30 protein-coding genes and 3 pseudogenes are annotated in these 40,715 nt (G+C 45.5%); 14 read left to right on the top strand and 19 right to left on the bottom strand.

Annotation, left to right across the window (positions count from 1 at the left end):
- Positions 1-401 precede the first annotated feature (401 nt).
- Together CIK89_RS09370 and CIK89_RS09365 are read left to right on the top strand one after the other, a co-directional pair.
- Positions 402-779 (top strand): annotated as a pseudogene (locus CIK89_RS09370) (nucleoside kinase); the annotation flags it as partial.
- Between the two features lie 25 nt (positions 780-804).
- Positions 805-2,238 (top strand): hypothetical protein, encoded by a 1,434-nt coding sequence (locus CIK89_RS09365; protein ID WP_094391108.1) that lies wholly within the window; start codon positions 805-807, stop codon positions 2,236-2,238.
- 664 nt (positions 2,239-2,902) lie between these two features.
- Here CIK89_RS09365 and CIK89_RS09360 read toward each other — a convergent pair.
- The gene (locus tag CIK89_RS09360; RefSeq protein WP_094391107.1) at positions 2,903-4,348 is read right to left on the bottom strand and encodes an ATP-binding protein; all 1,446 of its coding nucleotides are present in this window, start codon (positions 4,346-4,348) and stop codon (positions 2,903-2,905) included.
- 855 nt (positions 4,349-5,203) lie between these two features.
- On the opposite strand from CIK89_RS09360, the gene CIK89_RS13950 reads away from it, so the two are divergent.
- From CIK89_RS13950 to CIK89_RS09340, 4 genes are all read left to right on the top strand, one after another.
- The gene (locus CIK89_RS13950) at positions 5,204-5,338 is read left to right on the top strand and encodes a hypothetical protein (RefSeq protein ID WP_256387350.1); all 135 of its coding nucleotides are present in this window, start codon (positions 5,204-5,206) and stop codon (positions 5,336-5,338) included.
- Positions 5,339-5,349: 11 nt separating this feature from the next.
- On the top strand, positions 5,350-5,580 hold the full coding sequence (locus CIK89_RS09350; RefSeq protein ID WP_094391105.1) for a hypothetical protein: 231 nt from the start codon (positions 5,350-5,352) through the stop codon (positions 5,578-5,580).
- 504 nt (positions 5,581-6,084) lie between these two features.
- Positions 6,085-6,969, top strand: coding sequence for a DMT family transporter (locus CIK89_RS09345; protein ID WP_094391104.1), 885 nt, complete (start codon positions 6,085-6,087; stop codon positions 6,967-6,969).
- Positions 6,970-7,066: 97 nt separating this feature from the next.
- The gene (locus tag CIK89_RS09340; RefSeq protein ID WP_094391103.1) at positions 7,067-10,063 is read left to right on the top strand and encodes a glycoside hydrolase family 2 protein; all 2,997 of its coding nucleotides are present in this window, start codon (positions 7,067-7,069) and stop codon (positions 10,061-10,063) included.
- A gap of 127 nt (positions 10,064-10,190) precedes the next feature.
- On the opposite strand, the gene menD is transcribed toward CIK89_RS09340, so the two are convergent.
- The 5 genes from menD to CIK89_RS09315 form a co-directional block, all read right to left on the bottom strand.
- Positions 10,191-11,750 (bottom strand): 2-succinyl-5-enolpyruvyl-6-hydroxy-3-cyclohexene-1-carboxylate synthase, encoded by a 1,560-nt coding sequence (gene menD / locus CIK89_RS09335; protein WP_094391102.1) that lies wholly within the window; start codon positions 11,748-11,750, stop codon positions 10,191-10,193.
- Positions 11,751-11,780: 30 nt separating this feature from the next.
- The gene (locus CIK89_RS09330) at positions 11,781-12,827 is read right to left on the bottom strand and encodes an isochorismate synthase (protein ID WP_094391101.1); all 1,047 of its coding nucleotides are present in this window, start codon (positions 12,825-12,827) and stop codon (positions 11,781-11,783) included.
- Positions 12,820-13,233 (bottom strand): PaaI family thioesterase, encoded by a 414-nt coding sequence (locus CIK89_RS09325; protein WP_094391100.1) that lies wholly within the window; start codon positions 13,231-13,233, stop codon positions 12,820-12,822. The genes CIK89_RS09330 and CIK89_RS09325 overlap by 8 nt, the downstream gene beginning before the upstream one ends.
- Before the next feature lie 9 nt (positions 13,234-13,242).
- The gene (locus CIK89_RS09320) at positions 13,243-14,226 is read right to left on the bottom strand and encodes an ROK family protein (protein WP_094391099.1); all 984 of its coding nucleotides are present in this window, start codon (positions 14,224-14,226) and stop codon (positions 13,243-13,245) included.
- Between the two features lie 69 nt (positions 14,227-14,295).
- Complete coding sequence (locus CIK89_RS09315) at positions 14,296-15,276, bottom strand: ROK family protein (RefSeq protein WP_094391098.1); 981 nt, start codon at positions 15,274-15,276, stop codon at positions 14,296-14,298.
- A 208-nt stretch (positions 15,277-15,484) separates the two neighbouring features.
- Here CIK89_RS09315 and lysS point away from each other — a divergent pair, with 208 nt between their 5' ends.
- From lysS to CIK89_RS09295, 4 genes are all read left to right on the top strand, one after another.
- Positions 15,485-17,215, top strand: coding sequence for a lysine--tRNA ligase (lysS, locus tag CIK89_RS09310; RefSeq protein WP_094391097.1), 1,731 nt, complete (start codon positions 15,485-15,487; stop codon positions 17,213-17,215).
- A gap of 108 nt (positions 17,216-17,323) precedes the next feature.
- Positions 17,324-18,319: an NAD(P)H-dependent glycerol-3-phosphate dehydrogenase gene (locus CIK89_RS09305; protein WP_094391096.1), complete on the top strand. Its 996-nt coding sequence runs from the start codon at positions 17,324-17,326 to the stop codon at positions 18,317-18,319.
- Positions 18,320-18,385: 66 nt separating this feature from the next.
- Complete coding sequence (locus CIK89_RS09300) at positions 18,386-19,741, top strand: glucose-6-phosphate isomerase (RefSeq protein ID WP_094391095.1); 1,356 nt, start codon at positions 18,386-18,388, stop codon at positions 19,739-19,741.
- Between the two features lie 9 nt (positions 19,742-19,750).
- The gene (locus CIK89_RS09295) at positions 19,751-20,470 is read left to right on the top strand and encodes an HAD family phosphatase (protein WP_094391094.1); all 720 of its coding nucleotides are present in this window, start codon (positions 19,751-19,753) and stop codon (positions 20,468-20,470) included.
- A gap of 1,288 nt (positions 20,471-21,758) precedes the next feature.
- Here CIK89_RS09295 and CIK89_RS13585 read toward each other — a convergent pair.
- From CIK89_RS13585 to CIK89_RS09275, 4 genes and pseudogenes are all read right to left on the bottom strand, one after another.
- Positions 21,759-21,932 (bottom strand): hypothetical protein, encoded by a 174-nt coding sequence (locus tag CIK89_RS13585; RefSeq protein ID WP_158215008.1) that lies wholly within the window; start codon positions 21,930-21,932, stop codon positions 21,759-21,761.
- Positions 21,933-21,946: 14 nt separating this feature from the next.
- Positions 21,947-22,309 (bottom strand): hypothetical protein, encoded by a 363-nt coding sequence (locus CIK89_RS09280; protein WP_094391091.1) that lies wholly within the window; start codon positions 22,307-22,309, stop codon positions 21,947-21,949.
- A gap of 5 nt (positions 22,310-22,314) precedes the next feature.
- Complete coding sequence (locus CIK89_RS13945; RefSeq protein ID WP_256387826.1) at positions 22,315-22,449, bottom strand: hypothetical protein; 135 nt, start codon at positions 22,447-22,449, stop codon at positions 22,315-22,317.
- 111 nt (positions 22,450-22,560) lie between these two features.
- A pseudogene (locus tag CIK89_RS09275) lies at positions 22,561-22,899 on the bottom strand (leucine-rich repeat domain-containing protein); the annotation flags it as partial.
- An 830-nt stretch (positions 22,900-23,729) separates the two neighbouring features.
- On the opposite strand from CIK89_RS09275, the gene CIK89_RS09265 reads away from it, so the two are divergent.
- Genes CIK89_RS09265 through CIK89_RS09250 form a run of 4 tightly spaced genes read left to right on the top strand, consistent with a single transcriptional unit; the run spans position 23,730 to position 30,052 of the window.
- The gene (locus CIK89_RS09265; RefSeq protein ID WP_044074736.1) at positions 23,730-24,500 is read left to right on the top strand and encodes a phosphatase PAP2 family protein; all 771 of its coding nucleotides are present in this window, start codon (positions 23,730-23,732) and stop codon (positions 24,498-24,500) included.
- 16 nt (positions 24,501-24,516) lie between these two features.
- Entirely contained in the window at positions 24,517-27,642 is a 3,126-nt protein-coding gene (locus CIK89_RS09260; RefSeq protein WP_094391089.1) for an efflux RND transporter permease subunit, read from the top strand.
- Positions 27,639-28,880, top strand: coding sequence for a TolC family protein (locus CIK89_RS13675; RefSeq protein WP_082030915.1), 1,242 nt, complete (start codon positions 27,639-27,641; stop codon positions 28,878-28,880). Before CIK89_RS09260 ends, CIK89_RS13675 begins: the two co-directional genes overlap by 4 nt.
- Positions 28,877-30,052: an efflux RND transporter periplasmic adaptor subunit gene (locus CIK89_RS09250; protein ID WP_044074738.1), complete on the top strand. Its 1,176-nt coding sequence runs from the start codon at positions 28,877-28,879 to the stop codon at positions 30,050-30,052. Before CIK89_RS13675 ends, CIK89_RS09250 begins: the two co-directional genes overlap by 4 nt.
- A 101-nt stretch (positions 30,053-30,153) precedes the next feature.
- Here the strand turns inward: CIK89_RS09250 and mobV are convergent, their stop codons facing one another.
- The 9 genes and pseudogenes from mobV to CIK89_RS13855 all read right to left on the bottom strand — a co-directional run.
- On the bottom strand, positions 30,154-32,187 hold the full coding sequence (gene mobV, locus CIK89_RS09245; RefSeq protein ID WP_044080125.1) for a MobV family relaxase: 2,034 nt from the start codon (positions 32,185-32,187) through the stop codon (positions 30,154-30,156).
- 189 nt (positions 32,188-32,376) lie between these two features.
- Positions 32,377-33,399 carry a DUF6371 domain-containing protein gene (locus CIK89_RS09240; protein ID WP_044074740.1) on the bottom strand — a complete coding sequence of 341 codons (1,023 nt, stop codon included), beginning with the start codon at positions 33,397-33,399 and terminating at the stop codon, positions 32,377-32,379.
- Between the two features lie 122 nt (positions 33,400-33,521).
- Positions 33,522-34,886, bottom strand: a complete 1,365-nt coding sequence (locus CIK89_RS09235) for a DUF3987 domain-containing protein (RefSeq protein ID WP_044074741.1) — start codon at positions 34,884-34,886, stop codon at positions 33,522-33,524.
- Between the two features lie 4 nt (positions 34,887-34,890).
- A complete protein-coding gene (locus CIK89_RS09230; protein WP_044074742.1) occupies positions 34,891-35,262 on the bottom strand; it encodes a helix-turn-helix domain-containing protein in 372 nt (123 codons plus the stop codon).
- Between the two features lie 109 nt (positions 35,263-35,371).
- The gene (locus CIK89_RS09225; protein ID WP_044080124.1) at positions 35,372-36,139 is read right to left on the bottom strand and encodes a hypothetical protein; all 768 of its coding nucleotides are present in this window, start codon (positions 36,137-36,139) and stop codon (positions 35,372-35,374) included.
- Positions 36,140-36,505: 366 nt separating this feature from the next.
- Positions 36,506-37,627 carry a site-specific integrase gene (locus tag CIK89_RS09220; RefSeq protein ID WP_044074744.1) on the bottom strand — a complete coding sequence of 374 codons (1,122 nt, stop codon included), beginning with the start codon at positions 37,625-37,627 and terminating at the stop codon, positions 36,506-36,508.
- A gap of 128 nt (positions 37,628-37,755) precedes the next feature.
- Positions 37,756-38,706, bottom strand: a complete 951-nt coding sequence (locus CIK89_RS09215; RefSeq protein ID WP_044074745.1) for a helix-turn-helix domain-containing protein — start codon at positions 38,704-38,706, stop codon at positions 37,756-37,758.
- A 348-nt stretch (positions 38,707-39,054) separates the two neighbouring features.
- Positions 39,055-40,335: a leucine-rich repeat domain-containing protein gene (locus CIK89_RS09210; RefSeq protein WP_158215007.1), complete on the bottom strand. Its 1,281-nt coding sequence runs from the start codon at positions 40,333-40,335 to the stop codon at positions 39,055-39,057.
- A 148-nt stretch (positions 40,336-40,483) separates the two neighbouring features.
- Positions 40,484-40,618: pseudogene (locus tag CIK89_RS13855) on the bottom strand (helix-turn-helix domain-containing protein); the annotation flags it as partial.
- Positions 40,619-40,715 lie beyond the last annotated feature (97 nt).

Below are 40,715 nucleotides of genomic sequence, written 5' to 3'. Positions count from 1 at the left end.
ATGGGCTTTCATGGTCAAGCCCAAACTGCGCGACTATGACAAAATGTCGCGTCGTCTTCGTCGGCGCATGATGGCAGAGATGCCCGATTCTGTCAAAGAATCATTGCTCGTACCGCGGGAGTATGGTGTGCAGCATAAAAAAACGAAATAATTCAAATCTTGCATGGCAATTTGATGATTTTGTATTACCTTTGTCTCCAAGAAAACTAAGAATCATGCTACAGATACGTTGCAAGAATAATAATATAACCAAGAGTTTCCCAGAAGGAACCTCATTATTGGAAGTCTATCAAGACTACGCCGAAGAACTAAAAATGCCGTTCCCAGTGGTCTCTGCAAAGGTCAACAACACCTCGCAGGGACTGAAATTCAGACTCTTTCAAAACCGCGACGTAGAGTTCCTCGATGCGCACAACTGGATTCCCACACAGGACAACCGACTGCTGCGACGCATCATCCGCGATTATAATAAAGGTGCCTATACGGCACAGGAGACCATCAGCCAATGGCGCAATGTCTGTGAAGCAGAAGATCAATGGATTGCGCCATTCCAGGAAATAGCAGACGTGATGTTCAACTCGGCACTCAATATCGAGTTTGCCGTGCTCCGTCCTCACGCCGAACTGATTCTTGCGGCTGTGCCTCGCAACTGTCCGGAATATGCCGAGGCACACCGCCTCTTGAAATTCCTGCATTATTTCATCCCCATTTCCGACCGTGAGATTCCGCCCACCTCTATCATGCGCGAGTTTGTAGGAGGATCAAGTTTCAAGTATTAACATCACCTAAAAAGACCATACCGCCATGCACTACAATTTAACATTACCTATATTCTATTCAGATGTCTGTCTCATCTTCATCGTGACGGGCATCATCTGTGCCGTAGTGCGTTGGTTCCACATGTGTCGGCCCTACGACCAAGAGGCTGACTATTACTATCCCGCACGCCGACAGGTCACATTCTTCTGTGCAGCCGTGATACTGCAACTGCCCTACTTCCTCTGCCCCATGAGTGAGGCTGCCTGGCAGTATGTGCGCATCTTCAGCATCATCTTCTACCCGTGCTGTTTCTCTATGCTGTTTCAGCGCTACTTCCATCGGAAGCCATTGGCCGGACTCTTCAACGTGACCGTCTTCACCATTCCTATCTCATTACTCACCGTCATGGCAGTAACCATCCTTGCAGGTAGCGGCAACTGGTTGGAACAGCATTACCATTGGTTTCTATGGGTGATGGTGGGATTCAGCGTATTACTCACCGCACGACTTCTGGGTGTTATCCACCGCATCACACAACTCATCGACAACTACCACATTCAGAACTATGCCACCGAGGACGACTTTCCACTGCGCTTTGCCGAAAAAGTCATTTGGATGCCGGTGGTATGGATAGGCATTGCCTGGTTGCCCTTGGTCATAGGCAGTCGCCTGCTCATGGCTATCATCCATATCGTCTTTTCCGTTTGGATGGTTATATTCCTCTGTCTCATTCTCCATCCACAACGGTCAAAATCCGTCAATGATAACAAAAACACTACACAGAATGACGACCAAAGGCTGTCGATGGCGCAGATCGACACGCCTGCTGAAACAACTGACGACACCGAGAACGACACGGAGGCTACGACAGAGACAGAACAGCAGGAAGTGATTCTGGACGATGCAGAAACAGTGTCCGTGACTGAGTCTGCAACAACCGAGAAACAGCAACCGCAGGATCAAATGCCTACCGAAACAGAACCGTTGGCAGAAACAGAGTCTGACGATCCGCTCTCGGAGAATGTCCAGCCAGAGACGATCACCATAGAAGATATTGTTGCGGACAATCCTGAGGAGAAACCCGTCGCTGAGGCAGAGACACAGCAAGTCACAACAGCAACTACCGCTCCTAAGGTTGCCAAACTGCGAGCACGCTATAGTAAAGAGGCTAAAGAGGCTGTGTTGCAGGTGATCTTGCAAAACTATCGCGACAAACATCTGCTCAAGACTCAAATTCTCTCTGGAGTGGATAAGGGCCTGCGTTCAGGTGCCAGTCGTTTTATTGCCGAAGTGGGTTACTACCGTCTCGTCAACATGTTCCGTTTGGAATATGCTCGCCTTTATGCCAATGCCAATCCTGCTTCCACTCAAGTGGAAGTGGCATACGAATCGGGCTTCATCTCAGACTCTGCCTACTGTAAAGCCAAGCGCAATATCCAAGATATCAACACCGATTTTGTGAAGGGTGTCCACCTCTAATATCCTTTTTCGGAGCACCAACGAAAACAAAATCCGTGAGATTCGCGTGCGACAATGAAATAGTGATGATCATAACATATCCATGCAGAAGCACCCCCAAACTACACGTTAAAAGCAAGAAAAAGGCCAAAACTACACGTTAAAAGCAAGAAATAACAGCCTTAAAACGCAACAAGTGGCCGTTAAAAGAAAGTTAAAAAGTGTTTAGTCAACGGCAAAAGAAAGTGAAAACCAAAATTTTTCTAAAATCTTCGAATTATGTTTCGTAACTTTGCAAACGAGAGTTAAATTCTCCACGCCTAATAACTATACCGCGTTTACACAACCATAAAACGAAGGACGAAGAATGAAACCAACCATATCAATATATATAAACTTACGAAAACATCACGAAACTGAAGAACATGAGAATGAACAACCACAACCCCACTGTCAAATGACTGTCGACAGCATTGCTTGCGATGGTCTTTTTGACAGTGGCATGCGAAAGCGATGACTTCAAAGGTAAGCATTGCTTGGGTATGTCCTCCAAGATTTCTTGCCGACAGGCAACCCCAAAAAGGTCACACGGAAATCACAGAAATCACAGAAATGTTCGATTCTGCTCATCTGGCTTAACGAAAACGGTGGCAAGAGTATTGTCCAACGTTTGACTAAGGTGTTATCAAAAGAGATCATTCATCGTCACTTCACTATTCACCAATCCGCTGTACATATTCTGCTTCACACCATAAGTCGTGATGAAAGTATGCAACAAGGCTTTCTTCGTCTTGGTTGCCACAGAGAATGAAGACATTCTGTCACGCAGTCGCTGCTCATAGCTGGCATCTATCACAAACTCATCTTTGGCATATTTCATCTCACAAATATTGATCGTGTCGTCGGCACGATCAATCAACATATCAATCTGCCCGCCTCGCCACTCAGCACCAGTAGAATCCACAAAAGGACGACAAGACCAGGAATAAACATTCGCCAAAACACCGGAAATGCCCAATGTTTTTTTGATTTGTGGGATATGATGCAGGCACACCTGTTCAAAAGCATAGCCACTCCAGGCTGTGCGACTTCCCGAATTGCGCATGTTACTCCAAAAATTCTGATCCTGTCCACTGTTATTTGCCACAAAACGGGTATAGAACAATGAGTATAAATCAGTTAACTGATAAATGGCATCCCTTTCACTCTTTCCTATGGTAGAATATTTTCTGATAAAGTCACATTTCTTCAGATTCTCCAGGATTTCAGATAGCTGTCCACCACCTTTCAGTTTCAATTCAGCCATCAATTCCTTACGAGTCATCCCCTTCATTTTTTCTGAAAGCACTTCTACTATCTTACGATAATGCATGGAGTCATGAAATAGGGATCGGAAGAGAAAATCAAACTCTCCACGTAATGGTGAATCCTGCGAGAAAAACAATCTATCAATGCACACATCTAACGACACACCATGCTCCAGCATATCAAGATAATAAGGAATACCTCCCAATATCATATAGACATCCAACACCTGCTGACGGGTAAGAGACAAACCTTTCAAGTCGTTTAAGAACTGCTCGGTCTCACCCAGAGAGAACGGAGCCAGATAAATCTGGCGAGTTACACGACCATACAGTCCGCCCTTATCGCCTATAAACTTGGACAACATCCACGTAGTAGAAGAACCACAGACGATAAGTTTCATATTAGGAACCATTGAAGCCCATGAATTCCAAAAATAGCTGAAAGCTGCGATGAAATTACTTTTGGGTGTATCCATCCAAGGCAATTCATCAAAGAACAGAACTAACGGTTCTTGTTGAGACACCCCCGACAGATATTCTCGTAAAGCAGCAAATGCCTCAAACCAAGTTTTCAGTCTCGGCACAGTCTGTTTAGTATAATGTTCCAATGCCATGCGAAACTGCTCCAACTGTACTGCACGGCTCACTTCATACATTCCTATAAACGAAAAAGCAAACTGGTCATTGAACATTTTTCGAACCAAAAAAGTCTTTCCTACACGCCTACGACCATAGATTGCTATCAGTTCTGCCTTGCTGCTTTTACAACGCTCCAGTATGAGTTTTTGCTCATACTCACGTCCTATTATCCCGTTTGTATTCATAACGTTCTGATTTTATTTCATTTATACCGTATCTTATTGGTGCAAAGATAAACAAAAAAACTGAGACACGCAAGGATAGCACCGCCCTAACTACCTTTTTTAACATAGTTAGGGCGGACTTATAAGCGATAGCGCCGCCCTAACTACCCATTTTTATATAGTTAAGGCGGTACTATCGCAAACTCATCCTCCCTTTTTTGTCGCACACGGAAAGATTATTATCCACGGAACACACGGGAGAATACGGATTTTTTTAGTAGCCTGAAGGCTAGAAATCTTTGGGGGAAATCTTTTTAAAGATGTTGCGCGAGCGCAAGAAATATTTTATTGAGATATGATTAAAATTAAATATTGATTTCTGGCCATAGGCCAAAGATTTTTCTCAAAGATTTCCTCCAAAGATTTCTTGCCGACAGGCAACCACCAAAAACAATCCGTTTAAATTCCGTCTAAATTGGCATACGCCTTTGTTTTCTCGCCACGGCATAATCAAAGCGAGCTTAACTTCGTTGACTTTCCTCACGTTCGGAAAACATCAAGCGAGCTTGATTTTTCGTTCACTTAATCGGAAAGTTCGATTCTGCTCATGGCTTAACGAAAACAATCCGATGATTGTTACTTTTGTCCTTACAGGACGTACTCGGGTACATTGCACAATGTCCCCAGGGTGTTACCCTGGGCTAAGAAAACCATTGGGCTTTCAGCCCGCCTTTGCTTGTTTTGTTATTTCCAGCCCACCACTGCTTGTTTGGTTACTAACGCCCCGAATGGGGCAACATCTTCTTAGCCCAGGGTAACACCCTGGGTATGTATGGTTATTTTTTCAAACGTCCTGTAAGGACAAAAGTAAAATCCGTGAAAATTTACGCACTGGACAACGCCACGAACAGTATCAAGTTCAAGTACAAATATAGCAGTCATCATCTCCCAATCACCATTGACTACGGTAAGAACATCTTCGATGATCCATTCCACCGCACCTTCGACTAACACCAATCACTATGCAATCAATCCACATCACCACCCTCCGCAAAATCCTATCCAGTCCCGAACCCATCGACATCCGTCTATGGACTCGCAGCGGTGAGATCCAGTCCTGGCACCGTTGCATCTCCCTCAAATATGACTTCTATAAAGGCACAAGACGAATGAAACTGCTGGACTCAAATGAAATCCGGCAGCTTCGAGATGTGTGTATATTTGAGGTGAATGGCATGGAGGTGTATATGTAGAGTAGCGAATTTGGCTAAAATTGTCAAATTCCTAAAGAAACTGTCTTATTTTTAAAAGAATAGTATTACCTTTGTTCCGAAAAAGTGGAACATGTACCACTTTTTCGGAATGTAAACTCCTTATCGTTGGTGAGCATACAAAATCATGGAGCGATGATGATGGAATTCAGATTATCAGCATCTATGATTTCTTGCTTGATTTGTCTTCGACAGATTAATATTGACTTTCACAATACAAACTTTAGGCTTATGGGAGATTATAAAAATTTTGTAGAGGCTTTTGATGCTTTTATAAAAATAAAGATACTAACAGAAACGAAACTCTTTTTCAGAGTATAGAACATTTGAATGTTGACGATTTTTTCCTGTACAACATCAAAGTCTCTATGTTAAAAAACACAGTTTTTCTTTGGCATTTCACTCGGTTTGCACTATCTTTGCATGCGTGTAGCGATAGCCACACAACAAAGACTGTATTGATTCGTGATAACACCAAAGATTCAGATGCCAAAGACAAACAATAACATCTTCTACCATCTTGTTGCATTCCTAACTGTAGCAATATGGGGCACCACCTTTGTATCTACCAAGGTGTTGATGATTAATGGTCTTTCGCCAGCACAGATATTCACGCTGCGTTTCGCCATGGCATATGTGCTGATGTTCTGTTTCAACCATCGACGACTCTTTGCTGACTCATGGCGCGACGAAGGTCTGATGGTATTGTTGGGCATCACCGGAGGTTCACTCTATTTCCTGAGTGAGAACGAAGCCATGAACTACACTACAGCCACCAATACTTCACTCATCGTATGCTCCTGTCCACTGTTTGCCACACTACTGGTGCGGTTGGTCTATCGCTCTTCGCGCATCCATATCATGCAGTTGACAGGTTCACTATTGGCATTTATGGGTATGATCATCGTAGTGCTCAACGGCAGATTTGTGCTCCACCTTTCTCCCGTGGGCGACGCCCTGGCATTTACAGCCTGCATCTGTTGGGCATTCTACTCGCTGTTGATGAAGACAATGACCGACAAGTATAGTGCTGCTTTCATCACGCGGAAGGTATTCTTCTATGGTGTGCTGACCATCATACCTTATTATATATTGGTGCCGGGCATGCCTGCCATGGCAGTGCTGACCCAACCCGTGGTTGTGGGCAACCTATTGTTTTTAGGCTGTCTGGCATCGATGATTTGTTTCTTGACATGGAACTGGTGTATCTCCAAACTCGGTGCGGTGAAAGCCACCAACTGGGTATATTTCAATCCCATCACCACGATGATCTTTGCCTCATGGGTATTGGGCGAGAAGATTACCATCTATTTTCTGATAGGTGCCGTCTGTATTCTGACGGGAATGTATATGGCAGACCGAAAGACATAAGAGTCCTGCTACGGTCTGACAGCCCAGCAATCACCGACAACTACTACACACTACCCTACCAAACATCACATATTAACTAATCTAAAAAACAACAATTATGCAAATCAAAAGATTGTTACTAATGGCCCTCTCTGCTATTGCTTTACAGAGTGCGGCACGTGACAAGATTGACCTGTCGCCATTAGCGTGGGACATCACCCTCGATCCTCAAGCACAGTGGGCAAACGACAAACTCTTCACACCGCCCGTCACCATGGCATCGCTGCCAGTCAATCTGCCCACAGGCGGATGGCAGTTGCTCGACCACCCACAGAAGACTGGTGTGCATCTTCCTGCCACTGTGGAAGGTGAGATGTGGGGGTGGAATGGTCAGACCTATGGTGTGACCGGCAATTATGTCGGCGTGTCATGGTTTCGCACGCAGGTTGATGTGCCTGCCAACTGGCAAGGCAAGCGCATCGCTCTGCAGTTTGATGCCGTGCGCTTCCGTGCCGAGATCTTCGTCAACCGCCAATTGGTGGGCTACGATTTGGTCAACAGCACTCCCTTTGAAGTGGATATCACCCCATACGCCAAAGTGGGACAAAAGAATGAGGTAGCTGTTCGCATCACCGACCCCAACGGCAATTTCAACTGGAAAGACTCGCAGTGTTATGCGTGGGGAGCCTACCTCACCAATCCCTCACATGGTTTTGGAGGAATCACAGGACGTATTCACCTCGTGGCAACCGACAATACGTTTATCAGCGATATGTTTGTGGAGAACACCCCAGCCGCCTCTACCGTCAAAGTACACATAGCAGCAGAAGGCGTGAAACAAGCCACACCACTGAAACTCGAACTGAGAGAACGCGGAAGCAACAAGGTAGTATGGAGTCGTCAGGAACAGATGGATGGTAGCGAGAAAACCCTGACCCTCTCTTTACCTCAAGCCAAACTATGGAGTGTGGAAGAACCCAACCTCTACGAACTTACCGCCAAACTGGGCAACGATGAGTTGACACAACGTTTCGGATTCCGATGGTTTGAAGTGCGCGACGTAAAAGGTGACCGACAGTTCTACCTCAACGGCAAGCGCATCACCCTCATCACCGCCATCTCATGGAGTTTCTGGCCCGACAACGGTATTACTCCTTCTCGCGAGCTCGCCTACAAACAGGTGCGAGACGCCAAACAACTGGGCATGAATATGCTCAACTTCCACCGCACCATCGGCAATACCGATGTGCTCAACGCAGCCGACGAACTCGGTCTGCTCTATTTCGAAGAACCCGGCGGCAACCAATATCCCGCCAACAAGTTTGATGACGGTACAGCCTACACCCAGTTTTATTTCAACTACCGCAATGAGAAACTGGCACGTATGATACGTCGCGACCGATCACATCCATCACTCATCATCTATAATCTGCACAACGAGCGTGGTGCTTCACCACAGGCAGAAGACCGCCGACAGATGCAAATGGCACATCGCCTCGACCCATCGCGCATCCTCACCTATAATTCGTGCAACGGAAAGAATCCGGAGGGATTACCCGACGACCATTTCAAACTGCACCTGATGCCCGGCGATACCACCTTCCACAACATTGGTTGGTGGGACAACCACCATGCTGGTGGACCCGGTGTCTATCATGACTATATCTATAAAGGCAAGAACGACTACCTGCGTTTCTCTGATAATAAAGGCGAAATAGTATATTGGGGAGAAGAAGGAGCCATCGGCACACCGCCACGTCTGCAACTCATCCGCGACGAGATTCTCCGTTCGGGACGCACTAACAACTGGGAGGCTGCCGACTATTTAGCATGGTATGATGCCTACGACAACTTCCTCCGCACCCGTGGCTTCAGCAAAGCATTCCCCTGTGTTGACAGTCTGACTCGACAGATGGGTAATGTGGCATATTATTACCAAGGCCGTGTGATGGAGAATGTTCACATCAGCAACACAGTAGATGCCTATGCCATCAACGGATGGGAGTCGATGAAACTGGAGAACCATTCGGGTGTGGTAGATAACTACCGCAACCTCAAAGGCGATGCACAGCTGATAGCCCGTTACAACCGTCCACTTTATCTCTCAGTGAAACTCACCCATAAGGTGCTTGCCGTTGGCGATACGACGACTACCGATGTATATATCGTCAACAGAAAGGATATCCACGGACCAGCCATGCTTCAACTCACCGCACGCGACGCGCAAGGCAAAGTATTGTCACGGATGAAAAAGCGCGTCAAAGTGAGTGGCGGAGTGGTCTATGGCGAGAATCTGATGACTGGTTGGAAGGTACGCATTCCCTGTGCCGGTTATGTCAGCATCGAAGCCCAACTGCAACAACACGGACGCACCGTGGCTACCGGTGATGATAAGATCTATGCCGTGGCTATGAATGCAACAGGTATTGACGGTGTATGTGCCGTGGCTGATACCACTGGTGTACTGGCTGCCTACCTTGATGCACAAGGCGTGAAGACGGTGAATTACCATCGTGGCAGACCACAGGCAGACCTGATGATAGTAGGAGCCTTTGAACCCACACAGTTTGGAAGTGGATACAGCGATATTCTGGAGTGGGTTTATTCGGGCCACACTCTCGTCATTGTAGATAATCCCGTGCGCTGGGCAGATCTGCTTTGCGATAAAGAGGTGATGGACTATAGAGGTGAGAAAGCCTTGGGACGATCATGGTATGGTGGCAACTTCTTCTGTCGGTCACACCCCATCTTTGAAGGATTGCCCACCGACTGTGTGTTCAACTGGGAGTATCAGTGTTTTGCAGCCTACAATCGTCGCCGCATCGGTTTGCGCGACATGAGCGGTGAAGTATTGGTCGGTTGTGTGTCTGACCATCGCAAAGAGGTATATTCGGCACTCTCCGAGATTCCTGCAGGACGTGGCAGAATACTCATTACCACACTCGACATCCCTGCTTGCCTTAAAGGAACGGAAGCCTATACGAAGAAGGTGGATCTCGACGGTATGAACGAGTCGATGAATACCTTCAACACTCAGGGCATGAACAAAGCCGATGCTGTAGGACGACAGCTGTTGCTCAATATGTTGCGCTATGCTTCACAGCACAAGCAATAAACTCATATCGGACAAACTGCCGATTTTGAAATCATGAATATCGGGCAGGAAGAAACACCAAGATGTTTTCTTCCTGCCCGATTGCTATACTCCAAAAGCGATAATCGCTAATGACCGATTGATGGAATCAATCTATAGGATATCTGAGAATAGTCTGATAGTAACTGCGCATCACTTGCTCGTCAATAGCTGCGTCGGTGGTGACTTCAAGCAACAAAGGACGATCGGATGCAGACACTAACCACTGCAACCCATCAGTAAGCGAATCAGCATCAACAGCTGTGCGATAACCCACTCCACACTGTTGGCAGATGCCTGCGGCAGTCGTATGATGGGCTGCCGACACCAAGGCGTCGCGAGCAGGACTCTTTTCCAATCCAGGTAAAAGGCGGAAAATGCCTCCCCCACCGTTGTTGAGCAGCAGGATGCGGAGATTGGACGGTAGCTGATTGTTCCATAGTGCATTCTGATCGTAGAAGAAACTGAGGTCGCCGATGACACAGAACAAAGGCCACGGACTGACTACCATGGCTTGACCGACAGCAGTGGACAGTGACCCTTCAATGCCATTGACACCCCTGTTGCACCATAATGCACCCGTAGCAAAACTATTCGCCAGTCGGATGGCGGTAGAGTTGGCATAATGGCGATAGACCATGGGCAATGCCGACAATCGCATTTCAAGTTGACGAACAGCAAGCAGCTGCGAGAAAGGAGCATCAAAGGTACTCACAGCCTCATCAACCTTTGCCGCCAAAGTCTGCCAACGCTGCACAAACGGATGGGGATCTTGTTCGAGCAGGAAGTGTAAATGATCAACCACCATATCGGAATCACCTACAATGACCTTAGTGAGATTCATCAAGGGGTCGCTGACCTCACCTGTTTCGTTGATCAGCCACGACTCTTTGGAACGTCGCAAAAACTTCCTTACCCGTTTGCTCACTATGGGTAAGCCAACATAGGCCACGAGGTCGGGCACATAGCTCTCGTCGTGTTCTACCATCATCACCATCTCATCCAACCGATGGTTGAAGGGTTGACCGCTGATAAGCATAGGACGTTTGGACAACATGAACATACGGCCGATGTGACTCAACACATGGTTGGGCATCTCAGCCTCGATGCGTTCCATGCAACGAACAGCAGGGAGCGAGGGACAAGAGAAATCGAAAAGCGGTTCGCTGATGGCTATATTGATATGTACAGGCGCGCGATGTTCCAACAATGCCTCGTTGACCAACCGTTCGCAGTACCATCGTGTCTCATCATCAGCAGGTTCTGGCAATGAGACAGCCTTTGCCACAAAGCGTCCAAGCGCATCAGGTTGCGGCAGGGTCTGCCCATCGAGTTGGTCAATCCACTGGGGAGGACGGTCAGCAGAAACCACGACCAATGGGCGGTGGCGATAGTAAGCCTCTGCCACTGCAGGGGCGAGATTGAGCAATGCCGACCCACTGGTGACACACACCACTACGGGTTGGTTGGTAGCATCAGTAATGCCCAGCGCACAAAAGCCTGCCGAGCGCTCATCGGTAAGCGGATGACACTGGATATCAGGACAGGCCTCAAGGTTGTGGACTATAGGAGCATTGCGACTGCCGGGACACACCACAGCATGGCGCACGCCATGGGCAACCAATAAAGCGGTGAGGATATTGACGTTTTCTTTCGATGAATAATACATCACGAGAGATTTAGTGTTTATAAGCAATGATTACTGGAAAAGACGACGCATAGTGTCGAGTTTCGCTTCGGTCTCCTGCCATTCCAACTGTTCGTTACTTTCTGGCAAGATGCCACCACCGGCATAAAGGCGACAATGACTGTTGAAGAGTTGCATGCAGCGCAAGGTGACATAGAGATGGGTCGTATCGTGAAGTGACAACGGTCCCATGAAACCACTATAATAACGACGGTCGTGATGCTCGTTGGCAAGGATAAACTGGCGAGCCTCATCCTTGGGCAGACCACATACAGCCGGTGTGGGATGGAGTGCCTGAATGAGTTCTCCCACCCTGTCGGTATTCGACAAGGTGAAATGGAAATCGCTGCGCAGATGTGCCAAATGGGCAGCACGCACCGTGCGAGGACCATGTTCGGTGAAATCGGAAGTATAGTGTTCCAACACCTCAGTGACATAAGTAGCCACATACCGTTGCTCTTGAATATTCTTATCGCTCCACCGCACCTTGTCGCTGTAGGGCATGGTGCCGGCAAGAGCCATAGTCTGCCAGAAGCGACCACTGCCCGACAACAGAATTTCGGGAGTGGCAGTAAGCCATGTACCTGCCTGCGGAGTGGAAACCAATGCCACCATCACCCGTGGATAACGGCGACAGGCTTCGGCAAAAAGACTGATTGCCGTAAGACCTGGCTTACGCTTGATGTCAACACTGCGGGAAAGGACGAGTTTGCTAAACTCGCCATTGACAAGATGTTCGTGGAAATTGGCGAAATCTACCTGATAGTCGGCATGAGAAAAAGGTTGCGGTTCAATCTGCGATTCTATATTTTCTACCGAATCTACAGGAATCAATGCCTTCACATGGTCTGCACAAGCAAAAGTATATACCCTGTCCGGGCGCAACAGCAATATAGGACAATCTGCAGAAGGAGCAAAGGGAGCCATGACAAATCCCTCGCAGCCACACAGTTCGGCACACGATGGCAACTCGCGTGGCAGTCCGCCAATCTGATCCACCAGCACACACTGCTGTTGATGGGGCAAGCGATATATGGCAAAAGCTGTTGTTTCATTCATGGGATGGTATGATATAATTGGTGACACGCACAGTGGATATCAAATCACCAGACGTATCACGGAGTTCTACATTCCACACATGAAGGGTCTTTCCACGATGTTGCAATCGTGCAGTGGCGGTCACCGTCTCCCCTTCTGTCACAGCTTTGACATGGCTGCCACTGACTTCAATGCCCACACAGGCACATCCGGGACAGAGTGCCGACGAACCGACACCAGCCACATTCTCTGCCAATGCCAACGAAGCGCCACCGCTAAGATAGCCAAAAGGCTGACGTGTGCGTTCATCAACAGCCATACGTGCCATACAGATATCGTCCTCGGGAGTGGAGATAAATTCCATGCCGAGGACGGTACTGAGATTGGGACTGCTTGAAATAATTTGTTTGATATGTTCTATATCCATTCCTACAGTTTACTTAAACAACGAGTATTCCTTCACCGTCCATGCCAAGGCACTGGCTCCAAGGATGTCTCGCTCCCCTTCATCGAAATCGGAGAAGAACAATTCTATCTTGTCACGGCTATTGTGGAATACATTCTCTTCAAAACAAGCACGAAGGTCGGGCATCATCCACTTACCGAACATGGCAAGTTCGCCAGTGAGGATAACAGCTTCAGGATCGACTATGGAAGCATAGTTGGCAAGTTTCATACCCAAGATGCGACTTGTATAGCGCACGGTTTCCAATGCCACCTTGTCTTCCATTTCGCAGGCTTGCTTCAAGATCTTCATAGTCATTTCAGGCATACGGCGCAACATACTGTCCATTTCTGGATGCTGATCAAGGATCTCACGAGCAGTCTGTATCATGCCACGTGCCGAGACATAAGCCTCCAGACATCCCTCTTGACCACAATTGCACTTGCGACCACCCACTTTACAACAGGTATGGCCAAATTCGCCCGCATAGCCTTCTACACCTAAATGGGCACGACCATTACAGAAGAAACAACTGCCCAGTCCGCCATTGCCCAACAAGACAACGATGAAGTTGCGCATACCATGAGCTACACCATAAGCTGCCTCGCCTACTGCAGTGGCATGGGCATCATTACCCAAACCTACTGCCAAGCCCAAGCGGTCGCACAACATTGATGCCAAGGGGATGCGTCCTTTCCAAGGCATATTCGGAGAATTTTCCACACATCCCGTCACATAGTTGCCACTGGGCACACTGATTCCTACCGAACGGATGCTCTCCATGCCACCATTGGCTGCGATGAGTGATGTAATTTTCTCACAGAGCATTCCAGCGAAATCGTTGATATCGTGGTAGGTCGATATATAGAAAGAGTCGCGAGCAATAATGTCGCCACGCACACCGACAATGGCTAAGGTAGCCATATCGTATCCGACGACAACTCCCACTACTTTATTTTTTATTGTAACACCCATAATGCAATGTTTCTACTTTTTTATTGTTTTCTGTCATTCATAAAATGGGAAGCATGAGGGAGGAACTTACTACAAGAATAGTGAGTACTCTTTCACATCCCATGCCATTACACTGGCACCAAGAAGGTTGAGCTCCTGTTCGTCAATCTGAGAGAGCAAGAGTTTTACTTTGCCCTTCATATTATGGAACACATGTGCTTCAAACACCTCATTGACCATTTCAAGCAACATCTGGTCGCCCTTTGTCACATCACCCGTCAGGATAATGGCTTCGGGATTGACAAGAGAAGCATAGTTGGCTAATGCCAATCCCAGATACTCGGCTGTGCGATGCAATACTTCTTTTGCCAGTTCATCGCCAGCCACAGCCTCTTCAGCAATGGCGCGAACGGTCAGTTTATCTACACTGCGTAGCGTAGAGGGCAATTCGCTCTCTGCAAGAACTTCCCGCGCTGTTTGTATGAAGCCTTTCTGCGCAGTATAGGTTTCCAAACATCCACGTTTACCGCAACCACAAAGACGTCCACCAGGCTCGACACAAATATGTCCGACCTCACCGGAAAATCCATGATTGCCATTATAGACTTCTCCATTGCTGAAGAAGCGGCTTCCCGTACCACTGCCGATGGTGACGAGTATAAAGTTCTTCATGCCGTGGGCAGGACCAAAGGCATGCTCACCTAAGGCGAAAGAATAGGCATCGTTGCCAAGAACAACCGCAATACCCAAGCTATCGCGCAACATAGCAGCCAAAGGTACCACGCCTTTCCAAGGCAGGTTGGGCGCATTTTCAATACATCCAGTCACTTGATTGGCACTGGGTGCACTAATACCAATAGATCGTACGCTTTCGTATCCGCCATTGGCTTCAACAATCTCAAGGATGCTCTCTGACAACTTTAAGATATAGTCATTGATTTTCGGGTAATCTTCCGAAGAGAAACTATCCCTGGCTATGATATGGCCACGAATGTCTATCACTGCGTAGGTCGTCTGATCTACATTGATATCGACACCAACTACCCGTGTTTTGATTCTTTCGTGCAACATTTGCTTGGTTGTAATAGTAATACATTGCAAAAATAATATATTTTCTGATAACAGCCAAATAGTATTGCAGTTTTTTATCTATTTTTCGTCAATCACCCCTTTCTGTGACATTAACACACCTTGATAATTATAAAAAAGGGATAAAAAAAGTGAGATAATCAGATAAAATTACTACCTTTGCACGCATATAACAGAAGAAAAGTCAGATATGAACGTTTTAGAACTTAGTGAACAAGAGATTGGCAGACGCGAAAGTCTGCAGGAACTGCGCCAGATGGGTATCAACCCCTATCCCGCAGCAGAATATCCCACCAATGCCTATTCTACCGATATCCGCGACAATTTCAACGACGATGCTGAGCCCCGTCAGGTGTGCATCGCAGGTCGTATGATGAGCCGCCGCGTCATGGGTAAAGCCAGTTTTGCAGAATTGCAGGACAGTAAAGGCCGCATACAGGTATATATCTCGCGCGACGACCTCTGCCCCGACGAGAACAAAGACTTATATAATAAGGTATTTAAGCGACTGCTTGACATTGGTGACTTCATCGGTATCAAGGGTTACGTATTCCGCACACAGACAGGTGAGATTTCGGTACATGCACAGGAACTGACCCTGCTGTCGAAGAGTCTGAAACCACTGCCTATCGTGAAATACAAGGACGGTGTGGCTTACGACAAGTTTGAAGATCCCGAACTGCGTTACCGTCAGCGCTATGTTGACCTGATTGTGAACGATGGTGTGAAGGATACATTCCTGCAGCGTGCCACCGTTATCCGCACCTTGCGCCGTGTACTCGATGAAGCAGGATATACTGAAGTAGAGACTCCTACACTGCAGTCTATTGCCGGTGGTGCATCAGCCCGTCCGTTCATCACCCACTTCAATGCGCTCGATCAAGACATGTATATGCGTATTGCCACCGAGCTTTACCTCAAACGCCTCATCGTTGGCGGCTTTGAAGGAGTATATGAAATTGGCAAGAACTTCCGCAATGAAGGTATGGACCGCAACCACAATCCAGAGTTCACCTGCATGGAACTTTATGTGCAGTATAAGGACTACAACTGGATGATGACATTCACCGAGAAACTGCTTGAAACCATCTGTATTGCTGTCAACGGCAAGCCCGAACGCGAAATCGATGGCCAAATCATTTCGTTTAAGGCGCCCTACCGCCGTCTGCCTATCCTTGACGCTATCAAGGAAAAGACCGGTTTCGACTGCAACGGCAAGAGCGAAGAGGAAATCCGCGCCTTCTGCAAAGAGAAAGGTATGGATGTTGACGAGACCATGGGTAAGGGTAAGTTGATTGATGAACTCTTCGGTGAGTTCTGCGAAGGCACTTTCCTCCAGCCTACCTTTATCACCGACTATCCTGTTGAGATGTCGCCACTGACCAAGATGCACCGTTCAAAACCAGGACTGACCGAGCGTTTCGAACTGATGGTAAACGGTAAGGAGTTGGCTAACGCCTATTCTGAGCTTAACGACCCCATCGACCAGGAAGAGCGCTTCGTAGATCAGATGCGTCTGGCTGATAAGGGTGATGACGAAGCAATGATCATCGACCAAGACTTCTTACGCGCTTTGCAATACGGTATGCCTCCTACAAGTGGTATTGGCATCGGTATCGACCGTCTGGTGATGCTGATGACAGGCAAGACCTATATCCAGGAGGTATTGTTCTTCCCACAGATGAAGCCAGAGAAGAAGATTCCACAGAGCAGCGTTGCCGAATGGGCAGAAGTGGGTGTCGGCGAAGAGTGGGTACCCGTGCTGCGTAAGGCAGGTTTCAACCTTGTGCAAAACATCAAGGAAGAGAAAGCCCAAGGATTGCAACAGAAGATTGGTGACATTGTCAAGAAATACAAGCTTGAAATGACCAAACCTGCTGTTGATGTCATCCAGCAGTGGATTGACAAAAGTAACGCATAATACTTCGTGTCCAATGTTCTGTTGTAAGCATACTGGTGAAAGCCAACAGCCACAACGGGACATTGGACATTGAGCATAAGAACTACAAACAGTAAACACTAAAAAGAAATGTTCGACTGCGGTAAAATAGCAATCATCGGCGGTGGTAGTTGGGCAACAGCCATTGCCAAGATTGTGGTAGGACACACCCACCACATCGGATGGTATATGCGCCGTGACGACCGTATCGAGGATTTCATACGGTTGGGACACAATCCTGCCTACTTGATGAGTGTGCGCTTCAATACCGACGAAATATACTTCTCATCGGATATCAACAAGATTGTGCAACAGTATGACACCCTTGTCTTTGTCACACCGTCGCCCTATCTGAAGAGTCACCTCAAAAAACTCAAGACACGCATCCGCGATAAATTTGTCATCACAGCCATCAAGGGTATTGTGCCCGATGAGAACCTCGTATGCTCGGAATATTTCCATCAGGTATATGATGTGCCATACGACAATCTGGCATGTATCGGAGGTCCGTCGCATGCCGAGGAAGTGGCACTCGACCGCCTGTCGTATCTCACCATCGGATGCGCTGACCGCGAAAAGGCACACGCCTTTGCCGACGTCATGGCAAGCCAGGTGATCAAGACCAAGACCTCTACCGATGTCATCGGCATTGAATACTCTTCGGTACTGAAGAACGTATATGCCATCGCTGCCGGTATCTGCAACGGTCTGAAGTTTGGAGATAATTTCCAAGCTGTACTCATGTCGAATGCAGTACAGGAGATGCAGCGATTCCTGCAGGTGGTACATCCCATTGAGCGCAATGTGGTAGATTCGGTATATCTCGGCGATTTGCTCGTTACGGGCTATTCCAATTTTTCACGCAACCGCACCTTCGGTACGATGATAGGAAAGGGTTACTCCGTCAAGTCGGCACAGATTGAAATGGAGATGATAGCAGAGGGTTACTTCGGTACCAAATGTATGAAGGAGATAAACCGCCACTGCCATGTCAACATGCCCATCCTCGACGCGGTCTATAACATACTCTACGAGCGCATCTCACCACAGATTGAGATCAAACTGCTGACCGACTCATTCAGATGATAGGAGGCAGACCCTATTAGAAAAAAAGTAAAGATAATATATAACCAAATTATATTTGCAACAATTATGAGCAATATCAAACTTGACATCACAAAAGCAGCCTCGTTTCTTGAGGCTGGCGCAGTGAAAGCCTTCGAACCGAAGGTAAAGGCAGCGCAGGAAGCGCTGGAGAACGGCACCTGTCCGGGTAACGACTTCTTGGGTTGGCTCCATTTGCCCAGCAGCATCACCGAGTCTTTCCTCGACGAATTGCAGGCAACAGCCAATACGCTTCGCGAAAAGTGTGAAGTGGTAGTGGTTGCCGGTATCGGCGGAAGCTATCTGGGTGCACGTGCAGTGATTGAAGCTCTGGGCAACTCGTTCAGCTGGCTTATCCAAGACAAGAAAAATCCAACCATCCTCTTTGCAGGAAACAATATCGGTGAAGACTATCTGGCAGAGATGACCGACTATCTGAAAGGAAAGAAATTTGGCGTCATCAACATTTCTAAGTCTGGTACTACCACCGAGACTGCCCTCACCTTCCGTCTGCTGAAGAAGCAGTGTGAGGCTCAGATGGGTAAAGACGAGGCAAAACACGTTATCGTAGCTGTGACCGACGCTAAGCGTGGCGCCGCTCGCACTTGCGCTGACAAAGAGGGTTACAAGAGCTTTATCATCCCCGACAACGTAGGTGGTCGCTTCTCTGTACTCACTCCAGTAGGTCTGCTGCCTATCGCTTGCGCTGGTTTCGATATCAAGCAACTCGTGAAGGGTGCTGCCGATATGGAGAAAGCCTGCGGTAAGAATGTTCCTTTCGAAGAGAACCTCGCTGCTCAGTATGCTGCCGTGCGCAACGGTCTGTATGGTGCCGGTAAGAAGATTGAGATTATGGTCAACTACCAACCCAAGCTCCACTTCTTCTCTGAATGGTGGAAACAGCTCTACGGAGAGTCTGAGGGTAAGGATAAAAAGGGTATCTTCCCCGCCAGCTGCGACTTCACTACCGACCTGCACTCTATGGGTCAGTGGATTCAGGATGGTGAGCGTACCATCTTCGAAACCGTTATCAGCATAGAAGAACCTAACCGCACCATGCTGTTCCCCAGCGACGAAGAAAACCTCGATGGTCTGAACTTCCTCGCCGGAAAACGTGTTGACGAGGTTAACAAGATGGCTGAGCTCGGCACACGTCTCGCACACGTTGACGGTGGTGTGCCCAATATCCGCATCTCTGTACCTAAGCTCAACGAATACTACATCGGACAGCTCATCTACTTATTTGAGATTGCTTGCGGTATCAGTGGCAACGTTCTTGGTGTGAATCCCTTCAACCAACCAGGTGTTGAGGCATACAAGAAAAACATGTTTGCCCTGCTCGAAAAGCCCGGTTATGAAGCAGACTCAAAAGCTATCAAGGAGCGTCTTGCACAGGAACAGTAATAAGAATCTATGCACGAAATAGAATCGTATAAACAAAAGCACGGCTTCAGACAATTCTGTCCGAAAGCCGTGCTTTTCGATATGGATGGTGTCATCTACAACTCCATGCCTAACCATGCCTACTCTTGGCATAAGGCTATGGCATCGTTTGATATCGACATGACACCAGAAGAGGCTTACCTCTATGAGGGCATGCGCGGTGTGGAAACCATCAAACTCAAAGCGCGCCAACAATGGCAACGTGAACTCTCTGATGAGGAAGCGCAACGGATGTATAATGTCAAGTCTGGCATCTTTGCCGAACTGCCCAAGACTGGCATGATTCCCAATATCCGCGAATTGATGGAGCAAATCAAGGCAGACGGACTGAAGATATGTGTGGTGACAGGTAGTGGTCAACGCACCTTACTAGCCAAACTCGACAGCGATCTGCATGGTTTAGTATGTAGTGATCTGGTAGTGACAAGTTTTGATGTCACACGAGGGAAACCTGATCCGCAGCCTTATCTCATAGGAATGAAGAAAGCAGGCATTCAACCTTGGGAAGCCATTGTGGTGGAGAATGCGCCACTCGGTGTGCGTGCTGCCGTTGCAGCACAGTGTTTCACCATTGCTGTAAATACCGGTCCACTACCCGACGCAACACTTGCCAACGAGGGTGCCGACCTTGTTTTGCCGGACATGAAGGCACTAATCACACTATGGAACAACTTGAAAGTAGGGGGATAACCAAACAGTCCCTCTATTTTTTTGCGTTGGTGCTCCGGATAAGGTCTCACACAGAAATCAGAAATCACAGAAATTTTATTATCCACGGAACACACGGAGGACACGGAGAAAAATTTTTGTTAAAAATTATATTTTATGTTGCCTGTCGGCAAGAAATCTTATGTGGAAATCTTTATGTAAAATCTAAGGACCTAAACGGTCCAGAAATCAATCATCGGATCTTAGACGGAATTTAAACGGAGTACACGGAAAAGATTATAGTTAAAGATTATTCTCAAGATTTTCATTAAGATTTACACCATAGGTTATTTTTGTCGTGACTCAGCATAGTGAAAGCGAGCTCTCACTCTGTCTTCGCTACTCCAAAAATTCGAGCATCTCGATGCGATCCCCATAAAAATACTCCCCGAAAGCGAGGTATTCGAGCGCATTTTGGTCAAAGATTTTTATTAAAGATTATATTTGGGATTGAACCAGGCTTTTACTTTTGTCCTTACAGGACGTGGTTGGGGATATTGTCCTATGTCCGCAGGGCGATGCCCTGGGCTATGGAAGCCATTGGGCTTTCAGCCCGCCTTTACTTGTTGTGTTACCAGCCCACCATTGCTTGTTTGGTTACACCACCCACAATTGTTTGTTTGGTTACTAACACCTGCTTTTGTTTGTTTGGTTACTAACGCCCCGAATGGGGCAATATCTTCATAGCCCAGGGTAACACCCTGTGGGTATGTGGATTATTTAGCCTACGTCCTGTAAGGACAAAAGTAAGACAGTTCAGCTCATTTGGCTTAACGTTGGGAAACAGAAAACTACCACTCCCATCAAACTGGACAGTTTCCCGTCAAGTCTTCGATGGTTTTCCGTCATTTTCTCGATCTTCTTTCGTCCTTCTCTCGTTCGAAATTCGTTCAATCCTCGTTCGGTTCTCGATCGGTCTTCGATAGACTAACGAATAAGCAACGAGAGACGAACGAGAGACGAACGAGGACCTAACGAGAACCCAACGAGAACCGAACGAGAAGCTATCGAGAACTGGTCGGGTGTCTATCGAAGAACCATAGTCCTGCTGTTGTAACCAGTTTGAGGTGTTTAGAGTCGCATTTGTAAACATAAATGAGAATTTTTAATTGATAAGACTTGTGGTTTATTGCAAAGGCCTCATCCTTGTTTTGAAAATCAGCCTTGGTTCGCGTGCAAAGATACAACATCACACCCCCCGTTGTCAAGTCTTTGATCTAAATTTTAGCTTTATTTAACTAATAATTTAGATTTTTTAATACCACATAGGTTAAATTCCATAAAAACCACACATTTGGACTTTACAAATCTTCATCTTGCCATCGATTTTCTCAACAGCAATAACTCCGATATTGCTTAGAACGATGTCTTTCTGATAAACATAGTTTAAAAACTTTGGCAATAACATAGCAGTTGGCACAATTAACCTATAAAACGCAGCCATTTCTGGTTGCATTTTTAGTGCCTACAAATATGTATCATTCGTTGTAATACACTCATTGAATTGTTTACTTGACGTTCAAAAAAAGTTTCTTCAAATAAAACAGGAAAGAAGGTTTGTAAAATAATGTCTGTGCCTTTAACAATATATTTACCTGCAATGACTCGTTCATCTATAGACTTTAAAGAATCTTCTATATCACTAACATTATTCACAATATATTCAAGACAAATATATTGACCCACAGAGTCTTCAAATAGATATACTCCAAAAACATAATCTTCATAAAACAAGTTTCCTAAAAAGCCGTATTTCGCATTTTCTTCAAATCTTACAACTTTTAAATTTCTAAGGATAGATAAAATAACTTTTCTTTCCATAATTCTCAAATTTTTGATACAATGTCTTGCTCCTTACCAACACCCCTATGACTTTCAATGATGGCTTGCTTGCACTTGTCATCAGAGGTAAAATACGATGTGAGTGAGATAACACTGTTGAACTTCTTGAAATTAATCATATTGCTATTGTTTTATAAACTATAGCAAACATATGAAAAAAGTCCAGCGAATGCTGAATTTTCATACGTATAAGAGATTTTTTTTGCCAACTTCTATGTTATTGTCATTTTTTATTCACTAAACGTTACACAAGAAGGCACCGATGTCAATGGTTTTTGGGCAAACGGGCAACCCATGAAGATCATGTAGATGTCGTCGGGTATGCCTCTATGCTCTGCACTGATGGTTGCCTTTCTCAGGTTCTTGCAGTTTTTGAAAGCTTCAGTCTCTATCTGCACACTTGCTGGCAGCGATACAGATGTGAGGCCGTTGCAACCCTCGAAGGCGTTAGAATCGATAAGTTTCAGACTCGTCGTCACAGGCACCTCTGTCAGGGCTGTGTTCTTGAAGGCGTTCACCCCAATGGTCGTTACCGACTGCGGGAGGTCGATGTGTGCAAGCGCCTTGCAGTCTTCGTATCTATTATTAGTTGATTATCAGTATTATACGCTCTAAACGGTAGAAAAGTGGCTATGTGGATTCTGTTTAGATACGAAAAGGTAATATTTAACGTATTTAACTTTTAGTTACACCAAAAACCAATGAAAAGGGATAGGATGAGGTGTTTCTACTGAAACCGCAGTATGAAAAGCAAAGGAGTCATACAGATTTTACTATGGTTCACGCATCTAAAAAATGGTATACATATAACTTTGCAACCGAGTTGCAAAGTTTATTTGCTATCTTTGCAGCCAAATTGAAAATATAATGAAGCAGAAGCTCTACATAACTATTTTGGCTTTGACAACAATTGTTTTGTTGGCATTGTCGTTTATACCGCACCATCATCACGAAAGTGCGGTATGTACCGTTGTGGAGCATTGCAATAGCGACAACGCTGACAATGACAAACATACGTCACATAAGGACGATGGAACAAAGTGCTTCGAACAAGGCAGTTGGGATGTTGTGTCAGTAAAGACTTTACATACAAGTAACATACATTATTTATATCATGCAATAGTATGGGCTTTATCTCGTATTATGGGATGGGTGTCAGAACCAACTAAGACGGTGTTTGACACTCGCATACCTATTATTATAAAGGCGGAACTATTGCGGATAAATGGACTTAGGGCACCTCCTTTTTATCGTTTCTAATAGCGTTGTTTCTTTTAAGGGGGGGCAACGTACAGCGACTATACCTATTCATATGGAAGGTATAGTTACAAATCAATCATTTTTATTATGAACTTGCAAGTGCTTCAGTGTTTGGAGCACAGGCATTAGTTATTGCAAAATGTCAATTAAGGAAATTCTGGCGCTTGGCGCACTGGCTTTTCCTCTTTTGTCGTATGCACAAAGCAAAGACAGCTTGACATTCACACAAGATAGCACAGACATGACTTCTATGAAGAGGTCAAGTGTCGTGCCTTATATTATACCAATGTCACTTATGTCGTATGGAACGGCAGAGGCTATTGTTATGAATAAAGGCAGGATGCTGAACTATGCTATCGGACATGAGGTTATAACCCACAAGCCAATAGCCATAGGGATTGATGACTATACACAGTATGTGCCAGCTGTAAGCGTATTGGCATTAAATCTGTGCGGAGTAAAAAGTTGTCATAACCTAAAAGAACAAACGATGCTGTTGGGGTTGTCAAGTTTGCTGACGGCTATATCCGTAAATGGCTTGAAATACACAGTAAGAGAGATGCGTCCTAATGGCTCACGTCGCAATTCTTTTCCATCTGGGCATACAACAGTTGCCTTCATGGGGGCAGAACTCTTGTGGCAAGAATACAAGGACACTTCACCGTGGATAGGTATAGGTGGTTATGTCATAGCTGCAAGTACAGGAGCATTGCGTGTGTATAACAACAAGCATTGGATAGGAGACGTGGCATTTGGAGCAGGATTGGGTATTCTGTGTACGAAATTGGCATACAAGTTATATGAGCCGATTTCACGCAAGATGCACAACAAACAGTCCAAGCGAACAAACACTGTCTATCCATATTATAACGGACAACAAGGAGGACTAGCACTAACTATACAATTATAATTAGAACGATAAAGAAATGTTTCAAAAAATAATTCAATTATCAATCAATAACAAGGTAACTATAGGTATGTTGACCTTGGTGCTCATTATATGGGGCACATGGTCGTTGTCGCAGTTGCCTTTTGACTCTACACCTGATATTACAAATAATCAAGTACAGGTGATAACCCAAGCTCCATCATTGGGAGCGCAAGAGGTAGAGCAGTTTATAACCACTCCAGTAGAAATGGCTTTGGCCAACATTCCACGTGTGGAAGAACGCAGAAGCATCAGTAGCAGCGGCTTGTCTGTCATTACATTGGTTTTTGATGACGATGCAGATGTATATTGGGCTCGGCAGCAGGTAAGCCAACAACTAAAGGAGGCAGAGGAAGTCATACCACAAGGTAAGGCAACCATAGGTATGGCTCCTGTCACTACTGGTTTGGGAGAAATATTCCATTATACCATTCGTGCAAAGAAGGGATATGAGGACAAATACAGTTTGTCAGATTTACGTACCATCCAAGATTGGATAGTCCGCAAGCAATTGTCAGGAACACCTGGCGTTGCAGAAGTCAGCGGCTGGGGTGGATATGTGAAGCAGTATGAAGTGGCTGTGGATGCCGACCGTCTCAATGCTGTTGGTCTTACAGTTACAGAAGTTTACGATGCCCTTGAAGCAGGCAACGAGAACACAGGCGGAAGCTACATAGAGAAAAATAGTAACCAGTATTTTATCAGAGGCTTGGGACTTGTTTCAACACTCGAAGACATAGAGCGTATCCCTGTCAAGACAGTCAATGGCACGCCTATCTTGATACGTGACATTGCAAAAGTACAATATGGTTATGCCACACGTTATGGTGCAGTTACACGCAATGGCGAGGGTGAAGTGGTGGCAGGTATCTCACTGATGCTGAAAGGTGAGAATTTCCAGCAAGTTATTAAGAACGTAAAAGAGCGTATTGCGCAGATTCAGAAGAGTCTGCCAGAGGGTGTAGTCATAGAACCATTCATAGACCGCACTCAGTTGGTAGACCGTGTTACTGGAACCATCACCCGCAACCTTATCGAGGGTGGCCTCATTGTTGTGTTCATACTCGTTCTGTTCTTGGGTAATTATAGGGCAGGATTGGTGGTGGCATCCGTCATTCCGCTCGCTATGCTGTTTGCTTTTGGTATGATGCGGTTGTTTGGTGTCAGCGGAAACCTCATGAGTTTGGGAGCCATTGATTTTGGCTTGATCGTGGATGGCGCAGTGATTATCGTAGAAGCCGTATGCCACCATATAGGTATCAGTCGTGACAAATACCATGGCTTGCGCTTAACACAAGAGCAGATGGACAAGGAGATATATCATTCCGCTTCCAAGATTCGTAAGAGTGCAGCCTTTGGCGAAATCATTATCATGACGGTATATCTGCCATTGCTTACATTGGCTGGTATAGAAGGAAAGATGTTCCGTCCGATGGCACTTACCATTTTCTTCGCCATCCTTGGAGCGTTTATCCTTTCGCTTACCTACGTACCAATGGCAAGTGCTCTGTTTCTTAGCAAGGAAAGTGTACATAAGACTAATTTGTCAGACCGTCTGATAAACAAGTTACAGAGTTGGTATAAGCCTATCATCACCAAAAGTCTGCAACATAGCAAGGTGCTCATAGCTTCCATGGTGCTGCTGTTCGGCATCAGCCTTTTCGCTTTCACTCGTTTGGGCGGTGAGTTTATCCCGAATCTTGAAGAAGGTGACTTTGCAGCCGAAATCAGCATGGCACAAGGTACATCACTCTCTCAGATGGTGAAGACCTGCACTCAGGCAGAAAAGATATTGAAGTCTAAGTTCCCGGAGGTGAAGCAGGTGGTAACTCGCATCGGTAGTTCAGAGATTCCAACCGACCCAATGCCTATAGAACGAGCAGACATGCTTATAGCCCTCTATCCGAAAGCAGAATGGACATCTGCCAAGACAAAGGACGAACTCATGGAAAAGATGGAAGAAGCCTTGGGAGCTATTCCTGGAATGGAAGCCGAATTGACACAGCCAATCCAAATGCGAAACAACGAACTGATTACAGGTATTAAGCAGGATGTCGCCATCAAGATATACGGCAACGACCTTGATGCTCTGCAAGCATCCGCAAAGCGAGTGGCATCTCTTATCAAGCGTGTTGACGGGGTGTCTGACCCATTTGTCGAGAAAGTACAAGGTTTGCCACAGATTCAAGTAAAGTACAACCGAGATCAGCTGGCTAAATATGGCATTTCGATAAGAACTGCCAACAAGGTGCTTGAAACTGCTTTTGCAGGAAGCCGCTCGGGATATGTGTTTGAGGGCGACAAGCGATTCGACTTGGTGGTGCGTATGGACAAGGACTTACGTAATGATATAAAAGCTATAGAAAGTCTGTACCTTCCTCTGCCCGATGGTGGAACAATTCCTCTCCAGCAAGTAGCACAGATTACATTGACTGATGCACCTGCACAGGTTACACATGAGGATGGACAGCGAAGGATATTTGTCGGTTTCAATGTAAGAGGACGAGACATACAGACCACAGTAGATGAAATTCAGGAGGTTTTAGACAAGGAACTAAAATTGCCAGCAGGTTATTATTACACTTATGGCGGTCAATTCCAAAATCTTCAAGAGGCAACCGGTCGTTTGATGCTGGCAGTTCCTTTGGCATTGCTCGTCATTTTGGGTTTGCTGTATGCTACGTTGAAGAATATCAGGGAAACCTTGTTCGTATTCTCAGCCATTCCTCTCTCTGCCATTGGTGGTGTGTGGGCTTTATGCCTGCGAGGTATGCCTTTCAGCATTTCCGCAGGTGTAGGTTTCATTGCCCTCTTTGGTGTGGCTGTACTGAACGGTATTGTACTGATAGGACAGTTCAATACTTTTGAGAAAGAAGGCGTGACGGATGTAAAAAAACGAGTGATAGATGGTTGTATGCTCCGTCTTCGTCCTGTCATCATGACCGCATTGGTAGCTTCCTTAGGTTTTATGCCTATGGCCTTGTCAACTGGTGACGGTGCTGAGGTTCAACGACCGTTGGCTACTGTGGTCATCGGCGGATTGGTAACAGCCACGATATTGACACTTGTTGTCTTGCCATCTATTTATAAGACATTCACCAAGAAAAAAGAAACAAACGTATGACAAGAATAAGATTGTTTATATTAGGCGTACTGTCTATGGCATTCGCCTCCATGTACGCACAAAATGAGAGTTGGTCTTTGCAACAATGCATAGACCTCGCTCTTGACAACAGCCTATATATGAGAAATGGGCAAATTGCAGTTGGAAAAGCTAAAGACTTGCAGGGTACAACATTTGATATTGAAAAGACCTCTATAACGCTCAGCCAAGATCCGACATCTGGCGGAAGTCCAGACAATGGCATTTTGATAAGCCAGACCTTTGATTTTCCTACGGTGTATAACGCCCGAAACAAGTTCTTGAAAGCTGAGACTGCCGTTGCGCAAAGTCAGGTGGCAATAGTAGGCAACCAGTTGGTAAGAGATGTAACATCTGCATATTACTCGTGGCTTCATGCACATAGCACTTTGCTCGTGTTGCAAAAGCAAGACAGCGTATATCAGCACTTTCTGCAACTGGCATCGGCTAAGTACAAATCGGGGGAGGCTAACCAGTTGGAACAGATGAATGCACAACGATTGCTGAATGAAAATCGGATAAGTTTGCAAAGAGCAGAGAATGACTGCAAGAAATATTTATTGCAGTTGAAACAGCTCATCAATACCAATACTGACTTCACTCCTCAAAACGAGGGGTTGGCAAAACTACATGACGCGAATCTTGGGGAAACTAATTTCTCAGACACGCCACTTGGACGAAACATGCAAGCACGCCTCATAAGCAATGAACGTAGTGTTTCGCTTGCCAAGCAGGGGTATATGCCAAGCTTCACTCTCGGCTTTACAACACAGGCTGTCATCAAAGGATTCAATCCTTACAATGTTGACAGAAGTAGGTTTTCCAAAGGTAACTTCATGGGATTTGAGGTAGGCATCGGCATACCCCTGTTTTGGAAAAGCAATCGGTCAAAAGTCAAGGCTGCCAAACGTGATGTGGAGTTGGTGCAGAATGAGCGTGCATTGGCAGAACAGCAGCAGAAAACGCTTATGCGTGATGCCACAAATGAGTATATGAGAGCAAAACAAGTTCTTGATTATTACGAAAGACAAGGCAACGCCGAGGCAGCACTCATGGCGAAACTATCTCAGATAAACTACGAGAACGGAGAAATGGGGTATGTGGAATACATACAAAACCAAACTTCGGCTCTTGATGTACAACTTCGTTACATAGATGCTGTCAACGACTATAATCAAGCTATCATCAATATCAATTATCTCAACGGAAATAAACAATGAAAACATTTAATATCATCATCATTGCTGTCATCAGCATATTTCTTGCATCATGCACAAAAGGCAAGCAGGAAGAAGTAAAGGAAAACAAAGTAGAGGAGCAAGGCTATGAAACCATTGAACTTACTCAAGAACAGATAAAGACGGTTGGCATTACGCTCGGCAAGGTTGAGAGTCGCTCTCTCAACAATGTGATACGTGCCAATGGCGAACTTCAGCTCAACCCGCAGGATATGGCAGACGTGACTTCTCTCGTAGGAGGTGTTGTCCGCAAAATTTATGTAACAGAAGGACAGCTGGTGAAAGCAGGTCAAGTGGTTGCACACATAGAGAATACCGAAATCGTAGGATTGCAGAAAGACTATCTCATTGCTGTAAAAGAGACCAATGTAACACATCAGGAGTTGCTACGCCAAAAGACATTGGCTTCACAGAAGGCAGGAGTGGAAAAGACCTTGCAACAGGCATCAGCAGCATACGAGATGGCACTGGCTCGCCAGACAGGGCTTTACAACCAGCTCCGTCAAATTGGCATTAACACCAACCTTGTGAAACAAGGCAGAATCATACGGCAGGTAGCTATCTCTGCTCCAATTTCTGGCATCGTGACGAAGATAAGCATAAAGAGTGGAAGCTATACGGAAAGTTCACAATCATTGATGCAAGTAGCCAACAATGCCGCTGTGTTCTGCAACTTGAATGTTTTTGAGCGCAATATCAATCAAGTTGCTAAAGGGCAGAAAGTAGATTTCGTCATCACCAATAGCCCGAATATTCATTTCAAGGGAACAGTAAGAGAAATTAATCGCTCGATGGATTCTGACACCAAGGCTATATCCGTACGTGTCGGTATTGATACAAAGAACATCACTGAACTTATTCCTGGCATGTATGTGACAGGCATCATCAGTATGGGCAAACAAAATGTGCCAGCCTTGCCTGACGATGCTATTGTAAATGCCAATGGCAAGCAATATGTGTTCGTGCTTGAAAAAAAACACAAAGAAGGCAATGACGTAAAATATCAATTCAAGCAGATGGAAGTCGTTGCAGGTGTAAGCGAATTGGGATATACGCAAATAGATTTCGTCGCTCCTATTAGCAAGAATGCAACTGTTGTCACTTCCAATGCCTTCTACATAGCGTCTATGACGGCAGACCATGGGGAAGAATAAAAGGAAGAAACACAAATGAAATAATATACCTTTATAGTCAAGATGTGAGATAAGCTTTAGATAATCTCACATCTTGATTTTTACAACCTTTTATACAATACTTATCTTCGTGATGAACGATAGGGCTTATTATTAATTGCTCCCAATCCTATCTTCTGTGTTCCATCCCAATTCGTCAGTTGGTCGGCACAACCATTGGAGCCACCAAGCGAAACGTATGTGTCTGCACTGCATGACATGTGGTCAACAAAAGCGAGGAAGTTGTCAATAGCTTTGTCTGTGAATTGAACTTCATTTGTGGCGAAGAGTTTTGTCCAACTGGTGACACATTCCTGCTTGAAGTCTGTAAAACCATGCCAAGACATATCAGACAAGAACCTTTTTGTTGCCGATTCTATACAGGCTTTAGAGTCCAATCCAATATTATGCTTTACAGCAGATGCCATAATGCCATAGTATATGGAAGCCGATTCTTTCTCGTTGAAGTTGACTCTATCTGTCTTGGCAAAGGAAGATAGAGCTTCATGTCCCTCATGGATGAACTTGTCAAGCACTCCTATGTATCTATTTTGCCGAGCCATGCTTTCACGTTTAGCTTCGGCTTCTTGCCGAGCCTTTTCTTTTGCACCTTCCTCCTTTCGTGCTTCCACTCGTCTCCATGCATCAGTCATTTCTGGCTCTTGCCAAATGGCATTCCAACGAGCCTTCAAATCATTGTACATTTCCATAAGTGTGGTATTATAACTTTTGGCACTGGCGAGTTCTTCCTTCGCATAGACAAGTTGAGTAGTCACTCGCTCCACAGCCTTCTCGTCAAGTTGAGAGATGCGTTGTTTGACTTTGTTGTTTTCTGCCTTTAGCGCATCATTCTCGGCACGAAGTGACTTGTTCTCCTCTATCTGCTTATTGAGATTCTGCATATAGTAAGTGTATGTCTTGTTGACAGACTTGCGTACACCTTCATTCTGTTTGTCACGTTCTGCATTGATGGCTACGACAAGAGCTTTGATAGCTGCGTTGATGTTGTTTACACGCTCCTCACGCCATGCCTTTTGTCCGATAAGAGTAGGAATAGGGATGGCAAGTTCTTTCTTTACGGCATTCATCGCTTCTTGAACAGGAACCTTGATGTTGAGAAAAGGAATGGTCAGCTCCTTCTTGTCGATTGTGGCAAGCACAGCATATTTCTCCACTTTGTCAAGAGCAACTTTCGCCTGACGTTCCGCCTCAAGTACCACCTTGTTTTTGTGCTTGCGTCCCCGTTTCTCTTCCTCTGAAAGTTCATCATAGGAGAAACCTCTTGCCAAGCCATACTTATGACCTACCTTGTTGTAATAGTCGGTATGAAGTTGTGATAAATACTGTGACTTATCCTTTGCTCGCTCTCCCCACACTTTGGCATAAGAGACCCTTTCAACAACACCCTTTGCAACTTCCGATTTTGTGAAGTTGTCACGTTCTTCTTTTGGAAGTGCTCTCCATTCCTTTGTAGAGAGAACCTTTTCTGGATTATCCTTGTGGATATACTTGCTTCCGACGCGCCCACGTTGTTTTACTTGTTCAACAGGCACGGTCTGCACATGGGCATGGATGCTTGTCTCATCACAATGCACATCAAAGCTGATGACATTCTCTTCTCCCCATTTCTCACATGCAAAGCGGTAGGTGTCCAATGCCCAGTCATAGATGCCTTTTTGTAATGTCACCTTGCTGTGGTCAGCATTTGGATCTGACGTGTTGAGTTTCTTTTCACCAAAGGCAAGCCTGTTAAGCACATCATGGTCACCACTGAAGATGATGCCGACAGTGCAGTTCGGACTGTTCCTTGAAACTTGGTCGGGACGCTTGGCATCCATATATGGCTTGAAGCCAAGTTCATCAAGTCTGTGCTGCAAGCGTTCATGCAACGGCACAGACTGGGAACCAAGAGGCACAATCTTTCCACCCTTGACTATCTCAAAGTTGAGTCTCTTGCGTGAGTAGTTATAATGGTTGTTCTTGTCTATGTCTGCGTTTTTTAGTTGGTAACGCTTCTCGTCCCAACCTCTGCGTTCCGCCTCGTTGCCCACTTGGGAAGAGAACGATTTCTTGTCTGTGCCTACATGGATGGCGGCACGTGGTATGTTTCTTTCCATAAGAATCTTGTTTGAGTTTGTAACATTGTTATAGTATGACTGGTGACAGGTCTCGGGCGGAGCTTGAGCATAATAGAAGGACTTTTTAAGTGAACAGCGTCAGCAGGTGAATCTAAAAGTCCCTATTATGTTTAGGACTTTTGTGAAAGTCCGTCACGCAAGCGTGCTCGCAGATCCTTACCCACTCTGCTATGACTCTTCCACCAACACCAATCCAAGACAGTCTATCAGATGCTGGAGTGGCGGATGTTGCTTTATCAGCCTTTGTAGCGCCATCTGCGGTGTTTCCGTCATCAATAGGAAGTCGGCAATGTCAAGACCATTGACCTTTTGTTCATCGGTGGCATTGTCTTCCAAGATATTGCTGACAAGAACTTGTTTGCATATTGATTGCAGCAAAGGAAGTTTGCTTTTCCACTTATCCGTTGCCCCAAGGTCTGGAACCAAAACAACCTCCCGACCGCTTAGGACTTCGACTGCATCTTTATTGAAACATCCGTTCATGCCTCCAGTAGCCAACCATACGAAATCAGACATGAAGTGGGTGGCAATGATGGCTGTCTTTTCGCTCTCCACGATGGCTACAGTCTTGGTCGTGGTTTTATCTGTCAACAGATGTTCGCCAAAGAAGCACTGCCGAAGTGTAAAGTCTGGCAGTTTCAGTTCCGAGTGTACCCAAGTCACCAGGCTGTGGGGTTCCTTGATGCGGTGTCCTGTCTTGTCATCATACTTCATTATCTTGCCAGTGCGCACATTCCCATTGACATCTATCTGCCAAAAGATAGTTGAACCGCCCCATTTCTTTGAAGTGCCGACCTTGTACAAGGCAAACAGCCGTTCTGTCTCCTCCTTGTCAAAGACCATTGAAATGTATCGGTACAAAGGATTGACAGAATAGCCATGCAGTGTTTGCTCCATCAACTTATTCTCAATGAAAGTTGGAAGAGGTTTCTCTTTCCTACACTCTTTGATTGGTGTTTTATATCTCCAATCATCATTGCAGTTGGCATCGGGATTGTCCTTGAAATAATCAGATGGAGAATAATGGTAGCCACAACTCTGTTCATGGTCACAACGCCCCACATTGTCAGGAAATACAATCTGTCCTTCCTCGTCAATATATCTTGCAAAGCAACGCTTACGCCTACATTGAGGGCAAGCATATCGGTTGCCCAGCTTGTATTTCTGTAGATGGAATCTATACTCACTCATAAGGCTCTGCACTTGTTGCACCTTGCACTTTCTGCACTTTTGCACTTGTTTGGCACAAAATGCAGCTTCTTTTGTGCAAGAGTGCAAGAAGTGCAAAGTGCAAACGGTGCAAGGTGGTGGTTCTACTTCTGTACTTTCTCATAATTGCCTTGCTTGTCTTTGATGATAAAGTTTTTCTGACAGAAGTCTTTGAGCATATACATGACAGTACGTCTTGCAAAACCGAAATCCGCTCCAGCCTTTACTGCTTCAGCAGTTACGAACTTGTTTCCCAACGAGTCAAGTACCTGTTTCTTCACAGGGTCGGTAGCCTCGGTTGAAACGAGGTCATCCATCCTTTTGTATGACTTCTCAAAGTAATCGCTCATCCGTATGGCTGCATTCACGGACTCCGCATCAACAAAATCCTTGTGAGACTCATCACAAGCCCATCGGAACAGTTGGAATATCAAGGCAAGCCGAGCCGTGTTCAAAGGAACTTTTGCAGCACGTGAGTCTATCATTTTTTCATCCGTAATGGCATTCTGCCGTTCTATGTCCTTATTCTGCCAATCATAGAATATGTCAATGGCTTCATCAGAGAAGTCAAGAACATTGAAGATGTCTTCCGTAAAAGGAAGAGCCACAGCCTTGTCTATGATTTCTTTCCATACACGGAATGGTCTTTCAATGATTGCAGCATCTTGTTTTGGAACCTTAACCCAAGGAGCAATCTTCAAACCTTTTGGGCATGTAATCAGAAAACGGTCAAGAAAACCATTCTTCTTGAATCCCATATCATAAAGTTCATGCACAATACCAGTCTGGATAGTTCCTACAATCTGTATGCAAGGATAATCAATGCGTAAAGGGCAATCAAGATTACAACGAGAAACATCTACAGGCAAGCCATTGTGAGCCGACAGCATCTGTTGTACAAAAGAACTGTTGTTGTATCGGTTGATGGTGTTGAACAGCCCCATTATCTCATCCACCACAACTGCCACACCTCTGAGGTTGGCATCGTGATTACGCATCAGAATCTCTGGTGTGAAGTCATTCATGATATTCTTATGCAGGACTGGTACAGGAGGTAACGATTCCCATTCCGTCCGTTTTTTGCCCTTGTTTCTCTCCACAATGGCTGCATACTCATTCTTTAGAGCCTTGAACTTATGGTGCTCCTCAGTATCAATGTCGTGCAACGGTTTGTAGGCAAAGTTCAATGGTGGAGTCTTGCCGACTCCTGGTCTGCCAACAAGAATGACATATAGAATAGGTGAAGTAATCCAATTGCCTTTAATCCGGATATAGCAGGAGTTGCCGACGGCTGCTGCCATAGCGGATATTAGGGAAGTGACAGTGAACTCAATGGAATAGTTTTCCGTCCTTGCCAAATCAAGAATCATCTGCTGCATCTTCTGGGGGAATATGTCAAGCGGAATGCCAGAAGTGGCTACGCCCGAAGCCTCCGAGCGTAGCTTGTTACAAATTTCAAGCGCATCCATTACATTACCAGTTTAAGGGTTTGGGCTTGCGCTTGTTTCCTGCAAGAATGGCAGCGTTCTCCTCTTCTGCTGTGAGAGGTACAGGATTCTTGCGGTTTGTCTCCAGCCATTTGTCAAGTTCGTCTTGATAAAGGCAATAACGCTTGCCTGGCTTTGTGGCAGGAATGCTGCCGTTGCCAAGTTTCATGTAGAGAGTTGCCATCGGCATTTTCAGGTATGCCGATGCTTCCTCCACACTCATAGGTATGTGCGTGTTCGCCTTGTGTGGCTTGTTCTGTGATTGCAGACCGATGATCATCTGCTTCATGCCCACCACTTCATCCCGAAGCTGGGCAACGACCATTGGAAGGTCGTTGAAAGTTAATTCCTTTGTCATATACAAGTTGTTCTAAAAAACTGGGACAAAGGAACAGAATGATGCTTCCGTTACTGAGGTTCGTGACAGTCATTTGTCATTCACGAAGGAATAACTCTAACAATAGGGATTATTCGGGAGTTTCCTCTGATATATCATGAAACTCATATCCTCCATTGCCAGGCTCATCAATCGGAATGACATCATTAGAACATGGTGCTTTCAGGTTCTTCAATGTGCTGTAGTCCAAGCCTTCAAACGGCTTTGGAAATAAAGCCCTGACAAAGGCTATTCGCATTGCCATTGTGTAATCACGTTTACCCAAACGTTCTGCGATATTCCACACGAAGTGCCTTAAAGGAATATTCTCAACCATCTCCTTGAAACGGTTTATTGCTATCGGGGTATAGTTGGTGTCGTTGCTCCATTCCTTGACAGCCTCAATTACCTTGTGCAAATCTTCCTCATACAGAAACCTTGACATGGTACGATGCACATAGTCAAGTACGGCTCTCGTTCGTTTTTCCTTTATCTCCTGTGCTTCTTTTTCTTGTGCCTCTACACACTTGGCATAGTCCTCATGACTGTATTGTGCTGACTCTGTTTGTGGTAATGTTTGCTTTGGCTGTTCTTGTTCTGTTGCTGGCTCTGCTTCTACAACGTTTTTCTTTGTCTTGCTGTTGCTACCAATGGTCATCAGTTCATAGGGATAATTCACCATAGAAATGAATATCGCCCAAAGCAGGATGTTGCTCCCTACAAAGATGATTGACTCGACAAACAGACTTTGGTGAAAGTCATTGCCTACATACATAGCCACGACAAGAGAGATGGCGAGAATTGCAGTACCAACAAAAGCGTAGATGGTACAATCTGAAGTTGTCTTGGTTTCTATCATTATTGTATTCGTTTTATTGTTATTCGTTCAAAAACTTCCACAAAGTTAGATGCAGAAGCATGTAAAAACAGCATTTACGTTCTCTGGCACTCTTTCTTTTACGCTTTATTAGCGTTCTAATATGATTTCATACTCTGAATCATACTTGAAACAGCTCGTTAGTGCCAGTTGCCGCTAATTGCTGACTACAAAGGTAAGGATGAAGAAAAGGGATATTTGCAGTTCCTCTTTAATATCAACAGAAATTGGAATGTATTTGTCGAATTGGTTCTATCCACGACAGCAAATAGAACCAACAAAATGAGAAAAGGACTATTGGAACACTATCATTCCAACAGTCCTTTTCTGCGTGTTATTGTCAAATGGTTACTTCTTCAAGGTGATACAGCCAACCGAAGCACGCTTCTGGGCATCGGAAATCTTGGCATACACCTCTGTTGTTGCCACATTCTTGTGACCGAGATAACGCTGCACAACCGCAATACTTGTTCCTGCGTCCAACTGGAGACAGGCAAAGCTGTGGCGTGAGCAATGATAGGATATATGCTTGGTGATTCCTGCTTCTCTCAGCCAGTTCTTCAATGGTGCCTGTGTCATGGAGTCTTTGAAATCGGGGAACACCTTACCTCGTTTATCTGGTGAATAGCCTATCAGTTCCAAGGCTTCCTCACTGATTGGGTTATGCACGATGTCCTTTGTCTTCTGCATTCGTGTAGTGACATACATCACACCATCGCTGCCGTATGGCTGTATTTCTTCCCAAGTGAGCTTCTTGATGTCGCTCTTTCGCAATGCCGTTAGACAAGAGAACAGGAAGGCTCGCTTCAATGCAGGGGTAGAGCATGGAGTGGATGCCAAGCGGATAACCTCGTCTTGTGAAAGATGCTCCTTGTCAGTCGGGATTGTCTCGATACGCTCCAAGAAACCGTTCGGGTTCTCCTTTATCTTGCGATCACGATAGGCAGTGTGGATTGAAGCACGGAAAGTTGACCAGTAGTTGGCTGCTGAGTTGATATGTAGTTTTCTGTTCTTATGCAGTCCCTGTGGTGCTGTCAGCAGATACTCACGAAATCTGTTGCACAAGTCCACGTTTATCTCACCGAAGGTACACTTGCCTTGCGTGAAGGTACGAAAGTGCATATAGACGTGCTGCCACTTGGAGTTCTTCTTGTCTGCCAGTTTCTTGAAGTAGGCGAGGAAATCTCCTTTCATCTTCTCCTTGTCGAAGAAATCATAACGCTCGTTGACGATAGCCTCAAAGCGACGGCAGCGTATCGCCTCGGCTCTTGCCGTAAGGTTGAGGTTGTACTTCTGTTCCGTCTGGTTCTTCGGCTTGGCATAGATGTAGATGCCAAGCGACTCATGGCGGATGACTTTCATCGTGCTCTCGTCACGATAGCCTGGATAATAGTCAAGATAATAGGACAGCATGCGTCCGTCCTTGATTTTGCGTGTACGCAATGATACGGTCTTGCAAATGTTGCTCATAACTGATATGTATTATTGATGATTATTCATGGTGAAGTGTCTCTTCACGGCTGCAAAATAACTGAATGATACTTCCGTGACTCCAATTATTTGCAGTCATTGATGGATAATGCTGAAATCATTTGAAATCACAGTCCTTTTGCTGCTCTTTCCGCCATTGCTCGCTCCACATCCGTCTTCAAAAGCAAGTTCTTTACACCCACTTTTACCTTGCTAATATGGTGAACTCTCACAATATGGCAGATATTGGCACTTGTCAGACCATACAACAGCTGCACTTGTTCGGTGGTATAATAGTTGTCATCGCTCATGAGGTCAGTCCTGCGCAGTTCTTCAAGATGTTCCTTGGAATAATAGGTGCGACCATACTCACGTTTGGTGGGTATCTTATGACGATATGCATATGCCCTGAGTGCCGACTTGCTCATACTGAAAGCATCCTCTACATCATCAGCAGTCACCCATTCCGTGATGCTGTTGATGTCAACGGCAGTACCGAAGAACTCATCAATATGCCGTTTGCTGTAATAGTTCTTGCCAGCGATACGGCACATCGGTATCTGGTTGCGCTTGGCGGAGGTGTAGAGCCAAGACTTCTTGACCTTATAAATGGACATCACTTCCTCACCAGAATAATAGTCAAGCACCTCATTCTCCTCTTTCCCTTTTGTCGGTTCCTGCTTTCGTATTTGCTTTTCTGCTTTTGCCTTTTTATTGGGTTTGCTCTTGCTGGCAGGAATCACACGCTTGTAGGGATTACCCTCAAACATCTTCTCTATATCAGCCTTTCTTACGAATGCCATTCTGCTGCTCAATCTTGATGCCTTCAACTTTCCGTTAGCCACAAGTTTGTAGATATACTGTCGGGTGCATCCCATCAGAATGGCAGCTTTGGAGAAGGTAAGATACTCCTGATGTTGCAGATCCATGATTGGCTCAATACCGTTAATCAATTCCTGCTGTCTTTTCTTCCTAAGACGTTTTGCCTCTGCCTGACATTCCTCGGAACAGTATTTCTGCATACCGCTTCTTGGCACGAATGTCTTGCCACAAAATTCACATTTTCTTGTCGGTCTCATACTCTATGATATTGCTATGTTCTACATACTTTGAGTATTCCACCTATGGAGTAAACGGAAGTGAACCATTGACAACCTTTGTCAACCCAATCCACGATATAACGCTTTTTGCCTATCAGCTTCAAATCTGTCCTTCATCGTAACCACTCGTAAACCCTTGTCAACTACGTTCACAATATGACAAAATAAAAGCTCCGCAAATTCTCCACGGTAGAAATACGCTGCAAAAATATGTGGAAAATCGGGAACTGCCAAAAAGCACTCAGAAAGTATTAAAAAACAAAGAGTGTTGAAAATCAATACTTTATGGTTAGTTAGTCATAGTAAGTTATGGTTAGTTATAAGGCTCTAAATACAGTCTTCAAAGGTTCCGGTGTCTATCTTGTCGATGTTTTGTGGCAGCGTAACCTTTGTTAGCGACCTGCAACCACTGAACATGTTGTTCCAGAGCTTCTCAAGACGTGCGGGCAACTTGACCTCTGTCAGTCCTGTACACGCCACAAAGCAGCTATGTCCGATGGTTTTCACGCTGTTGGGCACGCTGATGGTTTTGAGTGTAGGAATGTTGCTGAAGGCTCCCTTACCAATATTCGTCACTGTTGCAGGAATGCTGATCTCTGAAATAGCGGAACTCATAAAAGCATTGTCACCGATTGATTTCAGGCCCATCGGCAGCGTCACGCTCTTCACCTTCTTCTCACTGAAGGCTGATGCTCCTATCTCGGTCACCCTGAACAGGTGGCCGGCAAAGCGTATGGATGAGGGCACCGTGTAGTCTTTGCCTGCCGACTCGTCGTCCATCTCTAGCAGCTTGGCGGTTCTTTCGCTAGGGTTCACTTCAAACCACATCTCGTCAATGTTCATCTTATTGTCGTAAGCCGAATTGCCTTCATACACAGTCACCTTTACCTCCTTTGTGGTGCGGTTGATGCTTTTGAGATATGTCACCGTCTCAGACTCCAGCGAGGGGTAAAGGGGCGAACAGTCTGACTGCATGGCGCGTTTGAACGCTCCGCTCTCCAACACTTCAGGCATCTCTTCGACGCTTCCGTTGAGGTATCTCACGGCGTTGTCAAGCGCCCTTGTGCGTTCCCCCATTTCCCTTGTGTTTTCCTCGCGACGTACAACCACTGGTGAGCATGTCTCTGACGAATTACTTCTTATCCATTTTTTCAACATTTGTGATTCAGCCACGAGGCTGGCGTTGTCCATGTCGTGAATGAAGGGGAGCGACCTGTACCAGCTGTCTTGCTTGGAGCAGACAGGAGGCTGCGGTGAACACGCGTTTTTGCGTCCGTACCATGTCGATGGGCCAAGACCACGGCAGAGTTTTATGGTTATTTCCTTCTTTTTAGGACTCAGCGTCACGCCGCCGCCAGCCATCGTGCTGTTGCCTTGCATTCTTGTTCTGTTGCGCACCTTGCTTTCCACACGGTTTCGGGTTTTCGAAGCTTCACCTTCAGTTTTCTCCACCGTGTTTACTACGTCTTTCACTGCGTCTGGCATAGCCTGTTTTACAAGTTTTGCGCCTTTATTCTTCAACTTATTCAGAAATCCTTGCGCAGGAGCCTGTGTGGTACCCATTGTCAAGCATAAAGTTGACAACAGGAATAATTGTTTAACATTCATAATCTTCATGTTGGTTACACATCAGTTATTGATTATTATAGTCTGCAAATATAGTAAAAAAAATATCTTATATTGCACCCAAAAGAGTACAATTATATTTCTTGTTGCTTACATTTCTTGTCTCTTATACCTTAATTCCGCAACACTATTGTAACATCCGCTGAGAAGAATTTGTGCACCATTTCGAGACCGTTAGCGGATTTACACCCAATTGCTGGGCAAGCCACGAATTTGTCAGACTTCTCTCATTCAGGATCTCTTTCAGTCTATTTATTTTCTGCATTGGTCTATCAAACTTGGGTGTAAAGATAATAAAAAATAATCATCATTCCAAATTTCCGTCTATGTTATTGACAATATAACAGAGATATAACTATTTA

The organism is Prevotella sp. P4-119 (assembly GCF_002251345.1).
GTDB lineage: Bacteria > Bacteroidota > Bacteroidia > Bacteroidales > Bacteroidaceae > Prevotella.
The sequence above is the reverse complement of the archived record's forward strand: the minus strand, read 5'-3'. Positions and strand labels throughout refer to the sequence as shown.

What these genes read in the sequence shown, in the direction of transcription:
- CIK89_RS09365 (WP_094391108.1), top strand. Translation starts at nt 805, where the DNA reads ATGCACTACAATTTAACATTACCTATATTCTATTCAGATGTCTGTCTC.
- CIK89_RS09360 (WP_094391107.1), bottom strand. Translation starts at nt 4,348, where the DNA reads ATGAATACAAACGGGATAATAGGACGTGAGTATGAGCAAAAACTCATA.
- CIK89_RS09350 (WP_094391105.1), top strand. Translation starts at nt 5,350, where the DNA reads ATGCAATCAATCCACATCACCACCCTCCGCAAAATCCTATCCAGTCCC.
- CIK89_RS09345 (WP_094391104.1), top strand. Translation starts at nt 6,085, where the DNA reads ATGCCAAAGACAAACAATAACATCTTCTACCATCTTGTTGCATTCCTA.
- CIK89_RS09340 (WP_094391103.1), top strand. Translation starts at nt 7,067, where the DNA reads ATGCAAATCAAAAGATTGTTACTAATGGCCCTCTCTGCTATTGCTTTA.
- menD (WP_094391102.1), bottom strand. Translation starts at nt 11,750, where the DNA reads ATGTATTATTCATCGAAAGAAAACGTCAATATCCTCACCGCTTTATTG.
- CIK89_RS09330 (WP_094391101.1), bottom strand. Translation starts at nt 12,827, where the DNA reads ATGAATGAAACAACAGCTTTTGCCATATATCGCTTGCCCCATCAACAG.
- CIK89_RS09325 (WP_094391100.1), bottom strand. Translation starts at nt 13,233, where the DNA reads ATGGATATAGAACATATCAAACAAATTATTTCAAGCAGTCCCAATCTC.
- CIK89_RS09320 (WP_094391099.1), bottom strand. Translation starts at nt 14,226, where the DNA reads ATGGGTGTTACAATAAAAAATAAAGTAGTGGGAGTTGTCGTCGGATAC.
- CIK89_RS09315 (WP_094391098.1), bottom strand. Translation starts at nt 15,276, where the DNA reads ATGTTGCACGAAAGAATCAAAACACGGGTAGTTGGTGTCGATATCAAT.
- lysS (WP_094391097.1), top strand. Translation starts at nt 15,485, where the DNA reads ATGAACGTTTTAGAACTTAGTGAACAAGAGATTGGCAGACGCGAAAGT.
- CIK89_RS09305 (WP_094391096.1), top strand. Translation starts at nt 17,324, where the DNA reads ATGTTCGACTGCGGTAAAATAGCAATCATCGGCGGTGGTAGTTGGGCA.
- CIK89_RS09300 (WP_094391095.1), top strand. Translation starts at nt 18,386, where the DNA reads ATGAGCAATATCAAACTTGACATCACAAAAGCAGCCTCGTTTCTTGAG.
- CIK89_RS09295 (WP_094391094.1), top strand. Translation starts at nt 19,751, where the DNA reads ATGCACGAAATAGAATCGTATAAACAAAAGCACGGCTTCAGACAATTC.
- CIK89_RS13585 (WP_158215008.1), bottom strand. Translation starts at nt 21,932, where the DNA reads ATGGCTGCGTTTTATAGGTTAATTGTGCCAACTGCTATGTTATTGCCA.
- CIK89_RS09280 (WP_094391091.1), bottom strand. Translation starts at nt 22,309, where the DNA reads ATGGAAAGAAAAGTTATTTTATCTATCCTTAGAAATTTAAAAGTTGTA.
- CIK89_RS13945 (WP_256387826.1), bottom strand. Translation starts at nt 22,449, where the DNA reads ATGATTAATTTCAAGAAGTTCAACAGTGTTATCTCACTCACATCGTAT.
- CIK89_RS09265 (WP_044074736.1), top strand. Translation starts at nt 23,730, where the DNA reads ATGTCAATTAAGGAAATTCTGGCGCTTGGCGCACTGGCTTTTCCTCTT.
- CIK89_RS09260 (WP_094391089.1), top strand. Translation starts at nt 24,517, where the DNA reads ATGTTTCAAAAAATAATTCAATTATCAATCAATAACAAGGTAACTATA.
- CIK89_RS13675 (WP_082030915.1), top strand. Translation starts at nt 27,639, where the DNA reads ATGACAAGAATAAGATTGTTTATATTAGGCGTACTGTCTATGGCATTC.
- CIK89_RS09250 (WP_044074738.1), top strand. Translation starts at nt 28,877, where the DNA reads ATGAAAACATTTAATATCATCATCATTGCTGTCATCAGCATATTTCTT.
- mobV (WP_044080125.1), bottom strand. Translation starts at nt 32,187, where the DNA reads ATGGAAAGAAACATACCACGTGCCGCCATCCATGTAGGCACAGACAAG.
- CIK89_RS09240 (WP_044074740.1), bottom strand. Translation starts at nt 33,399, where the DNA reads ATGAGTGAGTATAGATTCCATCTACAGAAATACAAGCTGGGCAACCGA.
- CIK89_RS09235 (WP_044074741.1), bottom strand. Translation starts at nt 34,886, where the DNA reads ATGGATGCGCTTGAAATTTGTAACAAGCTACGCTCGGAGGCTTCGGGC.
- CIK89_RS09230 (WP_044074742.1), bottom strand. Translation starts at nt 35,262, where the DNA reads ATGACAAAGGAATTAACTTTCAACGACCTTCCAATGGTCGTTGCCCAG.
- CIK89_RS09225 (WP_044080124.1), bottom strand. Translation starts at nt 36,139, where the DNA reads ATGATAGAAACCAAGACAACTTCAGATTGTACCATCTACGCTTTTGTT.
- CIK89_RS09220 (WP_044074744.1), bottom strand. Translation starts at nt 37,627, where the DNA reads ATGAGCAACATTTGCAAGACCGTATCATTGCGTACACGCAAAATCAAG.
- CIK89_RS09215 (WP_044074745.1), bottom strand. Translation starts at nt 38,706, where the DNA reads ATGAGACCGACAAGAAAATGTGAATTTTGTGGCAAGACATTCGTGCCA.
- CIK89_RS09210 (WP_158215007.1), bottom strand. Translation starts at nt 40,335, where the DNA reads ATGAATGTTAAACAATTATTCCTGTTGTCAACTTTATGCTTGACAATG.